Consider the following 54,771-nt stretch of genomic DNA (forward strand, 5'->3'; position numbering starts at 1 on the left):
TGCGCCAGCCCGCTGGAGCAGGCTCCGCATGATGTACTGGGCACGCTCGGTGCCCTGTTCCTGAATCAGTGTGTCCAGGGACTCCAGCCATTCGGCGGTCTCTTCCGGATCACGATCAGGCAGCTGGTTAGTCAACCCGCTGAGGATATGGGAGGTATCTTCTCCTGCAGCCACGTCCAACCTCTCTTTGAGCGCATTCACCGGCACCCTCAGCTCCGGCAGGGTAACTGCCTGGCGTGAACGCGACGTGTGCGACATATCGGTAACAACAGCCCGGTCCTGTACGCCGGGCTAGGTCCAATCACAACCATGCCTGCTGGTAAAAGCGGGCAGTCACCCGCGCAGGCATGGTCGTCATCAGCCACTCTAGCCGTGTGCGTCCGCCGATGCGTAGCTGTCCCATGGGGCCGCCGTCGTATTTCACGGGCATACTGGTTCTGTGACGTGGAGCCTCCCCAAGGCCCCCGGAACGGCCGGTGTGACGCAGAATATGGCGGATCGCGGCCCCCGCAGCTTGAAGCAAAGGCCCAAAGGGTGTTGGCTTGTAGTAATGGAAATCACTAGCACCACTGGACTCACCAGGCAGTATCCGTGTACTTATAACCAGCAAACGAACAAACAGCATAGGAGCAACACGTGAGCGAGGCCGACGCCGCCACTTCGGTGAATGTGGCGGAAAAATTGGGTTTCAAAAACGGAGACCTGATTCAGGAATTCGGTTATGACGACGACGTCGACTTCGACTTGCGTGACGACATCGAGGACCTCACCGGTTCGGAACTCGTCGACGAGGACGACCACGAAGTCGTGGACGCCGTGATCCTCTGGTGGCGGTCCGACGACGGCGATCTCGTTGACACGCTGGTTGGCTCGCGGACCACCCTCACCGAGGGTGGCGTGGTCTGGGTGCTGACGCCCAAGTCAGGCCGGGTGGGCTACGTCTCGCCGGCGGACATCCAGGACGCAGCCCCTACCGCAGGGCTGCACTACACCACCTCGGCCGGCGTCTCCAAGGACTGGAGCGCCACCCGCCTGGTCACGCGGAAGAACAAGTGACCCAACCCGCCCCCGTAACGTCGGCTCCAGCCACGGCCGTGACAGCCGTGCCGGCTGTGGGCGTGCCCGCCCCTGACTTTGAGCTGGTAAACCAGTTCGGCGAACCGGTTCGGCTTTCCGAACTGCGCGGACGCGCGGTGGTCCTGGTGTTCTTTCCCTTTGCCTTCTCCGGCATCTGCACGGGCGAACTCTGTGAAATCAGGGACAACCTTGCGCTCTTCGAAGACGCCGACGCCGTCGTGCTCGGCCTGTCGGTGGACAGCAAGTTTGCCCAGCGCGCCTACGCGGAGCGGGAAGGCTACACCTTCGACCTGCTCGCGGACTTCTGGCCGCACGGCGCCGTGGCGGAGCAGTACGGCGTCTTTGACCCGGAGAGCGGCATGGCCAAGCGCGGGACGTTCATCATCGACGCCGACGGCATTGTGCGCTACGTCGTGGTGAACCCGCGCGGTCAGGCCCGGGACTTCGCCGAGTACCGGAAGGCCCTGGCAGGACTGACCGGGAACTGACGGCGGGGACAGGCACGATGAGGCAGCGGCGGCCGGGGGTCGGCATGACTGGTTTCGCCAGCCTGCCGCCGGTTTCCGCCACCGAGCCCGCGCGCAGCGAACTGGAGGTCCTGAAGGAAATCCATGGCGTCCTCGCGGGACAGCGGTTCGCGCTGCTCACCGGCGCGGGCTTGAGCACGGACTCCGGCATCCCGGACTACCGGGGTCCCGGGGCGGCTCCCCGGGCGCCGATGACCTACCAGGAGTTCATTGGTGCCGCCGAGAACCGCCGCCGCTACTGGGCGCGGAACCACATTGGCTGGTCGCATCTGCGCCGGGCCGACCCCAACGCCGGCCACGCCGCGGCCGCCCGGCTGGAACACCGCGGGCTCCTCACCGGCCTGATCACGCAGAATGTGGACCGGCTGCATGAGGACGCCGGCAGTGTCAACGTGGTGGACCTGCACGGCCGCTTCGACCGGGTGGCCTGCCTGGGCTGCCAGCGACGCTATAGCCGTTCGTTGCTGGCCGGCGTGCTGGAGGAACTCAACCCCGGCTTCCTCGCCGAGGCCCTCGCCGCCGGGGTCGTGGAGATGGCGCCCGACGCCGACGCCACCGTGGAGGACGCGGAGCTGATCGCCGGGTTTGTGGTGGCCAACTGCCCGGCGTGCGGCGGGACGCTGAAACCGGACTTCGTCTACTTCGGCGAGAACGTCCCCAAGGACCGGGTGGAACGCTCGTACGCCATGGTGGACGGGGCCGGTGCGCTGCTGGTGGCTGGCTCGTCCCTGACCGTCATGAGCGGGCTGCGGTTCGTCCGGCACGCGGCCAAGCAGGGCAAGGCTGTGGTGATCGTCAACCGTGGCCAGACCCGCGGCGATGACCTGGCCACCATCAAGCTGGAAGCCGGCGTCAGCGAGGCCTTGACGTGGCTGGCGGAGGAACTTCCGGCCCTCTGATGCCGGCCGCCGCGGGCGCGCCGCCGATTGGCGTTTCCCGGGCCAGTTCCGGTAGAGTCATTGTTCGTTGGTTGACGCATAGAAGTGTGGAAACAGCGCCTTGGGTCTTTAGCTCAGCTGGTAGAGCGCCACGTTTACACCGTGGATGTCATCGGTTCGATCCCGGTAGGACCCACCAGGAAAACCCCGTCGCAGCAGGCCAGTAGGCCGGCCTCGGCGGGGTTTTCTGCGTCGCACTGGCCTCGGTCCCCGTCGCAGCCAAAATGTCGGTGCCCACCCGTACGGTCACTGGTATGGAACATGTGATTGTGAAATCCGGCCCCGACGGTCGCCCCCAGGCGGTGGTCCGCGGCGGCCGCGAATGGCTGGTGGGCGCCGAGCCGGTGCGCTGGTTCGAACGGGTGAGCTGGTGGGAGGCCGAGCGCCGGATGCCGAAAGGCCTGAGCCGGGTCGATGTCGAGGTGTGGCAGGTCCAGGCGAGGCTCGGCCGGAACGGCGGCTCGACGCTGACCACGATGGAAATCATCCGGGACGGCCTTGGCGGGGGCTGGAGGCTCCGGGAGGCAGTGGCGGACGCCGCCTGACCGGCGACGCCGGGCCCAAAAATGGAAGGGCCTGCAGGCAATGGGAAAGCCTTCTGGCAATGGAAAAGCCTTCCACCGCGACTATTGGGGGATGCCGCGGTGGAAGGCTTGTAAAAAATATACCGTGGATGCGGCCAAATGTGAAACGCGTAGCGGTTGAATTGCGCCACAGAACTGACTGATTCCGGCGACATCCTGCACTGCTCGTCCCGCTCTGCCGGTCCCGCTCTGACGGTCCGGGCCTAACGAGGCTGGACCGGGACGAACACGCGCGGTTGGTCCCGCCAGCTCGGCTCCATATCCGCGATAGTTTCGCGCATGATCTTGTCCGAGGCCTCGCGGGCGGCCGGCCCGTCGCCGGCCGCGATCGCCTCGGCCACGTCCACATGCCACTGCAGCGCGGAGGTCCGCGGGTGGTCCGGCATCAGGCCGTGTACGGTTCGGCCGGTCAAGGTCTCGGCCACCTGGCCCACCATGTTGGCGAACATCTCGTTGCCGGAGCCGGTCAACAGCAGGGAGTGGAAGCGGATGTCCAGATCCAGGAACCGGGGCACGTCGCCGGCCACGCCGGCCTCGCGCATCGCGTGCGAAATCTCTACCAGTTCGCTGCGCAACTCGTCCGGGGCGTTGATGGCAGCCAGTTCGGCGGCAACCGGTTCGACGGCGGTGCGCAGCTCCGCCAGTGAACGCAGTTGGGCGCCGCGTCCCTCGCCGGCCAGGCGCCAGCGGATCACGAGCGGATCGAACGGGTTCCAGCGGCTGGCCGGAAGCACCCGGATGCCGACGCGTTTGATGGTCTCGACCAGGCCCAGGGACTGAAGCACACGTACGGCCTCGCGGACCACCGAACGGGAGACCTTCAATTCGTCCTCGAGGTGCTCGGCCAACATGACGTGTCCGGCGGGAAGTTCGCCGGCGACAATCCGGGCCCCCAGATGCTCGATGGCGCGGTGATGGAGGCTGGTTGACATAAACGTAAGCATAGTGGCGCGGGCCTCATTGCCGGCGGCCGCAAGCACTGTGGCCGCGGAAAAACATAGACTATTTGTGACGCGCCGTATACCGCCCCGTGGGCACTGCTTTCATGCGGTCCGCGGAAATACATATGATTTATTGACAGCCACTGGTCCTAGGAAGCGTGTTCCGCAGCATGTGCGGGACGAACTGCACTCGATGCACAGAATGAATTGGAGTTTTGATGTCAGCACACATCGGTGTCACCGGCCTCGCGGTGATGGGGGCCAACCTGGCCCGGAACCTGGCCCGTAACGGCTTCACCGTTGCCCTGCACAACCGGTCCGTGGAGAAGACCGACGCGCTCCTGGAAAAGCACGGCCAGGACGGCGACTTCGTCCGCACCGAAACGCTGCAGGAACTCGTTGACTCGCTGGAAAAGCCGCGCCGCGTGCTGATCATGGTCAAGGCCGGCAAGCCGGTTGACTCCGTGATCGAGCAGCTCGAGCCGCTGCTGGAACCCGGCGACATCATCATTGACGCCGGCAACTCGCACTACGAGGACACCCGCCGCCGCGAAGCCGCCCTCGCGAAGAACGACCTCCACTTTGTCGGCATCGGCGTCTCCGGCGGCGAGGAAGGCGCGCTCAACGGGCCCTCGATCATGCCCGGCGGCTCCAAGGAGTCCTACGAGGCCCTCGGCCCGCTGCTGGAGAAGATCGCCGCCCACGTCGACGGCCGGCCCTGCTGCGCCTGGATCGGCACCGACGGCGCCGGCCACTTCGTCAAGATGGTGCACAACGGCATCGAATACGCCGACATGCAGGTCATCGGCGAGGCATTCGACTTGCTGCGTTCCGGCGCCGGCATCGAACCGGCAGAGCAGGCCAAAATCTTCGAAGAATGGAACAAGGGCGAACTTGCCTCCTTCCTGATCGAAATCTCCGCCGAGGTCCTCGGCCACGTCGACGCCAAGACCGGCAAGCCGTTCGTCGACGTCGTCGTCGACGCCGCCGGACAGAAGGGGACCGGCCGCTGGACGGTCATCTCCGCGCTCGAGCTGGGCTCCCCGGTCTCGGGCATCGCCGAATCGGTCTTCGCCCGCGCCTTGTCCTCGCAGGCGGAACAGCGCAAGCTGGCCCAGGAACTGCTCGCCGGCGGCGAGGCCGCCGTCGAGGTCCCCGGGACCTTTGTCGAGGACGTCCGGCAGGCGCTGTACGCCTCCAAGCTGGTCTCCTACGCCCAGGGGCTGGACATGCTCACCTCTGCCGCCAAGGAATACGGCTGGGACCTCAAGCTGGACGAGATCGCCTCGCTGTGGCGCGGCGGCTGCATCATCCGCGCCGAGCTGCTCAAGGAAATCACCAAGGCCTACGCCGCGGCGGAGAAGCCGGCCAACCTGCTGTTCGCGCCGGCATTCACAAAGGCGATCGCCGAGGTCCTCCCGGCCTGGCGCCGCGTGGTGGCCACCGCCGTGCAGCTAGGCATCCCGGTACCGGTGTTCTCCTCCTCGCTGGCCTACTACGACGGCCTGCGCCGTAAGCGCCTTCCGGCCGCCGTGATCCAGGGCCAGCGTGACCTCTTCGGTGCGCACACCTACGGCCGCGTCGACACCGACGGCACCTTCCACACCCTGTGGGGCGAGGACAAGTCCGAGATCGCGGCAGTGGACACGCACTAGTCCACACGGTTTCCGGCCCGGCGGCCGGCGCTCCCCGCTGCTGCGGGGGCGCCGGCCGCCGGCGTTTCCGGCCGCACCGCCCGGCTGTCACCCGAACTCCGTCCATCGTCCTTCGGAGACCACCTCGACGGAGCCGTCGACAACGCTGATGGCAGTCTGTTCGTCAATAGCGTAAGCCGGGGCGCCGATTTCGTCCGGCGCGGACGGCCATCCGACGAAGTACGCGCCGATCCGGGGCGTCATCACCATGCTGCCGGCGCTCACTCCCACCAACACCGTCTCGGGCAACGAAAATAGCAGCTCGGCCAGCCCTGACTCGCGCATTCAGTGGTTCAGGTAGCTCGCGTCGCCGCCGTCGACCAGAAGGACGTGGGCATCTCGGACCCACGGGACCCGTCGTTCTGCGCCGATGGACGGCCGCGCGGTTAGCTCGACGGTACGAGCGACGCGCAGCCGAGGCCCGAGAGGCGCGACGTGGACTCGGCGGATACGAGGCGGCGCACCGAGGCAGGTCCGCACATCGGGTGACCCCACTGGGCGGTGGATATGCTTGAAGAGCGGAGCCGGGGCGCCGCAGGTTCCTTAGATCCGGTATTCGATCAGGTACTCGGCCGGGTCGACGGCAGGTTTGGTCTCGCGCTGGGCGTCGCGGTGCCGCCAGGTGGCCGGCACGCCGGTCAGGATGGACTCGGCCGGTGCGTCTTTGACCACGACGGCGTTGGCGCCGATGGCGCTGTCCCGGCCGATCGTGATGGGGCCCAGGACCTTGGCGCCGGCGCCGATGACGACGCGGTCCTCGATGGTGGGGTGCCGCTTGATTTTGGCAAGCGAGCGGCCGCCGAGGGTGACGCCGTGGTAGATCATCACGTCCTCGCCGATCTCGGCGGTCTCGCCGATGACGACCCCCATGCCGTGGTCGATGAAGAAGCGGCGTCCGATGGTGGCGCCCGGGTGGATCTCAATGCCGGTCAGGAAGCGGGCCAGCTGGGAGATCAGCCGCGCCGGGAAGCGCAGCGAGGGGTTCTGCCACAGCCGGTGCGTCAGGCGGTGGGCCCAAATCGCATGCAGGCCGGAGTAGGCAAAGAAGTTTTCGAAAGAACCCCGCGCCGCCGGGTCGTGGGACCGGGCGGCGTCGAGGTCTTCCTTCAGTCTTGCGAAGAAGCTCACAAAGACCTTTCTACGAAATCTTGGTCAAGGCTGGAATCAGCCGCGAATGTCGTCGTACAGCACGGTGGAGATGTAGCGCTCCCCGAAGTCGCAGACAACGGCAACAATCAGCTTACCGGCGTTCTCCGGACGCTTGGCTAGCTCGAGGGCAGCCCAGACGATCGCGCCGGAGGAGATGCCGCCAAGGATGCCTTCCTTGACGCCGAGGTCCCGTGCCACGCGGACCGAGTCCTCCAAGGTGGCGTCGAGGACCTCGTCGTAAACGTTGGTGTCCAGGATTTCCGGGACGAAGTTGGCGCCCAGGCCCTGGATCTTGTGCGGACCGGCTGCGCCGCCGTTGAGGATGGCGGAGTCCTTGGGCTCGACGGCGACGATCTGCACGCCCGGCTTGCGCTCCTTGAGCACCTGTCCGACGCCGGTGACGGTTCCGCCGGTGCCGACGCCGGCGACGAAAATGTCCACCTTGCCGTCCGTGTCCGACCAGATTTCCTCGGCCGTGGTCCGGCGGTGGACCTCGGGGTTGGCCTCGTTGGCGAACTGCTGGGCCCAGATGGAGTTCTCCGTGTTGGCGACGATCTCCTGGGCCTTCTCCACGGCTCCGCGCATGCCCTCCGAACCGGGGGTCAGCACGATTTCGGCACCGTAGGCACGGAGCATGACGCGGCGTTCCGTGGACATGGTCTCCGGCATGGTGAGGATGACCTTGTAGCCGCGGGCGGCACCGACCATGGCCAGGGCGATGCCGGTGTTGCCCGAGGTGCCCTCGACGATGGTTCCGCCGGGCTTCAGCGCGCCGGACTTCTCCGCGGCGTCGATGATGGCGACACCGATCCGGTCCTTGACGCTGTTGGCCGGGTTGTAGAACTCCAGCTTGACTGCCACCGTGGCGTCAAGGCCTTCGCTCAGCCGGTTGAGGCGGACCAGCGGGGTGCCGCCGACCAGCTGGGTAACATCGTCATAGATCCGTGCCATGGGTATATGTGCCTATCTGTGAAGAGGGAATTCTAAGGTCAGCCTAACGATGGCGCTTTGGCCCTAGCTAAGCATTAAGCCATGCAGAGTAATATTTCCTGGCCTTCGCCAGCTTCGGGTTGATGATGACCTGGCAGTAGCCCTGCTCGGGATATTTCGCGTAATAGTCCTGGTGGAAATCCTCGGCCACGTGGAAGCGGGGCAGCCGGCTCACCTCGGTGACGATCGGGTCCGCCCACAGCTCCTGGTTCCGTTCAATCGCCTCCTCGAACAGGATCTTTTCCTCGGTGGTCTCGTAGAACATCGACGAACGGTACTGGGTGCCGACGTCGTAGCCCTGCCGGTTGAGCGTCGTGGGATCGTGCAGTGCGAAGAACATGTCGAGGATGACCTCGGCCGGGATCACGTCCTCGTCGAAAGTCACCGCCACCACCTCGGCGTGCCCGGTGGTTCCGGAGCAGACGGAGTAGTAATCGGGGTTGTGGTCATGGCCCCCGGTGTAGCCGGAAATGACCGAGCTGACACCCTTGGTCTTCTGGTAAACGGCGTCGAGGCACCAGAAGCAGCCCCCGCCGAGCACGAAAGTTCTCATGTCCTGTTCAATGGACGGGACGCCAGGATCATTCCCGAACGCGGCGCTTCGGGAGAATTCCACGAGCATTCTGCGGGCTTCGGGTCAGCACGCGGGACGTGTCCGGGGCTATCGGCAGGGCGGCCGGCCCGGTCGATAGGGTAAAAATGAGGGTATGGAACCTGAGAACACCGACGTTTCAGCGCAGCCCGCCGAAGCGCAGCCCGCCGAAGCGCAGCCCGCCGAAGCCGCAAGTACCGGCGAGGCCGCCACGCTGGGCATGATCCAGCTGGCCGTCGAGGAGCTCTGGCCCGAATCGCTGGCGGAGGACTGGGACGAGGTGGGTCTCGTGGCCGGACACCCCTCCGCAGAGGTGAGCCGGATTCTCTTCGCCGTGGACCCCACCCTCGAAGTCATTGAGGAAGCCGTCGCCTGGGGTGCCGAACTGCTCATCACTCACCACCCGCTGCTGCTGAAGGGCGTCACCTCGGTGGCGGCCAACACCCCCAAGGGCAAGGCCGTGCACCGGCTGATTGAGTCCGGGACCGCCCTGCTGACCGTCCACACCAACGGCGACTCCGCGGTCGGGGGCGTCTCCGATGTGCTGGCCGACGCGCTGGGGCTGCAGGACGTGGTGCCGCTGACTCCGGCCGCAAACGGCCTGCCCGAAGAGGGGATCGGCCGGGTCGGCGACCTTGCCGAGGTCCAGACGCTGGGGGACTTCGCCGCACGGGTCTTTGGCATCCTGCCCTCCGTCGCAGGCGGCGTCCGTGTCTCCGGCGACCGGGACGGACTTGTCCGCCGGGTGGCCTTGTGCGGCGGCGCCGGCGATTCGCTGCTCAATGAGGTCCGGGCGAGCAATGCCGACGTCTACCTGACTGCGGACCTGCGCCACCATCCGGCGTCGGAGGCCCGCGAGGCCGCCGTCAACGACAGGCCCTACCTGATCGACGTCTCGCACTTCGCCAGCGAGTGGCTTTGGCTGCCGGCGGCCGCCGACGCCCTAGGGAACGTGCTGACCGACCAGGGCCACGACATCGAGATCCGGGTCAGCACCACTAACAGCGACCCGTGGGACTTCATTCTGACTCCGGGCTAAGCCCTGGCGTGCGAGGGGCCCGGGGTGAGTGTAGCGAGGCCGGGGAGCACGCTGGGCGCTAGAGTCTAGGGAGCGCCGGTACGGTGCCCGGCTCCGGCCGGCAAGTGAACAAGCGGAGGAAATAGTGGCCAAGGCAGCACCGGCGGAACAGTTGAAGTTGCTCGAATTGCAGGGACTCGACGCCAGGATCAAGTCCCTGTCCAACCGCCGGCGCAGCCTCGAAAGCGACTCCAGGATCACCGACCTTGAGGCCGCCCTCAGCGTGGCTAACGGCGAGCTCGGGGCCGCGAAGGTGGCAGTGCACGACGCCGAACTCGAGCTCAAGCGCGCCGAGGCCGACGTCGAACAGGTCGCCTCCCGGATCGAGCGCGACGAGGCCAAACTCAACAGCGGCACCGGCCTGTCCAAGGACCTGGTGGCCCTCCAGCGTGACATCGCGTCCCTGAACAAGCGCCGTTCGGATCTGGAGGACGTCGAACTCGAGGTCCTGGAACGGCTGGACGCGCTGCGCCTGCGCCAGGCCACGCAGCAGCAGATCGTTGATGACATCCAGGGCTCCTTCGGCGCCATCCGCGCTGAACTGGACGAGCAGCTGGCCGAAGTGGGCGCCGAGCTGACCGTGGTGCGCGGCCAGCGCGCAGAATTCGCCGACGGACTGGATGCGGGAATGCTCGCCGTCTACGAGAAGACACTCGCCAAACGGGGCGTGGGCGCGGCCCGGCTCTTCCATGGCACGTCCGAAGGTTCCGGCATGCAACTGAGCCCCGGCGACCTCGCCGAGATCAAGGCCGCCGCCGAGGACGACATCGTGTTTTGCCCCGACTCCGGCTGCATCCTTGTCCGCTCCGCCGAGTGGGCCTAACCCCAACTGAGTCGCACTTGTTGTCGTTTGAACCCTCAATACGACAACTAATGCGAGCTAGTTGGGCAGGATGAGGTTGAGGGTGTGCGGCTTCCGGGCCGTGCCCTCGATGAGCTCCGCTGACCACTTCTCGGCAGCGGCCTGCTTCAGCTGCGCCGGCGTCTGCGGGGCTTTGCCGCGGCGGCTGAGTAGGTGCCGCGCCAGCTCCCCGCGGGTGTGTTTGGCGAAGTGGCTGACCACCTTGCGCACGCCGTTGACCTCGCTGAAGACGTTGACGGCCACAGTCTGTTCCGGCGGGGGAGCCCAGGCCGCGGCGTAGGTGCTGGAGCGGCAATCGACCAGCAATTCCCCAGCCGTCGTGGCGGCGAGGGCGTCCGTCAGCTGCGGCTTCCAGAAGGAGGCCAGCCGCCCGACGTCGGGCAGTGCCGTGCCCATCGAGAGCCGGTACGCGGGCACCCGGTCCGCGAAACGGATGGCGCCCCAGAGCGCGGAAATCACCAGCACGGACTCGTCCGCCTTCTTCCGCTGGACGGGCGTCAGCGATCGGTAGCCCAGGGCGTCGTACAGCACTCCGGAGTACACCCGGTGGGCGGGGGCGGCGGGCTCGGCATGCAGCCGCGTGTTGCGTTCGACGTCGGCGGTCAGCGAGGCGCCGACGCCCAGCAGGGTCAAAGCGTCCTCATGGGCGCTGACGGTGCCGAGTGCCTCGAGCACCTTCGCGCGGTAGCTGTTCAGCCCGGGAAAGCTGAGCGAGGCCGGGTCGACGGCGTCGCCGCGGGTTGCAGGGGTCTTGCCTTCGGAGGGCGGCAGCAGAATCAGCACCGTACGATCCTACCGGCGGCGGACTAGGCGAGTTGGCGGCCGAGGAAGGACAACAGGGTGGGCAGGATGAGCCGCCAGTAGGTCTCCTCGTGGCCGCCGGGCTGGTAGCCGCCCTCGACATGGCCGGGCAGGCCGGCGACGTAGTCCTTGACCGAGGGCAGGAGGGCATCGTCGGTGCCGCAGTCGATCCGTTTCGGCAGGTCTTTGAGCCGGGACCGCAACGCGAAGACGTCATTGGCCTCGAAGTCCTCGGGGCTGTCGAACGCCCCCTCCAGCCCGTCGTCGTAGTCGCTCCACACCGCCGGGCTCATGGCGGCCACGGCCCTCAACCCGGGGATTTTGCCCTGCGAAGCGAGCAGCAGGGCGCCGAAGCCGCCCATGGAGAGGCCGAAGAGCCCGAATCTGCCGAGGTCAAGGCCCTGCCCGGCGAGGAACGGAATGAACTCCTCCAGCAGCATGGACTGGGTATCCGTGCCGTCGGTGCGCGGATGCCACCAGGAGTCGCCGCCGTCCACGGACGCGATCGCGAAGGGCGTTCCGCCGTCCACAAGGTAGCGCTGCAGCACCGCCTGGATGCCGAGGTCGTCGAAGAGGAAACGGTTATCGCTCCCGGTGCCGTGCAGGAAGAGCGCGACGGGCATTTTGGCTTGGTCGTAGCCGGCGACGACGGGTGTGGCCAGTGACCACCCGGTAGGGGTGTCGGGGCGGAATTTCGTGGTGAAGCTGCCGGAGGTGACGTCAACCCGTGGGGAGGGGGTTCCCGGGACGGCCGCGGTGGACGACGTCGACGGTGCGGTGCCGCCCGGTTTGCCGGTTCCGGCGTCCGGTCCCGCAGCGCTACCCTCGGGGATTCGCGCCGCGGGGGCGCAGGCCGCCAGCGTGGCGGCGCCCACGAAGCCGGCTCCGAGTTCCAGCATCCGCCGGCGGCCAAGCAGCGGCTTATCCATCCCTTGATCTTAGGCGGGAAAGCCAAGCCGTGGCCACGCGATTCCTCGGCGCCCTGCGGGCCGCGGGTCAGCGCCGGTGGCCGGTGTTGTGCAGGCCCAGAAGCCCGACGGCAAGGAGCAGCAGTTCCCTGGGGTCAGGCTACCTTCGACGGCGCAGCCTGGATAGCGGGAGGTGCGGTGGCCGCCGCCACAGTGGCCGCCGCAGCAGCCGCCTGGGCCGCCTGGTTCTCGCGTGCCAGGAATGCCGACAGTTCGCCGATGGTGCTCATCAGCGGAGCCGGGAATACGACGGTGGAGTTCTTGTCAACGGCGATCTCCACGAGGGACTGCAGGTTCCGCAGCTGCAGGGCCAGCGGGTGCGCCATCATGGTGTCGGACGCCTCGCCCAGCGCGGTGGCCGCAATGGATTCGCCCTCGGCGGCGATGATCTTGGCCCGCTTCTCCCGCTCGGCCTCGGCCTGCCGGGCCATGGCGCGCTTCATGCTCTCGGGCAGCTGGATGTCCTTGAGCTCCACGAGGGTCACCTCGACGCCCCACTCCAGCGTGAGGGCGTCGAGGATTTCGCGGATGTCGCTGTTGATGTGTTCCGTCTCGGAGAGGGTCTGGTCCAGGCTGTGCCGCCCGACGACCTTCCGCAGCGTGGTCTGGGCGATCTGGTTGATCGCCGCGGCCACGTTCTCGATCGCCACGACCGACTTCACGGCGTCGATCACCCGGTAATACGCCACTGCGGAGATGTCCACGCTGACGTTGTCCTGGGTGATGATGCCCTGCGACTGGATCGGCATGGTCACGATCCGTAGGCTGACAAGCTGCAAACGGTCGATCACCGGGATGATGAAGCGCAGGCCCGGCATCCGGACCCCGATGACCCTACCCAGCCGGAACAGCACACCCTGTTCGTATTGGCGCACAATCCGGACCGACATCCGGGCCACGATGAGCAGCAGGGCAATGACGAGCAACCAAACGACGACGGCGGTGATGTCCATCCGAATCGCATCCTAGCGTGGGGGGTAGCTGTTTCCATTCTCCCACTGGCGGGGCCAAAAGGCGCCGGTGGGGCGGGGGCTGCCGGGGAGACCGTAGAATGAACAACGGATGGGTTGACTAGGCGGCCGCGCGTCACGCAAGTGGCTCGAGGAACGTCCGGGCTCCGCAGGGCAGGGTGGTGGGTAACGCCCACTCGGGGTAACCCGCAGGCCAGTGCCACAGAGAACAGACCGCCTGCCCAAGGGCCGTGTCCGCACGGTCCCGGGAGCAGGTAAGGGTGAAACGGTGGTGTAAGAGACCACCAGCTTCCCGGGCGACCGGGAAGGCTAGGTAAACCCCACCCGGAGCAAGGCCAGACAGGACACGTTTGAGGGCTGCCCGCCCGAGTGTCCGGGTAGGCTGCTGGAGGGCGTCGGCAACGGCGTCCGTAGATGGATGGCCGCTACTCCCGCGCCGGTAACAGCGCGGGAACACAGAACCCGGCGTATCGGTCAACCCATCCATTCACCGCGGCCGCGGCCGCCAGGAGGCGGCCCCAGGGCAAACGAAAGGGCCGCCACCTTTCCGGTGCCAGCCCCCGCGTTCCAGACGTAGATTTCGGATCAGGCCTTGGCCTTCCGCTTCACCCAGCCCCACGCCGCCGTGGCGACAAAGAGGACCAGGCCAATGATGGCCAGCCAAATCAGGCCCTTCACGACGAAGCCCAGGATCGAGAGGATGAGCCAGATGACAAGTAGTGCAACGATGAGTCCCATCCGGCCATCCTAGGGCAGGGGCGCTACGTTTCCGCGGACATCCGGTGTGAGTGATTTCACCCCCTACCGGCCGGTAGGGGAGCAGGGGCCGCCCTAGAATGGATAGCGAACGTAGAAGTTCTGCCGCCGGGTCTGCGTTCGCAGCCGGTGGCTTTTTCTTTGCGATGCATATAGGTACGCGGGCTGGACCGAATTCCCGCAACGCCAGGTTCCGGACATCCGCCGGTAGCCGACTTCCGCATACGAGGACGTATGCGGTGGATTCTAGGAAGGTAGTTCTGTGAGCCAGACGTCAGATTCTTGTCTTGATACGTGGATGGGCCGGGAGGCGCTCGCCGAGGCCATGATCCCGGTGATCGGCCGGCTGTACCGCGAGAACAACGTGGTGACCTCCATCCACGGCCGGAGCCTGATCAACAAGTCCACTATGAACATCCTCAAGGCGCACCGCTTCGCCCGGCGGATGAGCAAGGAAGAGCTGCGCCTCGAAGAGACGGCACCGCTGCTGGATGCCCTCACCAAGTTGGACCTGGGCGCGGCAGCGATCGACATCGCCCGCCTCACCGAAAAGTACCGCGCCGAAGGCGACGGCGTCAGCCTCGATGAGTTCCTGCGCGACGAGCTGGCCGAAATTGTCGGCAAGCGCGGCGGCGACGACCGCACCAGCACCGACGTCGTCCTCTACGGCTTTGGCCGGATCGGCCGGCTGCTGGCCCGCCTCCTGATCGAAAAGGCCGGCGGCGGCCACGGCCTGCGCCTGCGCGCCATCGTGGTGCGCCGCGGCTCGGATAACGACCTCACCAAGCGTGCCAGCCTGCTGCGCCGCGACTCGGTGCACGGCTCCTTCGAAGGCACCATCAAGGTGGACCTCGAGAACGACACCATCACCGCCAACGGCGTCCAGATCCAGGTCATCTACTCGGATAACCCCGCCACGGTGGACTACACCGCCTACGGCATCCAGGACGCGCTCGTCGTCGACAACACCGGCCGCTGGCGCGACGCCGAGGGCCTGTCCCAGCACCTCCAGAGCAAGGGTGTCTCCCGCGTCCTGCTCACGGCGCCGGGCAAGGGCGAGCTGAAGAACATCGTGCACGGCATCAACCACGGCTCGATCACCGATTCGGACACGATCGTCTCCGCGGCGTCCTGCACCACCAACGCCATCACCCCGGTGCTGAAGGCGATCAACGACCGCTACGGTGTGGTGCACGGCCACGTCGAGACGGTCCACTCCTTCACCAACGACCAGAACCTGATCGACAACTTCCACAAGGGCGACCGCCGCGGACGCTCCGCCGCGCTGAACATGGTCATCACCGAGACCGGCGCAGCCAAGGCTGTCGCGAAGGCCCTGCCGGAGCTCCTCGGCAAGCTCACCGGCAGCTCCATCCGCGTTCCCACCCCTGACGTGTCCCTGGCCATCCTCAACCTGAGCCTCGAAAACGGCACCACCAAGGACGAGGTCAACGACTACCTGCGGGAAATGTCGTTGCACTCGGACCTCCGCAAGCAGATCGACTACATCGATTCGCCCGAGGTGGTCTCCACGGACTTCGTCGGCTCGCGCCGCGCCGGCATCGTCGACGGCCTCGCCACCATCAGTAACGACAAGAACCTGGTGCTCTACGTCTGGTACGACAACGAGTTCGGCTACAGCTGCCAGGTGGTCCGCGTCATGGAGGAAATGGCCGGCGTGAACCCGCCGTCGTTCCCCGCCAAGGACGCAGCCGCAACGCTGGAAGCAGCCGGCCTGCCGGTCGAGGTCGGATAGCCTGTTTCCCTTTCCCGGCCGGGTCTCTGGAATCGGGCGGGAAAGGGAACCACAATGGAGCCATGGAACAGAACCCGGCTCTGGAACACGAAACCACCCTCGAACACGCCCTCGATGTGGCTCGGCGGAACGCCAAGGAGGCCAAGCGACTCCTCGACGACGCTCGGGCCAAGCGCGAGGCCGGCGAGATTGACGACGCCCGCGTCAGCCAGCTCGAAGCGCTGCTGACCCTCGCCGAGGAGGACCTCCGCCGGGTCACCAGGGAACAATGACCCCGGAGGACTGACCGGCCGGCACTCCGACGCTGGACAGGTCCTCCACACTGTGGATAAGCGGCCCGGCGTCGGTGGTCCGGCCTAGGCTGGGCTGGTGCAGCGCCCCCATCCCTCACGGGAACTTCCGTGACCGCCACGTGGAATGACTTCCGGCGTGCCCGGCACCGGGCCCGCCAGGCATGGGCCGTCCTGGCCGCCGGGCTGGTGGTGCTGCTCGCCGCCCTCGGCTGGTTCTTCACCGCAGGACAGTTTGCGCTGGAAGAGCCGCCGGCCGCCGGCCCCACCGAGGCTCCCGTCCTCGCGCCGGGTTGGATGAACGCTGTTGCCCCGGTGCGGCCCGTGCCGGACGGAAGCGCCGTCGAGCTGCTGGAGACGCTGCCGGTCAAGGGCCGGGCCTCTGGGACCAACTACGAGCGCAGCGCCTTCGGCCAGGCCTGGCTCGACGTCGACCGCAACGGCTGCGACACCCGCAACGACATCCTCCGCCGCGACCTGGCCGGTGCCAGTTTCACCGAGGGCTCCCGCTGCCGGATCGGGGCCGGGTCCTTTCAGGAGCCCTATACCGGCCGGGCCATCGAGTTCCGGCGGGGTGCGGAGTCCAGCAAGGCGGTGCAGATCGACCACGTCGTGGCGTTGGGGGACGCTTGGCAGAAGGGGGCCCAGCAGCTGACGGCCGAGCAGCGCCAGCACCTGGCGAATGATCCGCTGAACCTGGTCGCCGCGGACGGCCAAGCCAACCAGGACAAGGGCGCGTCCGACGCCGCCAGCTGGCTGCCGCCGAACAAGGCCTTCCGTTGCCACTATGTAGCTCGCCAGATCTCGGTCAAGGCGGCCTACGGGTTGTGGGTCACCCCGGCCGAAAAGGACGCTATGAAGCGGATCCTTGATGCCTGCCCGGGGCAGCCGACGGTGGTGCCGCGCTGAGTATTGCTGGTCCGAACCCCAGCTCATTGACAGGCGACGCCACCGGGTCTACCACTGGGATTATCAGCTAGGACCCACCACCAGGGCCCACCACTCGAGGAGCAGAAATGGCCTACGGAGTTGTGCACTTTTTCCCGGGGGGAACCAAGGAACAGTACGAGGCATCCATTGCCGCAGTTCATCCCGGCGAAGGCCGCCTGCCGGAGGGCCAAGTCTTCCATGCCGGCGGCGCTTCAGCCGGAGGCTGGACGATCATGGCGGTCCATGATTCGAAGGAGAGCTGGGAGAAATTCCGCGACGGCATTCTGATGCCCAGGATGCAGGCCGGGATCGAGGGCGGCTTTGCTTCGCCGCCGGAAGAGACCGTCATTGATCTCTACAAGGTGATGCCCTAGGAGCGGGTCTCCGGTCAGAGGAGCACTGCGACCAGGCACCGTCTTAACGGTTCCTTGAAGCTGCGCGTCGGCGCAGTTGAGTGTGGCGGCATCGTAGCTTTCCCCATGCGGGCCATCATGCCAGCGCGGCTCCCGCTTTCCCGCTTAGACGACGAATTCCTGCGCGGCGAGTTCAGCTTCCAGGCGTTCGACGTCGTCCCGGTGGCACAGCTCGGTGGCCTGTGTCGTGACGGTCGCGCTGCCGGCGGCGACGGCCGAGCGGAACGCCTCAGCCAGGCTGCGCCCCTGAGCCAGGCGGAGGACAAAGGCCGCCAGGAAGCTGTCGCCCGCCCCGACCGTGCTCCGCACCTGCACCTGCGGCACGGCCAGCCGGAGGGTGCCCTCCCTGGACGCGAGGACGGCGCCCCGCCCGCCAAGGGTCAGGGCGACATGCTCGGCGGAACCGTCGGCCACGAGCGCCATCGCGGCATCGAGTTCGCTTTGCTCGCTGTCCAGCGTGGTGCCGAAATGCAGTCCGAGTTCCCGGCGGCTGGGTTTGATCAGGAAGACACCTTCGGCCAGCGCCGCGGCCAACGCCGGCCCGGAGGCGTCCACGACGCACCGCGCATTTTGTTCCCGGGCCAGCCGGGCCACCTCGGCATAGAAGTCATCCGGTACCCCGGGCGGAAGGCTTCCGCTGGCCACCACGTAGCCGCCCGGCTGGATGGAGTCCGCCACGAGCGTCAGGCAGAGGCGCCATTCGGACTCACTCAACTCCGGCCCCTGGAGGACGAAGCGGAACTGCTTGCCGGTGGACGCCTCATCGACCGTAAAATCCTGGCGGGTGCTGCCCTGGATCGGCACCACGAGGGTGGGTAGGCGCTCGGCCTCGATCAGCCGTCGGTACGCCTCGCCTGTGGGCCCGCCGGCGGTGTAGACGGCCAGGGGGCGTCCGCCGAGCCGCTGCACGACGCGCGCCACGTTGATGCCACCGCCGCCCGGATCCAGCCGGCTGGGGCCGCAGCGGAGTTTATGGCCGCTCTTCACCTGCTCGGTGGTGGTACTGATATCCAGGGCAGGGTTCACGGTGACCGTGAGGATGGGCAACACCTGCGCCGATGGGGATGCATCCATGAGCCCAAGCATAGGAGACGCGGCCGGATCCCGGGCCGATGGCCCTAGCCGGAAGGGAAGGTGCTCCGGGAGAATGGGCGCGGCAGGACGCGCGGCCCGATGCCCGCGGCACGACTGGAGCGGGAACATGGCACATCGCAGGGGAAGCCCCGGCAAAGGCAGCGCAGGGAAGGCCCTGGCCCGCCGGTCCGGGGCCGCGGACTCTAAGGAGGCAACCAGACGACTGCCCCTCGGGGTCTATGAGGCCGAACTTGCCCGGCTCCAGGCAGAGCTGGTTGCGCTGCAGGAGTGGGTCCGCAGCACGGGGGCACGCGTGCTTGTTCTTTTCGAGGGCCGAGACGCCGCGGGCAAGGGAAGTGCCATCAAGCGGGTCACGGAATACCTGAATCCGCGCGTTGCCCGGATTGTGGCGCTGCCGGCCCCCACCGACCGGCAGCGCGGTGAATGGTACTTCCAGCGCTATGTGGAGCATCTGCCCGCAGCGGGGGAAATCGTGCTGATGGACCGCTCCTGGTACAACCGCGCCGGCGTCGAACGCGTGATGGGGTTCTGCACGCCCGCAGAACACAAGCGCTTTATGGCCCAGTGCCCCGTGTTCGAGCGCCTCCTGATCCAGGACGGCATCCTGATGTTCAAATACTGGTTCTCGATCAGCCACGCGGAGCAGGAACGGCGGTTCCGGTCCAGGCTCGAGGATCCGCTGCGGCAATGGAAGCTTTCGCTCATGGACCGGGAGGCGATCTTGCGGTGGGAGGACTACTCCCGGGCCAAGGACGACATGTTCGTGCAGACGGACACCGCGGAATCACCGTGGTTTGTGGTCGAGGCCGAGGATAAACGCCGGGCCAGGATCAATATGATCGCGCACCTGCTCTCCAGCATCGACTACACCGAAGTCCGGACCGAGCCGGTGACCCTGCCGGAACGGCCGCGCGCCGTGAACTACACCCGCCCGCCGCGGGAGCTGTACCGCTACGTGCCGGACCACGCCGCCCTGCTGCTGAAAACCGGCGAGGAATAGTCCGGAGGGGCGTCCCGCCGGCGGGCTTAGTGGCCGAACGGATCCGGGTCCACGCCCGGCATCCACGTCAGCCCGGGAACGCCCCAGCCGTTCTTCTTGGCCTGCTTCATCGCCTTGCGGGAGTACCGGTCGATCAACCGGTTGACGTACAGCTTGCCGTCGAGGTGGTCGTATTCGTGCTGGATCACCCGCGCGAACCACCCGGTCGCCTCAAACTCGACCGGGTTGCCGTCGCCGTCGAAGCCCTGCACCCGGGCCCATTCGGCCCGTTTGAGCGGGTACTGCCCGCCCGGGAAGGACAGGCAGCCTTCTTCCTCCTCGTCCGGGTCCGGCAGCGCGCCGGAGACCTTGGAAAGGGTCAGCACGGGGTTGACGACGACGCCGGACGGCGGGGCGCCGTCATCGTTCTCAAACTTGTACACAAACAGCCGTTTGCCCACGCCGACCTGGGGCGCGGCGAGGCCGACGCCGTTGGCGGCGTCGTTGGTCTCGAACATGTCCGCGATCAGCGTGCGGAGTTCGTCGTCGAAGACGTCAACCTCGGCGGCCCGGCGGTGCAGAACGGGTTCGCCCCAGATCGTGATGGGTAGGACAGTCATATCGAAAGAGTTCCTTTGGTGCTGGGCTGCTGCGGCGGGAAGTCAGCCGGCGATGGTGCGGCCGACGACGTCGCGCATGATTTCGTTGGTACCGCCGAAGATGGTCAGCAGCCGGGCCGCCAAGAAGGCCTGCGCCACCGGGTACTCCAGGATGTAGCCGTAGCCGCCGTGCAGCTGGAGGCACCGGTCGGTGACGGACTTGGCACGCTCGGAGGCCCACAGCTTTGCCCGGGCTGCGGAGGCGGCGTCGAGCTCGCCGGCGTTGAAGGCTTGAATGGCCCGGTCAACGTAGGACTCGGTGACCTCAACCTCGGTGAGGATGTCGGCCAGCTCAAAGCGGGTGTTCTGGAAGTCGATGATCCGCTCGCCGAACGCGTTGCGGTCCTTCGTATACTTGACTGTCGCCTCGTAGACGGCCCGGACGACGGCGGAGCTCGCCACGGCGATCGCGAGCCGGCCCTGGGGGAGCTGCTCGGCGGCGTACTGCAGGCCCTTGCCCTCCTCCCCGACGAGGTCCGCGTGCGGGACGCGGACGTTGTCAAAGAACAGTTCCGCGGTGTCCGACGCCTTGAGGCCCATCTTGTCCAGCTGGTTGCCGGTGTTGTAGCCCTCGCCCTTGCGCACCATAAACAGTGAGAAGGAGTCGCGGCCGCCGCGCCCGGTGCCGCCGTCGGTACGGGCAAGGACCAGGGACGCGTCGCCGGAAATGCCGTTGCCGATGAACGTCTTCTGGCCGGTGATCAGCCAGTCGTCGCCGTCGCGCACCGCCTTGGTGCGGATGCCGCGCAGGTCCGAGCCCGCGCCGGGCTCGGTCCAGGCCACCGAGGTGACCGTTTCACCGGAGACCATCCCGGGGAGCCAGCGGCTCTTGAGGTCTTCGGAGCCGTAGGCCAGCAGGTGGGGGAGGACCATGTCATCGTGCAGGTGGAAGGCGAGGCCGACGGCGAGGTGGTCGCTTTTGGCGAATTCCTCATCCAGCACGGCACGGAAGCGGTAGTCGGCCATGCCCAGGCCGCCGAACTCCTCGGGGACCGCGAGGCCCAGCAGACCCTGCTCGCCGGCCGCCGACCACAGCGTGCGAGGCATCATGTGGTCCTGGTCCCACTGGGCGTAGTGCGGGGCGACCGCCCGGGTGTTGAACTCCGCGGCCATCTCACGGAACATCTCGTGGTCTTCTTCAAAGAGCTGGCGCTTCATGAGGTTCCTTCCGTGGACGGACAACACTGGACCGAGAATATCTGGACAGACATGATCCAGACAGACAGTACCTAGACAGACAACAAAGGCCGCACCGGATAACCGGTGCGGCCTTTGGCAAGGTCGGACAATTCTGCCGTCCTTGGTGAGGGTGAGCGACGGGGGTTGAACCCGCGACCTCCTGGACCACAACCAGGCGCTCTGCCAACTGAGCTACGCCCACCATGTGCCCCGCCATGCCCTCCGGCGAACCGGCTGGCTGAAAAGGCAACGACAAATAGCTTACCTGCTCTTCGGGGGTGGTTTTGCCACTTTTCTCGAATTCGCCGAAATTTTCCCCAAACGTGGTGGAGATTACTCCGCGGGAGCTGCCGCCTGTGCTTCAGCGGGCGCGTCTGCCGGCGCCATGACGGATTTCGCGATCCGCTGCGCCGTGGCGCTGTCGGGACCCGGGGCGGGCACAAAGACGGCCTCCCGGTAGTAGCGCAGCTCGTCGATGGAATCCTTGATGTCGCCCAGGGCGCGGTGGCCGCCGAGTTTGGCGGGGGACTGGAAGTACGCCCTGGCATACCACCGCCGGGAGAGTTCCTTGATGGTGCTGACGTCGATCACGCGGTAGTGCAGGTGTTCCACGAGCTCCGGCATGTCGCGGACCAGGAACACACGGTCGGTGCCCACCGAGTTGCCGCCCAGCGGGGCCTTCTTCGGATCCGGCACCCACTTCTTGATGTACTCCAGGACAAGGGCCTGCGCTTCGGCCATGGTCTTGCCGTGGGGGAGTTCGGCCAGCAGCCCGGAACGGGTGTGCATGTCGCGCACGAAGTCGTTCATTTGGGCCAGTGCGGCGTCGTCGGGTTTGATCACGACGTCCACGCCGTCACCAAGGATGTTGAGCTCCGAGTCCGTCACCAGCGCAGCCACTTCGATGAGGGCGTCGTTCTTGGTGTCCAGGCCGGTCATTTCGCAGTCGATCCACACGATGCGTTCATTAGATATAGGCACTCGCCCAGCCTACCGTTCCGGCGCCCCTGAGCCTTCCGGTGCTAGGATTTTGGGAACCCGGCCTTCGAATCTTTTCATCATCGCGGCACGCCCCCTGACTGCCTTTCGGGCCGGACGCGGGCCAAACCAGCCCCACAACAGCCAGCCCCACAACAGATTGGACGATCCTGAGATGACGGCGCCTGTACCCGCGGCGGGGGAAACGGCTGCCGGTACGTCCCGCACCTCCCCGAAGGCAGAGGTTGCGGATGTGGACAACGCACGGTCGCCGATCCTCTCCGGATTCCTAGGCTCCGTGTTCATGGCCGTCGGTTCGCTCGGCGTCGGCTGGCTTGCCCCCGTCTCCGAACTGCGCCGGCTGCCCCTGTTCATCTGGATGCGGACCGAAGCCGTGGGCGTCGGATTGAGCATTGTGCTGCTGGCCGTCGGCGGAATGCTGCTGGTCCGTGCCTGGCTCCGGCTGGGCCAGCGCGTGCGGCACTGGGGCGCCGGTGCCCGCAAGGCGACGCTGCTGGCGGTGGCGGCCTGGGGGCTGCCGATGATGTTCTCCGTCCCGCTCTTCAGCCGCGATGTCTACGCCTACATCGGCCAGGGCCGCCTGATGGTGGAGGGCTTCAACCCCTACGAGAACGGCATCTCGGCGCTGTCCAACTATTTCCAGCTCGGCGCGGACAAGATGTGGACCGAGGCTCCGGTGCCCTACGGGCAGCTCTTCCTCTGGATCGAACAGTTTGTGGTCTGGTCCACAAACGTCCACCCCGAGGCCAGCATCATGCTGTTCAGGCTCGCGGCCCTCCTCGGCATTGTGCTCTGCGTGATCTACGTGCCGAAACTCGCCGAGCTCCACGGCGTCAACCCGCACCGCGCCCTCTGGCTCACCGCCGCGAACCCGCTGTTCCTGACCAACTTCATCGCCAGTGTGCACAACGATGCCCTGATGATCGGACTGGCCCTCGCCGGCCTGTACTACTGCGCCACCAAACGGGTGCCCCTTGGTCTGGTGCTGGTCACGCTGTCCATCTCGGTCAAGCCCATCACCATCGTGTTCCTGCCCTTCATCGGCCTCTTGTGGGCAGGCAAGAACGCCGGCTGGCCGCGTAAGTTCGTCTTCTGGGCGCTCACCGCCGGGATCAGCCTGGCCCTGCTGTACGGGATGAGCCTGGTCAACGGGTTCGGGTTCGGCTGGATCAACGGCCTGTCCGCCCCGGGCAGTATCTGGATCTGGTACGCGCCGGTCGGCCTGCTGGGCCTCATTGTCGCCTCGATCTTCAACGCCTTCAGCCTGGACGGCTGGGGGATGGCCAAGTGGGTGTACGACGCCGGCAAGCTGCTTGCGCTGGGCATCGTCGCGTGGCAGATCTTCCGCGGCGACTTCGACCGCCTGATGCGCCGCCTGACCCTGGCGTTCGCCGCCGTCGTCGTCCTGGCGCCGATGATCCAGTCCTGGTACGTCGTCTGGCTCATCCCGCTGTTTGCGGTCACGGGCATCCGGGATGACTGGCAGGTCAAGGCCGTGTACTTCATCGTGTCCTTCTTTATGGTTTACGCCATCTCGGACCAGCTCGAAGTCTTCCCCTACCTGCAGACCGAGGACCTGGGCCTGGCGCTCGCGCTGGCCCGCAACGCGGCCGCCATCATCGCCCTGCTCTTTGCGCTCTATCTGATCTTCCTCGACCCGAAGACCAAGCAGCTGTTCAGCAAACCGGCCGAGCCGGTTACCACCCGACCGGTTATCTAAGCGTCAGCAGGAAGCTTCCGCAGCGCTTCCCGGCGCGACAACGGGCTGAGTTGATCCCCGTACTGCCGGACAAACGCGCGCACCCACTCCGGATCGGTGGCGGAATAGTCGCGCAGCGCCCAGCCGATTGCCTTCCGGATAAAGAACTCGGAATCGGCCAGGTTGGCCTCGATGACACCGGCCAGCAGCGCCCGGTCCGTGGCGGACCGGGCCCCGAGCTGGGCGGTGATGGAGGCCCGCCGGATCCAGAAATCCGGATCCGTGCTCCAGCGCAGCAACACGGGGGACATGTCCTCCCGGTGGGTCTGGAGCAGCTCACACAGCCGGTGCGAGACCCCGTCCACCAGATCCCACCAGGCGCCGCCGCGGATGATTTCCTCGTACAGCGGCAGCATGCCCAGCTCGCCGGCCGCCAGCCGCAGCCCCGTCAAATCGATGGCTGCATAACGCTCCTCGCGCCAGTGCGCGCCCCGCCACAGCTCCAGAACCGCCGACTGCAACTCCGCGAGGGAACCGGGAGGCAGTTCCTTGGCGGCGGCCTTGACGATCCGCCGCACCTCCGGCACGCGGACCCCCAACGAGGGCATCTCGGATTTCATGTAGGCCTGGGCCCCCACTGCCCGGACAGGATCCGCCGCCGCCTGCAGCCTGGACCGGATGGCGGAGATCAGTTCAGCGTGGCCCATGAGGACACTTTAGCCATGCCCCCGCCGGCCCTAGAGTTAAGGGCATGTCGATGATCAAGAGCCCAGCCGAGATTGCCCTGATGCGCGAAGCAGGCCGGGTCGTGGCCACCACGCTGGAACGCGTCCGGGACGCGGCCGACGTCGGCGTGTCCCTCAAGGAGCTGGACGAACTGGCTGCGGCGACCATCGCCGGGGCCGGGGCCACCCCCGCGTTCCTGAACTACCGCCCCCGCTGGGCGGCTGTGCCCTTTCCCGGGGTGATCTGCACGTCCGTCAACGACGCCGTGGTGCACGGCATCCCCAACGACTACCGTCTGGCCGACGGGGACCTGCTCAGTGTCGACTGCGGCGCCTTCCTCGACGGCTGGTGCGGCGACGCGGCCATCAGCTTCATCGTGGGCACGCCGGACCCGGTTGACCAGGCGCTGATCGCGGCCACTGACGAGGCGCTGGCCCGCGGCATCGAGGCGGCGCGGATCGGGAACAAGATGGGCGATCTGGCATACGCGATCGGCGGGGCGGCGCGCCGGGCCGGTTACGGCTTGCTGGCCGACCACGGCGGCCACGGCATCGGCCGGACCATGCACGCGGAGCCGCCGGTTCCCAATGACGGCCGGCCCGGGCGGGGCATCAAACTGAGCGAAGGGCTCGTCATCGCGATCGAACCCATGCTGATCCTCGGCGGGAAGGACGACTATTACCACGACGAGGACGAGTGGACCCTGCGCTCGGCCAACGGACGCCGGGCAGCGCACAGTGAGCACACCGTCGCGATCACGGCAGACGGCCCGGTGATCCTGACGCTGCCCTAGGGCCGGTGAGCTGCGCCCGGCCGCGGGCTATCAGCGGGTCCGTGTGCCTTGGCCAGCCAGTCGGACGCGTTGACGATGCGTTGCGAGCCGCAGCTGAATGATGCGGGCCGCTCCGGCGATGGCGACCAGCACACCCCCGCCGACCGCGGCGATGAAGAGGGCAATTCCGAGCGGGACCGAGCCTTCGAGGCCAAAGAACTTCACCTGGACGTAGACCTGGTTCTGCAGAATGAAGACGATGAGCAGGACCAGCACCACGAGTGCGCTGGCGACGGCAGCCCAGACCATGCCCGCGCGGGTGACCTGACGGGGTTCAGGGGCGGACGACGGCGACTTTGGCGCTCCGGCGCGGAGTGCTTCCTCGCGGGAGCCGGCCGGGGCATCAGTCGTCCCGGGGTTCTGCGGGCTCGGGGCTTCGTTCGGATCCTGGGGATCGAATCCGCGGGGTATCTGGGTCATGGCGGCCGTACCTTTCGGTTGCGGGCGGGCTGTCAGGCATTCCCGATATCCCGCCGGTGAGTCCAATACTAAGGGTACTGAAGACCGGGTGGGCGCACGTGCTGTTGGCAGTCGGCGGGGGACGGTATAGCGTCACAGCCAAGGGGCCGCCCTGAGCAGGCGGTTCAGGCGAGGAGGCATGGCCGTGACGATCGTCGACAACGCCGTTTACGTGGACGGGTACCGGACCGCTGACCCGGAGGACCTGGACGAGACCTACTTCCTGTTGCGGCAACGCCAGGGGATGGCCTGGATCGGGCTCTACCGCCCGGATGCCCCGGAGCTTCGCTCGGTGGCCGAGGAATTCGACCTGAACCATTTGGCGGTGGAGGATGCGCTCGCCGGCCACCAGCGCGCCAAACTCGAGCACTACGGCGACACCCTGTTCCTGGTGCTGCGGCCGGCCCGCTACCTGGACGAGGTGGAGAAGGTCGAGTTCGGGGAGATCCACGTCTTTACCGGCCCCGACTTTGTGGTCACCGTCCGCCATGCCGAATCACCGGACCTGGCCCGGGTACGGCGCCGGATGGAAGCCGAGCCCGAGTTCCTGGCCCTCGGCCCGGACGCCGTCCTCTACGCCATCCTGGACCAGGTGGTCGATGAGTACGAGCCCGTGGCGGCCGGCCTGGAGAACGACGTCGACGAGATCGAGGATGAGCTCTTCGCCGCCGATCCCGGCGTCTCCCGCCGGATCTACGAACTTTCGCGGCAGGTAATCATGTTCCAGCGCGCCACGGCTCCGCTGACGGCCATACTGCAGGCGCTCAGGGCCGGCAGCGCCAGCAGGGTTCCCGGCCCCGAACTGCAGGACCACTTCCGGGACGTCCTGGACCATGTGCTGCGCCTGAGCGAACGGATCACGGCGTTCCGCGCCCTGCTGCAGAATGCGCTCGCGGTCAACGCCGCCCTGGTGGCGCAGCGGCAGAACGATGAAATGCGGCTGCTGACGGAATCGAGCATCGCCCAGAACGAACAGACCAAGCGGATCTCGTCCTGGGCCGCCATCCTCTTCGCGCCGACGCTCATCGCCTCGATCTACGGCATGAATTTCCGCCTGATACCCGAACTCGACTGGGTTTTCGGCTATCCCATGGCCCTGGGGCTGATGCTGGCGATGGGGCTGGCCCTCTATTTGACCTTCCGGCACAACAAATGGATCTGACCGGCTGATGTCCTGGGTTCGGGATTGAGGTCTTTCCGGGTTCGGGATTGAGGTGGAGCGGCTCTGGCCGGCGGATGATCCGCGGCCAGAGCCGCACGCTTGTGCCCCAGGAGGGAATCGAACCCCCGACCGGCGGATTAGAAGGCCGCTGCTCTATCCCCTGAGCTACTGGGGCGCGTGTGGCGTGCCGTCCGGCCGCTGCCGGGGGACGCCTCAAGAAGTTTACAGTGCCCGGTGGGCGCTGCCGTCAAGGGGTCCCCGGAAATTTTCGCTGTGCCTGCCGGCCGGCCGCTCGGTTGCCGGCCACCGCCAGGCGGACCCTTGGCCGGCGGACCCACCCGCTTGGCGGGCCGGGTTGTCCACATAGCGGAGTCCGGCACTGCCGCTGGCCTGGGCGGCGCGTAAAGCTGGGAGAGCCAGTAAGACTCATCGAGACAGGACAGCGCAATGAATGACAGCATCACGGTCCGCGGCTTCGTGGCCACGGAAATCAAGACGTCGACGACGCCGGGCGGCGTCGCCACGGCGAACTTCCGGCTCGGTTCGACCGGGCGGCGCTTCGACCGCGCAGCCAACGCGTGGGTGGACGGGAACACCAACTGGTTCACGGTACAGGGCTACCGCCAGTTGGCCGGAAACATGGGTTGCAGCATCAGGAAGGGCCAGCGGGTCATCGTCGTGGGCCGGCTCAAGATGCGCAGTTGGGAAAAGGACGGTCGCGTTTACCATGTGGCGGAAATCGACGCCGAGTCCGTCGGCCACGATCTGATGTGGGGATCCGCGCACTTCACCCGAAACGCCGGCAACGGCCCGGTACCGGGCCAGGACACGGCGGCCACCAACCGGCGGGAGGGCGTGACCGACGCGCCGGAGGACGTCGACCGCGAGCTGGATGCGGACCGGGACGACTCCGCGGACCACGCCCAGGGTGACGCCCGAGACGACGAGCAGGAGTTCGACCAGGAGACCGGTGAGCTGAAGGAGGCCGCCGCCTGAGCACGGGTCCTCCACGCGGGCCTGCGCGCGGGTCCGGCAACACCGGTCCGGCACGCGGCCCGCCGGGCTCCATCGTGGGGTCCGGAATGTGAGTTATCCCGGCCGAACCACTAGATTTGTAGGCATGGCGGAATTTATCTACACAATGACCAAGGCCCGTAAGGCCGTTGGCGAAAAACTTATCCTCGACGACGTGAGCATGTCCTTCTTCCCGGGGGCCAAGATTGGTGTTGTTGGCCCGAATGGTGCCGGTAAGTCCACCATTCTCAAGATTATGGCCGGCCTGGACACTCCCTCCAACGGCGAAGCCCGGCTCAGCCCCGGCTACACCGTCGGCATCCTGCTGCAGGAGCCGCCGCTGAACGAGGAGAAAACCGTTCTGGGCAACGTCCAGGAAGGCGTCGGCGAGATCTACGGCAAGATCCAGCGCTTCAACGAGATCTCCGAAGAAATGGCCAACCCCGACGCTGACTACGACGCCCTCCTTGAGGAGATGGGCCAGCTCCAGGAAGCCATTGACGCCGCCGACGCCTGGGACCTCGACTCCCAGCTCGAACAGGCCATGGATGCCCTCCGCTGCCCGCCGGCCGACGCCGACGTCACGCTGCTCTCCGGTGGTGAGCGCCGCCGCGTCGCCCTTTGCAAGCTCCTGCTGCAGAAGCCGGACCTGCTGCTCCTTGACGAGCCCACCAACCACCTCGACGCCGAGAGCGTGCTGTGGCTCGAGCAGCACCTCTCCAGCTACCCCGGCGCCGTGCTGGCCGTCACCCACGACCGGTACTTCCTCGACCACGTGGCGGAATGGATCGCCGAAGTGGACCGCGGCCACCTGTACCCGTACGAGGGCAACTACTCCACGTACCTCGAAAAGAAGCGCGCCCGCCTGGAAGTCCAGGGCAAGAAGGATGCCAAGCAGGCCAAGCGGCTCACCGAGGAACTCGAATGGGTCCGCTCCAACGCCAAGGGCCGCCAGACCAAGTCCAAGGCCCGCCTCGCCCGCTACGAGGAAATGGCTGCGGAGGCCGACCGCACCCGCAAACTGGACTTTGAAGAGATCCAGATCCCGCCGGGACCGCGCCTGGGCGGCGTCGTCCTGGAAGCCAAGAACCTGCAGAAGGGTTTTGAGGACCGCACCCTGATCGACGGACTGTCCTTCAGCCTGCCGCGCAACGGCATCGTCGGAGTTATCGGCCCCAACGGCGTCGGCAAGACCACCCTGTTCAAGACCATCGTCGGCCTGGAGCCCCTCGACGGGGGCGATCTGAAGATCGGCGACTCGGTTAAGATCTCCTACGCGGACCAGAGCCGTGGCGGCATCGACCCGAACAAGACCCTGTGGGAGGTCGTCTCCGACGGGCTCGACTACATCCAGGTCGGCCAGGTCGAGATGCCGTCCCGCGCCTACGTCGCCGCTTTCGGCTTCAAGGGCCCGGACCAGCAGAAGAAGGCCGGGGTGCTTTCCGGTGGTGAGCGCAACCGCCTGAACCTGGCGCTGACCCTCAAGCAGGGCGGAAACCTGCTGCTCCTCGACGAACCGACCAACGACCTCGACGTCGAAACCCTCAGCAGCCTCGAAAACGCGCTGCTCGAGTTCCCGGGCTGCGCCGTCGTCGTCTCGCACGACCGCTGGTTCCTGGACCGGGTCGCCACGCACATCCTCGCCTACGAAGGCGACGAGGAGAACCCCTCCAAGTGGTATTGGTTCGAGGGCAACTTCGAATCCTACGAGGAGAACAAGATCGAGCGCCTCGGCCCCGACGCGGCCAAGCCGCACCGCGTGACCCACCGCCGCCTCACCCGCGACTAGGTCAAGCCAGGCCCGCGACGGCCGCAGCAGAAAGGCCGGCTCCCCAGTTCACCCTGGGGAGCCGGCCTTTGTGGTGAGGAGCTTAGCCGCGGTCGGCCTTGCGCATCTGGTGCTGCAGCACCTTTGTCTGGACGGCGCCCTTGACCTTGTTCTTTAGGTCCGTCGGCACGCGGATCATGCCCTCCTGGGCCACCGTGGCCACGTGCCGGCCGTCGCGGCTGAAGATCTTGCCGGTGGCCAGGCCCCGGGCGCCCTGGGCGCTGGGGGACTCCTGGACGTAGAGCAGCCACTCGTCCACCCGGACGGGGCGGTGCCACCACATGGCGTGGTCCAGGCTCGCGACGGACATGCCCGGAGTAATCCAGCTCATCCCGTGACGGCGGAGGACGGACTCCAGCAGGGTGTAGTCGCTGGCGTAGGCCAGCGCCGCGCGGTGCATCTCCGGGTCATCGGGCATCGGCCCAAACGTGCGCATCCAGACGGCGTTCCGGGCCTCCTTGGGACCCTTTGCGGAGACATACAGGGCCGGATCAACGTGGCGGATGTCGAAGGGCCGCTCATAGGCCCAGTGCCGCGCCACCGGGTGGTCGTACTTGCCCAGCAGATCGGCCGTGCTCGGCAGCGATTCCGGGTCCGGGATTCCCGCCGGCATTTCGGTCTGGTGCTCGATTCCCTCATCCTCGTCCTGGAAGGAGGCGATCATCGACAGGATGGGCATGCCCTCCTGGTACGCGTGCACCCGCCGTGCGGAAAACGACCGGCCGTCGCGCAGCCGCTGGACTCCGAAGGTGATGGGCTTGTTGGCGTCGCCGGGCCGGAGGAAATAGCCGTGCATGGAGTGCACTCCGCGGCCGTCCGGGACGGTGCGGCTGCCGGCAACGAGGGACTGCGCCAGGACCTGGCCGCCGAACACACGCTGCCGCGGCTGCTTCTGCGACGGGCCCATAAAGATGTCCTCGTCCGTCCGGGCGCCCTCCAGCTCGCCGAGGTTCAGGAGTTGGATGAGTGAGGAGGTGGGGTCCTCGGTGGGCAGCGCCTGCAATCCGGCTTCGGCTTCAGTCATGGTTTGACTCTAGACGGCACCCCGGCACCGCTCAAAAGAGGCACAGCCGGTAGAGTCGAGATTGTGTCTGACGTCCTCACCCAGCCCCTGCAGTTCACCGATCCCCGCGACCTCGCCGACATGCGCACCTTTGCCACCCGGGCCCGGGCGATCGACGACGGCGCCATCCGGCTGACCGCGTCCGGGCCGGTCCTGGCCGCCTACGTCTGTGTGCTCCGGCCCCGCCTGCTGGGCGAGTCGACCCCCACCATCCTGGGGCTCCGGACCGTGGCCCTGGCCCAGCCGGCGGAGCTCGACGTGACGGTCCCGCTCGCGGCAGTGCTGGACCGCCTGGCGCGCGCAGGTGCCGACGACGTCGAACTGCCGGTACCGCCTATGACGGTCACCGAATCGTGGGCCGGCGTCGGCGCTCCCCGCACCGGGTGGGAGCCGCTGGGTGCGCTGCCGGACGCGGCCCTGCGGCAGGCGGCTGAAGCCGGGATCAGCGAGATCGCCGGCATCATCCCGGACAAGCCCGGCGCCCTGATCGTCAACAACGCCCGGGCCACCGTCTGGGGCCGGCCGCTGCCCGACGCCGGGGGACTGCCCGCCGGGGCCGCGTTCGCCGCGTTGACCCTTGGTTTCCTGGCCGACGGCGAGCAGAGCCTCTTCCGGGCGGGCCGGTGGTACCGACTCAGCAGCGCGCGCGGACACGTCCTGGTCCGCGCCGGCTCGGGACTCTAGTACCGCCCAGTCCTGAGGGCCCGACGGCTGGCGGGCAACCCGCTCAGCCCGCCGTGACGGCCGCGAGTTTGACGGGGGTGTGCTGCCCGGCCCACGTTCCGGTCAGGGCCTGGGGGCCAGCAGTCAGCGCCGCCAGGTCAAGCCGGCGGATGATCAGCAGCTCCAGCGCCCCGGTCAGGATCACCGTTTCCGCGTCCGTGCTGGAGGCCGTTCCGGGGCGGAGGGCCGGCGCTCCGGAACGTAGCGGCCCGGTGCTGCCAACCAGAACGGACTCCGGCATCGCCTCGAGCCTGCCGTCGACATCCAGCAAGTGCTGCGCCTGGGGCTGGCCCGTCAGGATGGCGGCAGTCACGGCATTCAGGTAACAGGGATCACCGACGGCGTCGTAAACCCACCGCTCGCCGAGAACCGAGTGTTGCATGGTGCCGATCAAGGACCCTTCGGCGCCGGGCAGGGGCGAGCCCCGGTAGCTGAGCGGCACCTGGAAGACGGTACCGTCAGCCTCAACGAGGATCGTCTCGAGGCCGACTTCGCCGTCCGGATCGTCGAACCGGAAGGCGCCCACCTTGCCCAGGGCCGAGACGTCTTCCGTGAACCAGGGCTGGCGCGGCAGCCAGCTTTGAAGGAGTTCCAGTTTCGTGGGCTGCAGCTCAGCCTGATGAATGATCGCCATGACGGTCAGCCTAGCCGGACCGGGCTGCCGGCCGTCTCAGAAACGGAGGATGTTCAGCTCCGCGGCGGGCTGGAATCCCAGCCGGGCGTAGAAATTGCGCGAAGGGGGCGACGGCGAGAGCACCATCCGTGCCGCTTTGATGCCCTGCGAGAACCCAACGGCCGCTTCGACCAGTTGCGCTCCGATGCCGGAATTCCGGAATGCCGGCAGCACGTAGACGTTGCCCAGGTAGGGGTGCCCACACGCGGCGAACGAAACACTTGCCTCCCGGATACCCGGCCGGCCGGGTATTATTGAGGCAGAAAGACCCCGGAGACATTCCCCCAAGTGCCTCCGGGGTCTTTCCATCTCCAAAACCAGGCCCGGGCGCCCCAGAGGACCGGCATTGACGCCTCTGCGATACTGGGCCCATGAGCAGCCTGTCGGTGCTGGATCCACCCGTCGAGCGGCACCCCCGTTTCAACCGGGCATTACATCCGGACCGCGGCTGGATCCGGGTGCTGCGCTTCGCGGTGGGTGTCCTGGTGATCGTCGCCTTGGTCCAGAAGACATTCGATGCGACGCGCCCTGGCAACGACGTGGATGTCGCGCAGCTCTACTCCGAATTCACGGTGCAATCGAACCTTGCCCTCGGGCTGGTGCTGGTGGTCGCGGCTGCCCGGCCGCTGGTCCGGCTGCCGCAGTGGTGGGACAGCCTGTCGGGTGCGCTGGCCTTGTACCTGGTGATGACCGGCATCATCTATGTGGTCCTTGTCGCTCCGCCGGACGAGCCGTGGTGGAGCCTGGATATGTACTGGCCCCAGCTCGTGCACCACCGCCTGGCTCCGCTGTTCGCCGCCATGGATTGGCTGTTGGTCACGAGGACCGTGCGCGGCAGCTGGTGGCGTCCGCTGGCGTGGCTCGGCTATCCGGCCGCCTTTCTCATCTTCTCGTGGGTGCGCGGAGGCATCGACGGCTGGTACGTCTACGACTTCCTCGATCCAACCCTCGACGGCGGGTGGGGCGCCGCCCTCACGACGACGGCCCAGGTGCTCGCCGCGTTCCTCGTCGTCGCCGTTCTCCTACATGTCGCCGGGAATATTCGCGCGTCGCTCGCGGCCCCGCGTGTGCAGCGCTAGGTAGCGCTTAGGCCCCGGAGGGGCTGTTGACCATCGAAAGCGCGGCACGTTCCATGTAGTCCCAGAGCGTGCCCTCATACAGCGGCGGCAGCTCCAGGGCGTCGACGGCGGCGCGCATGTGGTGCAGCCAGGCGTCCTTCGCTTCGGGCGTCACGCGGAAGGGCTGGTGCCGCATCCGGAGCCGCGGGTGCCCGCGCTCCTCGCCGTACGTGGTGGGGCCGCCCCAGTACTGCTCGAGAAACATCAGGAAGCGGCGCTTGGCCGGGCCGAGGTCTTCTTCCGGGTACATCGGACGCAACAGCGGATCCGTCGCGACGCCGTCGTAAAAGACATCGATGAGTTTCACGAAGGTCTCGTGGCCGCCGACGGCGTCATAGAAGTTGTCCGTATAGCCGGGCTGGCTGAACGGATCGTTCTGCATCAGCATCTTGGGATGGCGGGGTTCGCCGGCGGTGGGGATTGTCATTTTATTCTCCGGCCTGTTGCTGGGGTGCGGATCCGGCGTCGTCCGCCGTCGGGCTGTCGGGCGAAACATAGGTGCCCTGGGAGCGGTTGCCCACCCGCAGGATCTCGCCGTTGCGCAGGTACCAGACGGTGCCGTCCTCGGCCCTGACCCGGGTGATGCGCAGCCCCATGGACTCCACTGTGCCCACCACCTCGGAGGTTTCGATGACGTCGCCGATCCCGTACTGGTCCTCGATCGTGATGAAGATGCCAGCCAGGAAGTCACGGATCAGCTGCTGGGCGCCGAAGCCGATGGCCACACCCAGGATGCCGACGCTGGTCAGCAGCGGGGCGATGTTCACGTTGAGGTTCTGCAGGACGTACATCACCGTGATGACGACGACGAGCGCGCTCACCACGCTGTTGAGCAGCGATCCGATCGTGTTGGCGCGCTGCTCGCGCCGCTGGTGGTCCAGGGCACGCAGCGCCGGGGCGACCCAGCGGAAGTGGGGCTTTTTGAAGAACGTGGTGCCAGCGGCGACGCGTTTGGTGATCCCGGCGATCACGAAGGACGCCACCAGCCACGTGGCAACGCCGACTCCGATGCTGATCACGACGCCCGGCAGGTTGACGGCCGAAATGTCCGGCGGCGTGATGGACTCGGCGGTAGGCAGGCGGTACATCAGCGGGGTGTGCTCCTTCGGCTCGCCCGCGTTTGCCGGGCGCATAAGACTCTGTTCAGCTTCAACATTAGCGCCGTAGCGTGGCGGGATGCGCATCCTGGTCCTCGGCGGTACCGCCTTCCTGTCAGCAGAAATCGCCCGGCAGGCCGTCGCCGCCGGGCACGAGGTCATGAGCGTGGCCCGCGGGACACAGGCCGCGCCGCCGGAGGGGGCCACGTGGCTGCAAGCCGACCGCTCAAAGGGCCCGGCCGCCTACGCCGGCGCCGTCCACGCGGGCGAGTGGGACGCCGTCGTCGAGGTCGCCCGGGACCCGCGGTACGCGCTGGAGGCATTGGAGGCATTGGCGGGGAGCGCACGGCACTGGACGTTTGTCTCCAGTTGCTCGGTCTACGCTGACCATTCCGTCCCGGACGAGGCCGAGGACGCCGCGGTGCTGGCTCCGCTGCCACCCGGCACGGAGGCGACCCCGGAGACTTACGGCGAGGCCAAGTCGGCGATAGAACGCTCGACGGCGGAGCTCGCCGCAGGCAAGGCGCACCTGTGCCGCGCCGGGCTGATCGGCGGGCCCGGGGACGGGTCGGACCGCTACGGCTACTGGCCTGCCCGCTTTGCCCGGGACTCCGGTCCGGTGCTGGCTCCGGACATTCCCGCCGACTCCACGCAGGTCATCGATGTCCGGGACCTGGCTGCCTGGGTGCTCACCGCGGCCGCAACCGGCGTCACCGGGGCGCTGAACGCCGTCGGGGAGCCGGTGCCGTTTGCCGCTTACCTTGAAGAATCGAGGCGGCTCGCCGGGGGAGCCGCCCAGGTGGCGGCCGCCCCGGCCGACTGGCTGGCCTCGCGCGGGGCCAACTATTGGGCAGGACCGGACTCGCTGCCGCTCTGGCTCCCGCCTGGCCACGACGGCTTCGCCGCGCGCAGCAACGCTGCGGCGCGGGCCGCCGGGATGAGGGTCCGGCCGTGGACCGAGACGCTGCGCGACACCCTGGCCGATGAACGCCGCCGCGGACTGGACCGGGACCGCAGGGCCGGCCTAAGCCCGGCGGCCGAGCGCCGGCTGCTGCAGGAGTTCCAGGCGGAATTTCAGTCCGCCTGAGCAGCCACGCCCGGGTCCACCGCTGCCGAGGCCTCGTGCAGGACCGGGAAATTGACGCTCCGGGCGATGAAGCACACCGCGTTGGCACCGTGGTGCAGCTCCGCCATCAGCTCGTCGGTCACCGGAGCCGCCGTCGTGACATGGGGCTTCAGCGTGACCGATTCGAACTGGCCGCTGCCGTCCCGGTTGGTCCGCATCACGCCCTCGGCGCGGTCCTCGTAGCCGGTCACCACCACGCCATGCTTGACGGCGACGTGGAGGAACGACAGCATGTGGCACTGCGAGAGCGCGGCCAGCAGCAACTGCTCGGGGTTATACCGCTCCCGGTCGCCGTGGAAGGTCGGGTCCGCCGAGCCCTTCAGCACCGGCAGTCCGGGGATCTCGACGTCGTGGTCGCGGGAGTAGCCGCGGTAGGAGGAAGTCCCCTCGCCCAGGTTCCCGGTCCAGCGGACGGTCAGCGCATAGTGGTGCTCGTCGAGGCTCATGCCGCCAGTCTAGCGGCGCCAAAACGCCAGGACCCCGGCGCCGCGATGCGGTGCCGGGGTCCTGTGTCGAGGGGGCCTAGGACAACGAGGTTTGCCTAGACGTCCGCAGCGCGGGCGCGCAGGGCGCGGGCGACGCCGTCGCGGTTTTCCAGCATCATCCGGCGCAGCGCCGCGCTGTCCTCCGGCAGCGACGCGAGGAACTCGTCGGTGCGGTCCACGGTTTCCTGGGTGGTCAGCTGCGCTGGGTAGAGGCCTACGACGATCTGCTGGGCCAGCGCGTGCGTGCGGTCCTTGACGATGCCGGGGACCGCCGCGAAGTACTTTTCGGCGTACGGCTCCAGCAGGGAGGTGTCCAGCACCCGGGTGAACCCGGCCACCGCGGAACCCTGCAGCGCGTTTGACAGTTCGCCCTTGACCACGATCGACTCCCAGGCCGCGGCCTTGGCCTCCGCGGTGGGGATGGCTGCCTTGGCCAGCGTGGCCGCGTTCTGGCCGGTGGCGGTGTTGTCGTGCTCGAGCTCGGCGTCGATTGTTTCCTGTCCGGCCCGGCCGCCGACCACGAGGGACGCGATGAGCTCCCAGCGCAGGTCCTGGTCCACGGTGAGGCCGGCCAGCTCCTGGGAACCGTCGAGCAGCCCGGCGACGGTGTCCAGCTGGGATGCGCTGCGGGCCAGCAGGGCGTACGACTTCACGAACTGCAGCTGCGCGTCGGAACCGGCCGGGACGCGGGAGGCGAGCTCCCAGAGCCGGTCCGCGGCGGCGGCCGCGGTGGCTTCCTTGTGCTCCGCGGCGACGTAGAAGTTCAGCGTCGTGGCGAGCTGGCGGAGCTGGACCAGGATGACGGAGGAGTCGGATTCCTCGGCGATGTTGGCCAGGATCAGTTCCACGTAGCCGCGGGCCGGGGTTTCGCCGTCGCGGGCCGCGTCCCACGCCGAGCCCCAGACGAGGGTGCGGGGGAGGCTCTGGCCGAAGTCCTTCAAGTGCGCCGTGGCGGTGGCGAGGGACTTCGGGTCTAGCCGGACCTTGGCATAGGCGAGGTCGTCGTCGTTGAGCAGGATCAGGTCCGGCTGAGGCAGGCCGGCCAGAGCCGCAACCTCGGTGTGTTCGCCGTCGACGTCGAGCTCCTCGCGGTGCACCCGCTCGAGCTTCCCGGCGCCGTTCAGGTTGTAGAAACCGACGGCGAGCCGGTGCGGGCGGATGGTCGGCTGCGCCTCGGTGGCGGACTGCAGGATGGCGAAGGACGAAATCGTGCCGTCCTCGCCGACGGACAGTTCGGGCTTGAGCGTGTTGACCCCGGCGGTTTCCAGCCAGAGCTGGCCCCAGTGGTCCAGGTCGCGGCCGCTGGCCTTTTCCAGCTCGATCATCAGGTCGCTGAGCTCGGTGTTCTGCCAGGAGTGCTTGCGGAAGTATTCGCGGACCCCGGCCATGAACTCCTCCGGACCCACCCATGCCACCAGCTGCCGGAGCACCGAGGCACCCTTGGCGTAGGTGATGCCGTCAAAGTTCACTTCGACATCCTCCAGGTCGTTGATCTCGGCGAAGATCGGGTGCGTGGTGGGCAGCTGGTCCTGGCGGTAGGCCCAGGACTTCTCCACCGAGGCGAAGGTGGTCCAGGCGTGGTCGAACTTGGTGTTTTCGACGGCGGCGAGGTGCGACATGTATTCGGCGAAGGACTCGTTGAGCCAGAGGTCGTTCCACCAGCGCATGGTCACGAGGTCTCCGAACCACATGTGGGCCAGCTCGTGCAGCACAGTGATGGCGCGGCGCTCCACCTGGGCGTCCGTGACCTTGCTGCGGAAGACGTACCCTTCCAGGATGGTGACGGCGCCGGCGTTTTCCATGGCGCCGGCGTTGAACTCCGGCACGAAGAGCTGGTCGTACTTCTCGAACGGATACGGGCAGCCGAACTGCGCCTCAAAGAACTCGAAGCCCTGGCGGGTGAGGTCGAAGATGTTGTCCGCGTCGAGGTACTGCATGAGGGACTTACGGGCAAACACGCCCAGCGGCGTGACCTTCCCGTCCGCGGACTTCACTTCGCTGCGGACCGATTGGTAGGGGCCGGCGATCAGGGCCGTGACGTAGGAGGAGAGCCGCGGGGTGGGTGCGAATTCCCAGACCGAGCGGGCGCCGCCGTCCTCGCCGGGGATGGTTTCCACCGGTTCCGGAGTGGGGGAGTTGGAGACGACGTCCCAGTGAGAGGGCGCCGTGACGGTGAAGCTGAAGCTGGCCTTGAGGTCGGGCTGCTCGAAGACGGCGAACATCCGCCGGGAATCCGGAACCTCGAACTGCGTGTACAGGTAGACCTCGTTGTCCACCGGGTCCACGAAGCGGTGCAGGCCTTCGCCGGTGTTCATGTAGGGCGCGTCCGCGACCACCAGGAGCTCGTTCTCCGCTGCGAGGTCCGGGAGCTGGATCCGGATGCCGTCGGAGACCTCCGCGGGGTCCAGTTCGCGGCCGTTGAGCGTGACACTGTGCACCGTGTGCGTTACGGCGTCGATGAAAGTGGAAGACCCCGGCTTGGCCGTGAACTTTACGGCGGTGGTGGAGCCGAACACCTTCTCGCCCCGGGTCAGGTCGAGGCTGACCTCATAGGAGTCGAGAGCGATCAGTGCGGCGCGCTCGCGGGCTTCGGCGCGCGTGAGGTTCATACCGGGCAAGTGGTGCCTCCAAAAGGGGTGGGGAGCGGTGGAAACGATACTGTGAAATTATTCTTTCACAACGCGGTCGGTTGGCAAGTTGCGCCCGTCACAGCGAGTCTCTCCCGGCGGCCCCGGCAGGGGTAGCGTTGGAGCCATGGGAAAGATCCGGGATTCCGTGGATGTCAGGGCCCTGCGCTTCGCCGTGGGGTTCCCGCTCATGCTGGCTGCCGCCTTCGTCGTCTGCGCGCTGCTGATCCGCGCGGACCTGCCCGAACCGCTGGCCGTCCGCTGGACCGGTGACGGCGCCGCGGATTTCGCACCGTTCGGGGCCGTGGTGGGCGTCGGTGCGGGCCTGATCGTGCTGGTCGGCTGGGCCGTCCTGCTGCAGGCGGCGCCGTTGTCCCGCCCGGCGCTGATGCGCCGGTTCATGATGGGCACCGGGCTGGCGGTCAGCCTCTTCGTGACCACTGTCCTGGCCGCGGTGCTGGTGGGCCAGTTGGGCCTCGCCGACGCACGGGAATCCCGCGTGGACGTGGCGGTCCTGGCCATGGGCAGCGGGGCGGCCCTGGGTCTCGGGGTGGTCATGGGCTTCGTGTTCAAAGCGGACGAGCGGTGGTCCGCGGATGATGAACGGGCCGTGCGGGAGGCGCTGGAAAAGGAGCTGGACCCCGAGCTCGCCCGGGATACCGTCAGCCTCTGGGTCCACGCCCGCAGCTCGGTCTTCGTGATGCTCGGGATCGCCACCCTGTTTCCCGCGGCCCTGCTGACCGTCGCTGTCCCGTGGCTGGCCGCGTTGCTGGTGGCGGCCGCGCTGCTGGTGGCCGTGTTCCTCTTCGCCCGCATCCGCGTTGACCGGAACGGGCTCCGGGTGTTCGCCGCCGGGTTCTTGCGGGTGATGGATGTCCCCGCGGCCGCCATCGAGTCGGCGACTCCCAAAGAGGTCAAGGCCGCGGACTACGGCGGCTGGGGCTACCGGAGCCACGGTGCCACGACAGCGATGCTGGTCAGCAGCGGACCCGCCGTCGTCGTGGACCGGTCCGATGGCCGCCGGCTGACCGTAAGCGGCGGCAGCACGACGACGGCGGACAACGTGGCGCAGGTCCTCTCCCGCGTTGCGGACCGGGCCCGCCGCGACGGCGGGACGCCGGCGTCGTAGCCCTAGTAGGCTGGGAGGAGCCCTGACCAGCAGCGCCGGAAGTCCACCGGCGCCCCACAGAACGGATCCGCCCGTGACCACTGCCCCGGACTTCCCGCGCGTTCATATCGCCACCGACCACGCAGGCATGGAGCTCAGCGCCCACCTGGTGGGCTACCTCAGCGCCAAGGGTTACGACGTCGTGGATCACGGCCCGAAGGTCTATGACGCGCTGGATGACTACCCCTCCTTCTGCATCAATGCCGCCCGCGCCGTCGTGACCGACCAGGCGGCGGGCACCCGCGCGCTGGGCATTGTGCTGGGCGGCTCCGGCAACGGCGAGCAGATCGCGGCCAACAAGGTCAAGGGGGTCCGGGCCGCCCTGGCCTGGAACCTGTCCACCGCCAAGCTGGCCCGTGAACACAACGACGCCAATGTCGTCGCCGTCGGCGGGCGGCAGCACAGCGTCGACGAGGCCACGGCCATCATCGAGGCCTTCCTGACCGAGCCCTTCAGCAACGACGAGCGCCACATCCGCCGGATCGGCAAGATCGCCACCTACGAGGCCACCGGCGAGGTCGTCGAGTAGTGCCGGAGGGGCATTCTGTCCACCGGCTGGCCCGGCAGTTTGCGGACGTCTTCGCGGGGGAGCGGCTGGCAGTGACCAGCCCGCAGGGACGTTTCGTGCAGGGCGCGGCCCTGCTGGACGGCCACGTCCTCACCGAATCCGCGGCGCACGGTAAGCACCTGTTCCTCGGCTTCGAGCACGGACTGGTCCTGCACGTGCACCTGGGACTGTACGGCGCCTGGGACTTCGGCGGCGACGCCAGCTTCCGCGGGGCCTCCAGCATCGGCGCGCCCCGGAAAATAGGCGAGCGGGAGACTTACGCCGACGACGGCCCGGATCCCGTCTATGCGGGTCCGCCGGCGCCGGTCGGCGCGGTCCGGGTGCGGCTGGCGAGCGGGCACGGCTGGGCGGACCTGCGCGTGGCAACCACCTGCGAAACGCTGACCGAGGCCGACGTCGAGGCCGTCGCGGCCAGGCTTGGTCCGGACCCGCTGCGGAACCTGCCCGGTGACCGGGAGAGCTTCCTCGCCGGGCTGGCCAGGAAGCGCACCCCGCTGGCGACGCTGCTGATGGACCAGAAGGTGATTGCCGGCGTCGGGAACGTGTACCGCGCCGAGCTGCTGTTCCGGGGACGGCTGGACCCCTGGCTGCCCGGGAATGCCTTGCCCGCGGAGGCCGCCGGACTGCTTTGGGACGACACCGTCGGCATGATGTCCGACGGCGTGCGCGACGGCCGGATCGTCACCACCCCGCCGCGCTACTGGACGGGGACGGGGGGAACACGTGCAGAGGGAGCGGGGACGCCCAATGGGACGGGAACGCCCAAGGGGCTGCCCGCCCCGGAGGACGCGCACTTCGTCTATCGGCGCCAGGGCCTGGACTGCCGGGACTGCGGCACGGCCGTAGCCGTGGCGGATCATGCTGCCCGCAAGCTCTACTGGTGCCCGGGCTGCCAGCGTTCGTGAGCGCCGTGGAATCGCCGCGTGTGGCGGGCGGGCATGAAAAAAGCCCCTCCGGAGAGGGGCCGTTCTTCGTCATATTTCGGAGGGGACGACGGGAATCGAACCCGCGTAATCAGTTTGGAAGACTGAGGCTTTACCATTAAGCTACGTCCCCGGGAATTTACTGGAACTTCAGCAAAACTTCCGGGCGGCTGTTGAAGCCGGATACAACTAAACCCAATTCAGGCCCCCAGTGTCAAATGTGCAAAACGCCACAGGATGACCGTAGACTGTTCTGTGCACTTACGGGGTGTAGCTCAGCTTGGCTAGAGCGCCTGCTTTGGGAGCAGGAAGTCGCAGGTTCAAATCCTGTCACCCCGACTCTGCAGCAACTGCCTTTCGAAGTGGCGTTGCAGAGCCCCATCCCCCCAAACCAGGAGTACTTAGACTGTGAAGAGCGCTGTCGAGAACCTCACCCCCACGCGGGTCAAGCTCAATGTTGAGGTCCCCTTTGAGGAATTGAAGCCCAGCATCGCCGAGGCATACAAGACTGTTGCTTCCCAGATCCAGGTTCCCGGGTTCCGCAAGGGCAAAGTCCCCTCCAAGCTCATTGACCAGCGCGTTGGCCGCGGTTACGTCTTGGAGACGGCCATCAACGAAGGCCTCAACGGCTGGTACCAGGCTGCCGTGCAGGAAACCGGCATCCGTCCGCTGAGCCGTCCCGAGGTCGAAATCACCGAGGTGCCGGACCCGTCCGCCACCGACGGCGAACTGAAGTTCCACGCCGAGGTTGATGTCCGTCCCGAGATCGAACTCCCGGACTACGCCGGCATCAAGGTTGAGGTCGCCGCAGCGGAGTCGTCCGACGCCGACGTCGACAAGGCCCTCGACGAACTGCGCGGCCGCTTCGGCACGCTCAAGTCCGTGGACCGTCCCGCCGCCGACGGGGACTTCCTCACCATCGACATCACCGCCTCGATCGACGGCGCCGAGGTGGACTCCGCTTCCGGCCTGTCCTACCAGGTTGGCGCCGGCACCATGCTTGAAGGCCTCGACGAGGCCGTCACCGGCCTCAGCGCAGACGAGGACGCTATTTTCGACACCACCCTCGTGGGCGGTGACCACGCCGGCGAGTCCGCGCAGGTGAAGGTTGTCGTCAAGGCCGTCAAGGAGCGCGAGCTTCCCGAGGCCAACGACGACTTCGCCCAGCTGGCGTCCGAGTTCGACACCCTTGCCGAGCTCCGCGAGGACCTCGCCAAGCAGGCCGCCGACTCCAAGACCGTCGAGCAGGGCGTCGAGGCCCGCGACAAGGTCCTGGACAAGCTCGTTGAGCTCGTCGAGGTTCCGGTTCCGGCATCCGTCGTCGAAGAGCAGCTTGAGCAGCACTTCAGCGCCGAGAACTCCCACGGTGAAGGCGAGCACGACACCGAGGAACACCGCGCCGAGGTCAAGGCCAACACCGAGCGCGCCTTCCAGAACGAGATCATCCTTGACGCTATCGCCGAAAAAGAAGAAGTCAACGTCACTCAGAACGAGCTGATCGACTACATCGTCACCACGGCCAGCCAGTACGGCATGGACCCGAACCAGTTCGCCCAGATCATCGATCAGAGCGGCCAGGTTCCCATGATGGTGTCCGAGGTGCGCCGCCGCAAGGCACTCGCCGTCGTCCTGGGCCAGGCCGAGGTCACCGACTCCGAGGGCAACAAGATCGACCTGAGCGACTTCGTCCGCCCCGGCGGCGAAGAGGCTTCCTTCGAAGCCGACGCCGAGGACGCCGCTGCTGAGGAGACCGCTTCCGAGGAAGCAGCCACCGCCAAGAACGATGACCCGGCAGCAGTGAAGTTCTAATACTTCCTGTTCCCGCAGTCCCTGCCCGCACCCCCGGATCACGCATCCGGGGGTGCGGCTTTTTAAGCCTGCAATGAACCCTCCCGGCCAATCGTGCGCCGTCAGCGAACAGCCCTGCGCCTGCGCACAAAGCGGCCGCGAAAACCGTTAGTGTCCATGTAGGAAAGTTCAGTGATGCCGTCAAGTGGCGTCACCGTCGCCAGCGAGAGGTAAGTACACATGTCACAGCAAGCAGGGGCACCCCGGATGGCTACCGTCGATCCGGCGGCCCAGGATAACTACATTTACAACCGCCTGCTGAAAGAGCGCATCATCTGGCTCGGCTCCGAGGTCCGCGACGAGAACGCCAACGCGATCTGCTCGCAGCTGCTGCTGCTCTCGGCCGAGAACCCCGAGAAGGACATCTACCTGTACATCAACTCGCCCGGCGGTTCCGTCACCGCCGGCATGGCCATCTACGACACGATGCAGTTCATCCCGAACGACGTCGTCACCGTGGCCACCGGCCTGGCCGCCTCGATGGGCCAGTTCCTGCTCTCCTCCGGCACCAAGGGCAAGCGCTACGCCACCCCGAACGCCCGCATCCTGATGCACCAGCCCTCCGGCGGCATCGGCGGCACCGCCTCGGACATCAAGATCCAGGCCGAGCTGATCCTGCACATGAAGAAGGTCATGGCCGAACTGACGGCCGAGCAGACCGGGCAGACCGTGGAGACCATCCTCAAGGACAACGACCGCGACAAGTGGTTCACGGCGACCGAAGCCCTCGAATACGGCTTCTTCGACAAGATCGCGGCGCACGCCGGGTCCGTGGCAGGCGGCGGCGGAACCAACGCCGACGCCGGCAGCGAAAACTAACCGGCACGCAGACAGAACCGACTCCAGGAGCAATGAACATGAACTACAACTTCGGATCGACTGCCGGGAACCTGCCGAGCAGCCGCTACGTGCTGCCGCAGTTTGAAGAGCGCACCCCCTACGGCTTCAAGCGCCAGGACCCCTACACCAAGCTGTTCGAGGACCGCATCATCTTCCTGGGCGTCCAGGTCGACGACGCCTCCGCCGATGACGTGATGGCCCAGCTGCTGGTGCTCGAGTCCACCGACCCGGACCGCGACATCACGCTCTACATCAACTCGCCCGGCGGTTCGTTCACCGCCATGACGGCGATCTACGACACGATGCAGTACATCCGCCCGGAGATCCAGACGGTCTGCCTGGGCCAGGCCGCCAGCGCGGCGGCCGTGCTGCTCGCCGCCGGCACCCCGGGCAAGCGCCTGGCCCTGCCGAACGCCCGGGTGCTGATCCACCAGCCCGCCCTCTCCGGCGGCCAGGGCGGTCAGGCCTCCGACCTGGAGATCCAGGCCGCCGAAGTCATGCGGATGCGCTCCTGGCTCGAAGACACCCTGGCCAAGCACTCCGGCCGCACCTCCGAGCAGGTCAACAACGACATCGAACGCGACAAGATCCTCACGGCCGCCGAGGCCATGAGCTACGGGCTGATCGACCAGGTGCTCGATTCCCGCAAGATCAAGCCGCAGGCCATCACGAAGTAGTACATCGGCAGTCGCACCACGACTGCCACGCGACGCCGGTGCAGCTCAGGAGAAATGGGCCGCACCGGCGTCTTCTTTCCACCCATCAGGACCAAAGTGACCTAGAGTGGAAGATGTCACGGTCTTACGTCCCGCGAGGAACGTCCGTGATCCAGTAACGGATGCAGCGCTGCACAGGAGCACGACCCAGCCGGCAGCAAGATACTAAGGGGTTACCATATGGCTCGGATTGGCGAGAGCACCGATCTGCTGAAGTGTTCTTTCTGCGGAAAGAGCCAGAAGCAGGTCCGCAAGCTCATTGCCGGGCCCGGCGTCTACATCTGCGACGAGTGCATTGAACTCTGCAACGAGATCATTGAAGAAGAACTCGCCGAAGTAGCTGACCTGGGCAGCTTTGAGCTGCCCAAGCCCCGCGAAATTTTCGACTTCCTGCAGGAATACGTGATCGGCCAGGAGCCCGCGAAGCGCTCCCTCGCCGTCGCCGTCTACAACCACTACAAGCGGATCCAGGCCGGCCACGCTCCCAAGAGCGGCGCCCTGGCCGAGGGCGGCCACCACGACGACGTCGAGATCGCCAAGTCCAACATCCTGCTGATCGGACCCACGGGCTGCGGCAAGACCTATCTGGCCCAGACCCTCGCCCGGCGCCTGAACGTCCCGTTCGCCGTCGCCGACGCCACGGCCCTGACCGAAGCCGGTTACGTGGGCGAGGACGTCGAGAACATCCTGCTCAAGCTCATCCAGGCCGCGGACTACGACGTCAAGAAGGCCGAACAGGGCATCATCTACATCGACGAAATCGACAAGATTTCGCGCAAGAGCGAGAACCCCTCCATCACCCGGGACGTCTCCGGGGAGGGTGTGCAGCAGGCGCTGCTGAAGATCCTCGAAGGCACCGTGGCCTCGGTTCCGCCGCAGGGCGGACGCAAACACCCGCACCAGGAATTCATCCAGATCGACACCACGAACGTCCTCTTCATCGTGGCCGGCGCCTTCGCCGGTCTTGAGGAGATCATCGGTTCGCGTTCCGGCCGCAAGGGCATCGGCTTCGGCGCCCCGCTGAACGAGGTCAAGAACAACGCGGACTCCTACGGCGAGGTCATGCCCGAAGACCTGCTGAAGTTCGGCCTGATCCCCGAATTCATCGGCCGGCTGCCGGTCATCACCACGGTCTCGAACCTGGACCGGCCGGCGCTGATCCAGATCCTCTCCACGCCCAAGAACGCCCTCGTGAAGCAGTACCAGAAGATGTTCCAGCTCGACGGCGTCGAGCTGGTCTTCGAGGACGAGGCCCTGGACCTGATCGCCGACCAGGCACTGGAACGCGGGACCGGCGCCCGCGGCCTCCGCGCCATCATGGAGGAAGTCCTGCTGCCGGTGATGTTCGACCTGCCGAGCCGCGACGACGTCGCCAGCGTGGTCATCACCGAGGACGTGGTGGCCAAGAAGGCCGCGCCCACCATGATCGCCCACGACGTCAAGCGCCGTAAGTCCGCCTGACGGTAACGGGCGTCCGCACCGACGCCGGAATAAATCCGCCGACAGCGTCGCTATGCCTAACCGTTGCACCGTGCCGTCCGTGGCCACAGCCGCGGGCAGGACGCGGTGCGAGCTCGCCGTTTGACTTCCAAAGGAGAACCCTGTGCCCGAAACGTTGACGAACAAAGCAGACTTCTGGTTCGACCCGATGTGCCCCTTCGCCTGGGTGACCTCGCGCTGGATCTCCGAGGTGGAAGATGTCCGGGACATCAAGACCGAGTGGCACGTGATGAGCCTGGCGGTCCTGAACGAGGGCCGCGACGAGCTCCCCGCCGAGTATAGGGAGTTCCTCGTCAAGGCCTGGGCCCCGGTCCGGGTCATCATCGCCGCCGCGGAAAAGCACGGCGCGGAGTACATCAAGCCGCTCTACGACGCCATGGGCACCAAGATCCACAACGAAGGCAACAAGGACATCTCCGAGGTCATCGCCAAGTCGCTGGCCGAGGTGGGCCTTCCCGCCGGGCTTGCGGCCGCCGGGCAGTCCGAGGAGTTCGACGCCCAGCTGCGCTCCAGCCACGAGGCCGGCATCTCGCTGGTCGGCCAGGACGTCGGCACCCCGGTCGTCGCCTTCAACGGCACCGCCTTCTTCGGCCCCGTCCTGACCCGCATCCCGCGCGGCGAAGATGCCGGCAAGCTCTGGGACGCCACCGTGACGCTGGCCTCGTTCCCGTACTTCTTCGAGCTCAAGCGCAGCCGCACCGAGAGCCCTGTCTTCAGCTAGGCCGCGCCCACGGACGGTACGCCACGGGCCCCGGATGAACTACCCGGTTGTAGTTCATCCGGGGCCCTTGTGCATCCGGAAGAGCGGGAGAACAATAGAACTTACCCACTTCGAAAGAAGCGGGACGCAGGAACCAAAGATTCAGTGACACTCATCCGACGCAGCCTTCGGCAAAGTCAGATGATGGCTACCAGTGACGAGGTAGGAAGACCTGAAATTCCAAGGATCCCGCCAGATTACCTAAGACGTCACGTGGTAATCGAAAAGTCGAAGCCCCACCAACCGCAAAAAGCTGATGGGGCTTCCCCTTTGCCCAAAAATCGCCTCAGATTGGTGCCATGAGCACTGAGCCCATCGCGGATTACGCGCTGCTGTCCGACTGCTGGTCCGCCGCCCTGGTCAGCGCCGCGGGCTCCGTGGACTGGCTCTGTTTCCCGCGCTTCGACAGTCCCTCGGTCTTCGGCCGGCTGCTGGGCGAGGACGCCGGCCACTGGTCCATCCGGCCCGCCGGCGAGTACACGACCACCCGGCGGTACCTGGGCCCGTCCATGGTCCTGGAGTCGCTCCACACCACCGCCCACGGCCGGCTCGCCGTCAGCGACGCACTGGTCCTTGGCTCCGGACGGCGCGGGCACGACCTCGGCCAAGGGGCCCCGGGCACGCTGCTGCGCTGGCTGTCCTGCACCGAGGGGAGTGTTGACGTGGCGGTCAGCTTCGCGCCGCGGCCGGAGTACGGGCTGCTGCGCCCGGTGCTGCAGGCCGTGGACGGCGGCCTGCTGATCCAGGCCGGCGCCCACGAACTGGCGCTGTCCGCGCCGGTGCCGTTCACGCTCGACGGCGGCACCGCCCACGCCGTCCTGAGCCTCCGCGCCGGCGACAGCCTCGGCCTCGCCCTGCACCGCCAGCACGCGGCGGGGGAGGAGCCGGGGTTCTGGGACCAGCAGGAGATGGCGCACCGGCTCGGTGACACCCTCGAGGGCTGGAGCAGCTGGTCCGGGATCCACCAGGGCTACCGCGGCCCCTGGCAGGAGCTCGTGGCCGGCAGCGGCCGGGTCCTGCAGGCCCTCAGTTACTATCCGTCCGGCGCGATCGTGGCCGCCCCGACCACCTCCCTGCCCGAGGTGGCTGGCGGCACCCGCAACTGGGACTACCGCTACACCTGGGTCCGGGATGCCAGCATGACCCTGCAGGCGCTGTGGGTGGCGGCCTGCCCGGATGAGGCGGGAAAGTTCTTCCAGTTCCTCGCGACGGCCGCTGCCCGCCAGTTGGCCGGGGGCGAGGAACTGCAGATCATGTACGGTATCGGCGGCGAGCGGGACCTGCCCGAGCGGGTCCTGGACCACCTTCCCGGCTGGCGGGGGAGTTCGCCGGTGCGCGTAGGCAACGGAGCCTGGGACCAGCGGCAACTGGACGTCTACGGCGAGCTGCTGGATGCTGCCGCGACCATGCCGGAATTCCTCGACGGCCTGGCACCGGAAACCCTGCGCTTCCTGGCGGACGCGGCGGACGCCGCCGTCGCCCGCTGGCGGGAGCGAGACCAGGGGATCTGGGAGGTCCGCGGCGAACCGCGGCACTACCTGTATTCCAAGCTGATGTGCTGGGTCGCCGTGGACCGGGCCATCACCCTGGCCGGGATACTGCAGGCCACGGACCGGGTGCCGCGCTGGAGGGACGCCCGGGAGCTGATCGCCGAGTCCATCCGAGCGAACGGCTGGAGCGACGCCGCGGGAGCCTACACCCAGGCCTACGGCGCCGAGCAGCTCGACGCGTCGGCCCTGATGCTCGGGATCGTTGGCTTCCTGGCGCCAGACGACCCGCGGTTCCTCGCCACCATCGAAGCCGTGGAGAATCGGCTGACCGACGGCCGCGGCCTGGTGTACCGCTACCACGGCGACGACGGGCTGCCGGGCGAGGAAGGGGCTTTCCTGCTCTGCACCTTCTGGCTCGCCCACGCCCTGGCCCTCGCCGGGCTGACGGACCGGGCCATAGCGGTCTTCGAACGAGCGGCCGGATTTGCCACCAGCCTGGGACTGATGGCCGAGGAGGTGGCCCCGGACAGCCGGGAACTGCTGGGCAACTTCCCGCAGGCGTTCAGCCACATTGGACTGGTCAACGCGGCCTGGGCCATCAACGAAGCGGAACGGCGGAGCCGGGAGACAGGTACCTAGCGGCAGACGAAGGACGGCCGAGCGACGTCGAAGGAACAAGCCCGGAGTCGCCGAGGTTGCCTCCAATGACAGGGGCACCGTCCGGGTGCCCGCCCCGCCACGCGACCACTGGAGCGCCGTGCCCATCACAGCCCACCTTGACCTGACCCTCAAAACAGACTCCGTGCCCACGGCGCCGGCCGTGCTTCGCGACATTCTCGCCGACACGCGGGCGTTCGACGGGTGCCTCGGCGTCGATGTGCTGGTCGACAGCGCGGACCCGGCACACATCCTTGTCGTGGAAAAGTGGGCGTCCCTGGAGCATGACTCCGCCTACCGCGCCTGGCGGGCGGGCGACGGAGCAAGCGGGCTGGGAGACCTGCTGGCCGCTCCGCCGGTCCTGACGCACTTCGAGACTTCCTTCGGGATCTGAGCCCGGAAGACTCTAAGCCCGGAAGACACAGAACAGAAGACCAGGAATGGAAGAGGGCCCTCCGCCCGGCCTGAGCCGGCCGGAGGGCCCCTGTTCATGGTCTTTGCATTGCCGGGCGTTACGCCTGGCCAGGCTCCTCGGCGGGGGCCAGCACGACGTCGCTCACCGTCAGCTCACCTTCGCCGGCCACCAGGGCCAGTTCGCGGGCGTTGGCCGCGGCCTTGAGGTCGCCCAGACCGGCCTTCAGCTGGGTCGTCAGGGACTCGGACGCCGTAATGGTCGCGGACAGCACCTCGGTGCGCTGCTTGACCTTCGCCTCGGATTTGGCCTTGCGGATGCCGCCGAGCGCCGCGCCCACCGTGGCGAGCAGGGTGGTGTCGCCGTCGATCTCCACGGCGGCGGGCCACTGCGCCCGGTGCACCGAGCCGGTCCGCCACCAGCCCCAGACTTCCTCGGTGGCGAACGGCAGGAACGGCGCAAAGAGCCGCAGCAGGGTGTCCAGGCTCGTGGCCAGCGCGGCCAGCACGGACGCCTGCTCTGCCTCGCCCGCGGCACCGTAGGCGCGGTCCTTGATCAGCTCCACATAGTCGTCGGTGAAGTGCCAGAAGAAGCTCTCGGTGATCTGCAGGGCCCGGGCGTAGTCGTAGTTCTCGAACGCCTTGGTGGCCTGCCGGACCACCTCGGAGAGCTGCGCCAGCACGGCGCGGTCCAGGGGGTTGCTCAGCACCGAGACGTCGGAGGAGACCACGGAGTTCTCGGTGGCGCCCAGGTTCAGCACGAACTTGGAGGCGTTGAGCAGCTTGATGGCCAGGCGGCGGCCGATCTTCATCTGTGCGATCTCGTAGGCGGTGTCCGCGCCGAGCTTGGCCGAGGCCGCCCAGTAGCGGACGGCGTCCGAGCCGTACTCGTTGAGGACGTCGGTCGGGACGATCACGTTGCCCTTGGACTTGGACATCTTCTTCCGGTCCGGGTCGAGGATCCAGCCGGAGATCGCGGCGTGCTTCCACGGTGCGACGTCCTGGAGGGCATCGGCGCGGACGGCGGTGGAGAACAGCCACGTCCGGATGATGTCGTGGGCCTGCGGGCGCACGTCAAACGGGAAGACCTTGGCGAAGAGCGCCTCGTCCGTGCTCCAGCCGCCCACGATCTGTGGGGTCAGCGAGGAGGTGGCCCAGGTGTCCAGGACGTCCGCGTCGCCGGTGAAGCCGCCCGGCACATCGCGCTGGGCTTCCTCGTAGCCGGGGGCCGCGTCCGCGGCGGGATCCACCGGGAGCTGGGCGTCGGAGGGCAGGATCGGCGCGTCGTAGTCCGGGTTGCCGTCGGCGTCGAGCGGGTACCAGACCGGCACCGGCACGCCGAAGAAGCGCTGGCGCGAGACCAGCCAGTCGCCGTTCAGGCCGGTGATCCAGTTCTCGTAGCGCGAGCGCATAAAGGACGGGTGGAATTCGATCTCGTTGCCGCGGCCGATCAGGCGCTCACGGCGCTCCTCGTCGCGGCCGCCGTTGCGGATGTACCACTGGCGCGAGGTCACAACCTCGAGGGGCTTGTCGCCCTTTTCGAAGAAGTTCACCGGGTGCATGATCTTCTTGGGCTCGCCGTCGAGCAGGTCCGCGGCGGCGAGCAGCTCCACCACGCCTTCCTTGGCGCTGAAGACGGTCTTGCCCGCGATTGCCTGGAACGCGGCGCGGCCTTCCTCGGAGGTGATCCAGTCAGGCGTTTCGCCGATGATGCGGCCGTCGCGGCCCACGATCGCGCGGGTGGGCAGCTGCAGCTCACGCCACCAGGTCACGTCGGTCAGGTCGCCGAAGGTGCAGACCATGGCGATGCCGGAGCCCTTGTCCGCCTTGGCGAGCGGGTGGGCCCGGACCTCCACCTCGACGCCGAACAGGGGTGAGGTGACCTTCTTGCCGAACAGCGGCTGGTACCGCTCGTCGTCGGGGTTGGCCACGAGCGCGGCGCAGGCGGCCAGCAGTTCGGGGCGGGTGGTCTCGATGTAGATCTTGTCGCCGTCCTCGGTGAAGAACGGGTAGCGGTAGTAGGCGCCGGCGACCTCGCGGTCCTCCAGCTCGGCCTGGGCCACCGCGGTGCGGAACGTGACATCCCAGAGGGTGGGGGCCTCCGCCATGTAGGCGTCGCCGGCGTTCAGGTTGGCCAGGAACGCCCGCTGGGAGATGGCGCGCGACTTGTCGTCGATGGTCCGATAGGTCAGGTCCCAGTCAACGGACAGGCCGAGGGTCTGGAACAGGTTCTCGAAGACCTTTTCGTCCTCGACGGCAAGTTCCTCGCAGAGTTCGATGAAGTTCCGGCGCGAGACGACGTCGAAGTCGCGCTGGTTCTTGGCGGGCTCCGCCGGCGGCCGGTAGTCGGCGTCGTAGGGAATGGCCGGATCGCAGCGGACGCCGTAGTAGTTCTGCACGCGCCGCTCGGTGGGCAGGCCGTTGTCGTCCCAGCCCATCGGGTAGAAGACGTTCTTGCCGGTCATCCGCTGGTAGCGGGCCAGGACGTCGGTCTGGGTGTAGGAGAACATGTGTCCCACGTGCAGGGAGCCCGACGCGGTGGGCGGGGGAGTGTCGATCGAGAAGACCTGCTCCCGGGTGGTGTCCCGGTTGAACTTGTAGGTCCCTTCGTCAAGCCAGCGCCGGGTGAGGGCGCTTTCCAGCCCCTCCAGGGCGGGCTTGTCCGGAACGTTGATGGGGGCGGTGGTGGGCGTGTCTGTACCCTGCGTGTCTTCAGCCATGGGTCAATTCTTGCAGTTCTTTACACTTCGTTTCACCGCGCTGCGCTATTTTCGCGAATCTAACTGCAATAACGTGCACCACTATGAAGGAAAACACCGGACATTTTGCGATCAAGCGCATCTACGACGAACCCGCCGACGACGACGGCTGCCGGGTCCTCGTGGACCGGCTCTGGCCGCGCGGCGTCAGCAAGGAACGAGCTCAACTGGAGCTGTGGCTCAAGGAAGTAGCGCCCTCGCCGCCGCTGCGGACCGAATTCGCCCACATGCAGGAACGCTTCGCGGACTTCCGCGCCGCCTACGAGGCCGAGCTGGAAACGAACCCCGCCGTGGGCACCCTGCGGGAGCTGGCCGCCCAGCATGCGAAGGTGACCCTGCTTTTTGGTGCCAGGGATCCGGAGACCAACCACGCCCGCGTGCTGCTGGAATTCCTGGAGCGCTAAAACGCTAGGGTGGTGCCATGACTGAGGAAACCGACATCAAGACATCAGCAGCCAAATCAGCAGTGGTCACCGGGGCGAGCACCGGCATCGGTGAGGCCACGGTGCGCGCACTCCGGCAGGAAGGCTGGACCGTCTTCGCCGTCGCCCGCCGCGTCGACCGGCTGGAGGCACTCGCCGACGCGACCGGCGCCGTCGCCCTCCCCGCCGACGTGACCGACGACGCCGACGTAAGGCGGCTGGTGGACGAGGTGACCCGTGCCGGGGGAATCGACACCCTCATCAACGTCGCCGGCGGCGCCCGCGGCGCCGACAAGGTGGCCGACGCCAAGACCGAGGACTGGGCCTGGATGTACGAGGTCAACGTGCTCGGGACCATGAAGCTCACCCGCGCGTTCCTGCCGATGCTGCGGGCGTGCGGCGAGGGCACCGTACTGAACCTGACCTCGACGGCGGGCCTGTCCGCCTATGAGGGCGGCGGCGGTTACAACGCCGCGAAGTTCGCCCAGCACGCCCTCACCGGGGCGCTTCGGCTGGAAGAGGCCGAACACAACCTCCGGGTGATCGAGGTGGCCCCCGGCATGGTCCAGACCGAGGAGTTCTCCCTGAACCGGCTCGGCGACGCGGGCGCCGCGGAGAAGGTCTACGCCGGCGTGGAGAAGCCGCTCACGGCCGCTGACGTCGCCGACGTCGTCCGCTTCGCTGTCACCGCGCCGCACCACGTGAACCTGGACCAGATCGTGATCCGCCCGGTGGCGCAGGCGTCGAACTTCAAGGTGATCCGCAAGGGCTAGCCGGGACGGCCGCGCCGGGGCCGGGCAACCGCGCGGGGGCCGGGCCGGGCATTGTGCCACCGGCCCCCGGACGTTCACCACCGCGTCGCCCGGGGGCCGGGACGGGGTGGCCGGGAGTTCGCCGGGGGAAGGCACGGTGGCTGGTGCAACTGCACACCACCAGAGTGGAGATCCTTTTCCCATGCGAAACCCGACGAAGCCCGGTTCTTCGATTGTCAGTGCCGCCGTAGTCGGCGCAGCCCTGCTGCTCGCCTCCTCCGTCCCGGCCCAGGCGGCCGACACCAACGCCGGCGGCACCTCCGCAGCTGGGGGCGACAACCACTTCGACCTTCAGGCACACCGCGGCGGGATCGGCCTGACTGTCGAATCGACCCTGGCGTCCTTCGCCAAGGGGATCGAGACCGGCGTCACCACCCTCGAAATGGACCTCCAGATCACCAAGGACGGCCGCGAAGTCATCACCCATGACCGCAAGATCAGCGCCCAGAAATGCCTGGACACGGCACCGGTCACCCCGAATGACCCGCAGTTTCCGTACGTGGGCAAGTACATCAAGGACCTCACCTTCGACCAGGTCCGCAGCCTGGACTGCGGCTCGCTGACCCTGCCGCAGTTCCCCGGCCAGCAGGCCTCTCCGGGCGCCAAGATGCCCACCCTGGCCGAGGTGTTCGCCATGACGGACGCCCACCACGCCAGTCAGGTGAGGTTCAATATCGAGACCAAGGTCGAAGCCGGCGCCCCCGAGCAGACCGCACCCCGCGAACAGTTCGTCGAAGTCGCCCTGCGAGAAATCAACAAGGCGCACATGCAGCACCGCGTCTCCATCGAAAGCTTCGACTGGGGCTCCCTGCGCCTCGTCCAGCAGCAGGCGCCCAAGATCCCGACCGTCGCACTGACCAACAAGGACTTCCTGCAGGCCGGCCAGCCCGGGAAGTCCCCGTGGCTCGGCGGCATCGACGCCGACGACTTCGGCGGCGACCTGGTCGCTGCGGCCGCGTCCCTCCACTTCAACGCCATCTCCCCGGTCCACGGCTCGCCGCAGAACGGCAAGGTGACGGACCCGGACTACGTCCCCT

At 67.3% G+C, this 54,771-nt stretch carries 57 protein-coding genes, 5 tRNA genes and 1 other RNA gene (2 of these 63 only partly in view); 36 read left to right on the forward strand and 27 right to left on the reverse strand.

All coding sequences use genetic code 11. The annotated features are described in order from the left end of the window. Nucleotides 1-174: the start of a pyruvate dehydrogenase (acetyl-transferring), homodimeric type gene (aceE, locus tag ACZ5Z0_RS16020; RefSeq protein ID WP_464109266.1), read on the reverse strand. Its footprint begins 2,595 nt before the window's first position; the window shows 174 of its 2,769 coding nt (coding positions 1-174); it begins with the start codon at nt 172-174; the stop codon falls past the left edge of the window. Nucleotides 175-636: 462 nt separating this feature from the next. Between aceE and ACZ5Z0_RS16025 the strand changes: the two genes are divergently transcribed. The 5 genes from ACZ5Z0_RS16025 to ACZ5Z0_RS16045 all read left to right on the forward strand — a co-directional run bounded on the left by ACZ5Z0_RS16025 (nt 637) and on the right by ACZ5Z0_RS16045 (nt 3,087). Continuing rightward, nucleotides 637-1,056, forward strand: coding sequence for a DUF3052 domain-containing protein (locus ACZ5Z0_RS16025; RefSeq protein WP_138769038.1), 420 nt, complete (start codon nt 637-639; stop codon nt 1,054-1,056). Further along, nucleotides 1,053-1,565, forward strand: a complete 513-nt coding sequence (locus ACZ5Z0_RS16030; RefSeq protein ID WP_464109267.1) for a peroxiredoxin — start codon at nt 1,053-1,055, stop codon at nt 1,563-1,565. Before ACZ5Z0_RS16025 ends, ACZ5Z0_RS16030 begins: the two co-directional genes overlap by 4 nt. Nucleotides 1,566-1,582: 17 nt before the next feature. Further along, on the forward strand, nt 1,583-2,503 hold the full coding sequence (locus tag ACZ5Z0_RS16035) for an NAD-dependent protein deacetylase (RefSeq protein WP_464109268.1): 921 nt from the start codon (nt 1,583-1,585) through the stop codon (nt 2,501-2,503). 102 nt (nt 2,504-2,605) lie between these two features. Further along, nucleotides 2,606-2,681, forward strand: a tRNA-Val gene (locus ACZ5Z0_RS16040). Between the two features lie 115 nt (nt 2,682-2,796). Continuing rightward, entirely contained in the window at nt 2,797-3,087 is a 291-nt protein-coding gene (locus ACZ5Z0_RS16045; RefSeq protein WP_464109269.1) for a hypothetical protein, read from the forward strand. Nucleotides 3,088-3,329: 242 nt separating this feature from the next. Here the strand turns inward: ACZ5Z0_RS16045 and ACZ5Z0_RS16050 are convergent, their stop codons facing one another. After that, nucleotides 3,330-4,058, reverse strand: coding sequence for a FadR/GntR family transcriptional regulator (locus ACZ5Z0_RS16050; RefSeq protein ID WP_464109270.1), 729 nt, complete (start codon nt 4,056-4,058; stop codon nt 3,330-3,332). A gap of 227 nt (nt 4,059-4,285) precedes the next feature. On the opposite strand from ACZ5Z0_RS16050, the gene gndA reads away from it, so the two are divergent. Further along, nucleotides 4,286-5,722 carry an NADP-dependent phosphogluconate dehydrogenase gene (gene gndA, locus ACZ5Z0_RS16055; RefSeq protein WP_464109271.1) on the forward strand — a complete coding sequence of 479 codons (1,437 nt, stop codon included), beginning with the start codon at nt 4,286-4,288 and terminating at the stop codon, nt 5,720-5,722. A gap of 87 nt (nt 5,723-5,809) precedes the next feature. On the opposite strand, the gene ACZ5Z0_RS16060 is transcribed toward gndA, so the two are convergent. The 4 genes from ACZ5Z0_RS16060 to msrA form a co-directional block, all read right to left on the reverse strand. Then, nucleotides 5,810-6,046 (reverse strand): hypothetical protein, encoded by a 237-nt coding sequence (locus tag ACZ5Z0_RS16060; RefSeq protein ID WP_464109272.1) that lies wholly within the window; start codon nt 6,044-6,046, stop codon nt 5,810-5,812. Between the two features lie 258 nt (nt 6,047-6,304). Next, nucleotides 6,305-6,889, reverse strand: a complete 585-nt coding sequence (gene epsC / locus ACZ5Z0_RS16065) for a serine O-acetyltransferase EpsC (RefSeq protein ID WP_138769044.1) — start codon at nt 6,887-6,889, stop codon at nt 6,305-6,307. Nucleotides 6,890-6,925: 36 nt separating this feature from the next. Beyond that, entirely contained in the window at nt 6,926-7,861 is a 936-nt protein-coding gene (gene cysK, locus ACZ5Z0_RS16070) for a cysteine synthase A (RefSeq protein WP_464109273.1), read from the reverse strand. A 67-nt stretch (nt 7,862-7,928) separates the two neighbouring features. Further along, nucleotides 7,929-8,453 carry a peptide-methionine (S)-S-oxide reductase MsrA gene (gene msrA, locus ACZ5Z0_RS16075; RefSeq protein WP_138769046.1) on the reverse strand — a complete coding sequence of 175 codons (525 nt, stop codon included), beginning with the start codon at nt 8,451-8,453 and terminating at the stop codon, nt 7,929-7,931. 154 nt (nt 8,454-8,607) lie between these two features. Here msrA and ACZ5Z0_RS16080 point away from each other — a divergent pair, with 154 nt between their 5' ends. Beyond that, nucleotides 8,608-9,531 (forward strand): Nif3-like dinuclear metal center hexameric protein, encoded by a 924-nt coding sequence (locus tag ACZ5Z0_RS16080; protein ID WP_464109274.1) that lies wholly within the window; start codon nt 8,608-8,610, stop codon nt 9,529-9,531. A 124-nt stretch (nt 9,532-9,655) separates the two neighbouring features. Further along, on the forward strand, nt 9,656-10,393 hold the full coding sequence (locus tag ACZ5Z0_RS16085) for a zinc ribbon domain-containing protein (protein WP_138769048.1): 738 nt from the start codon (nt 9,656-9,658) through the stop codon (nt 10,391-10,393). 57 nt (nt 10,394-10,450) lie between these two features. Here the strand turns inward: ACZ5Z0_RS16085 and ACZ5Z0_RS16090 are convergent, their stop codons facing one another. From ACZ5Z0_RS16090 to ACZ5Z0_RS16100, 3 genes are all read right to left on the reverse strand, one after another. Then, nucleotides 10,451-11,215 (reverse strand): YaaA family protein, encoded by a 765-nt coding sequence (locus ACZ5Z0_RS16090; RefSeq protein WP_464109275.1) that lies wholly within the window; start codon nt 11,213-11,215, stop codon nt 10,451-10,453. A 23-nt stretch (nt 11,216-11,238) separates the two neighbouring features. After that, nucleotides 11,239-12,162: an alpha/beta hydrolase gene (locus tag ACZ5Z0_RS16095; protein WP_464109276.1), complete on the reverse strand. Its 924-nt coding sequence runs from the start codon at nt 12,160-12,162 to the stop codon at nt 11,239-11,241. A gap of 134 nt (nt 12,163-12,296) precedes the next feature. Beyond that, nucleotides 12,297-13,154, reverse strand: a complete 858-nt coding sequence (locus ACZ5Z0_RS16100; protein WP_464109277.1) for a slipin family protein — start codon at nt 13,152-13,154, stop codon at nt 12,297-12,299. A 110-nt stretch (nt 13,155-13,264) separates the two neighbouring features. On the opposite strand from ACZ5Z0_RS16100, the gene rnpB reads away from it, so the two are divergent. After that, nucleotides 13,265-13,658: RNase P RNA component class A (rnpB, locus tag ACZ5Z0_RS16105), an RNA gene on the forward strand. A gap of 99 nt (nt 13,659-13,757) precedes the next feature. Here the strand turns inward: rnpB and ACZ5Z0_RS16110 are convergent. After that, nucleotides 13,758-13,910 carry an LPXTG cell wall anchor domain-containing protein gene (locus tag ACZ5Z0_RS16110; protein ID WP_138769055.1) on the reverse strand — a complete coding sequence of 51 codons (153 nt, stop codon included), beginning with the start codon at nt 13,908-13,910 and terminating at the stop codon, nt 13,758-13,760. A 316-nt stretch (nt 13,911-14,226) separates the two neighbouring features. On the opposite strand from ACZ5Z0_RS16110, the gene ACZ5Z0_RS16115 reads away from it, so the two are divergent. The 4 genes from ACZ5Z0_RS16115 to ACZ5Z0_RS16130 all read left to right on the forward strand — a co-directional run bounded on the left by ACZ5Z0_RS16115 (nt 14,227) and on the right by ACZ5Z0_RS16130 (nt 17,278). Beyond that, on the forward strand, nt 14,227-15,684 hold the full coding sequence (locus ACZ5Z0_RS16115; protein ID WP_464109278.1) for a glyceraldehyde-3-phosphate dehydrogenase: 1,458 nt from the start codon (nt 14,227-14,229) through the stop codon (nt 15,682-15,684). 62 nt (nt 15,685-15,746) lie between these two features. After that, complete coding sequence (locus tag ACZ5Z0_RS16120; RefSeq protein WP_138769057.1) at nt 15,747-15,956, forward strand: hypothetical protein; 210 nt, start codon at nt 15,747-15,749, stop codon at nt 15,954-15,956. 129 nt (nt 15,957-16,085) lie between these two features. Beyond that, on the forward strand, nt 16,086-16,883 hold the full coding sequence (locus tag ACZ5Z0_RS16125; RefSeq protein WP_464109279.1) for an HNH endonuclease family protein: 798 nt from the start codon (nt 16,086-16,088) through the stop codon (nt 16,881-16,883). 122 nt (nt 16,884-17,005) lie between these two features. Continuing rightward, nucleotides 17,006-17,278, forward strand: coding sequence for a hypothetical protein (locus ACZ5Z0_RS16130; RefSeq protein ID WP_464109280.1), 273 nt, complete (start codon nt 17,006-17,008; stop codon nt 17,276-17,278). Nucleotides 17,279-17,422: 144 nt separating this feature from the next. Here the strand turns inward: ACZ5Z0_RS16130 and ACZ5Z0_RS16135 are convergent, their stop codons facing one another. After that, on the reverse strand, nt 17,423-18,391 hold the full coding sequence (locus tag ACZ5Z0_RS16135; protein WP_464109281.1) for a 1-phosphofructokinase family hexose kinase: 969 nt from the start codon (nt 18,389-18,391) through the stop codon (nt 17,423-17,425). A 127-nt stretch (nt 18,392-18,518) separates the two neighbouring features. Between ACZ5Z0_RS16135 and ppk2 the strand changes: the two genes are divergently transcribed. After that, the gene (gene ppk2, locus ACZ5Z0_RS16140; protein WP_464109282.1) at nt 18,519-19,412 is read left to right on the forward strand and encodes a polyphosphate kinase 2; all 894 of its coding nucleotides are present in this window, start codon (nt 18,519-18,521) and stop codon (nt 19,410-19,412) included. A 26-nt stretch (nt 19,413-19,438) separates the two neighbouring features. Here ppk2 and def read toward each other — a convergent pair whose 3' ends face one another. The 4 genes from def to orn all read right to left on the reverse strand — a co-directional run bounded on the left by def (nt 19,439) and on the right by orn (nt 22,168). Then, entirely contained in the window at nt 19,439-20,011 is a 573-nt protein-coding gene (gene def, locus ACZ5Z0_RS16145; protein WP_464109283.1) for a peptide deformylase, read from the reverse strand. Between the two features lie 42 nt (nt 20,012-20,053). Further along, a complete protein-coding gene (locus ACZ5Z0_RS16150) occupies nt 20,054-21,208 on the reverse strand; it encodes an acyl-CoA dehydrogenase family protein (protein ID WP_464109284.1) in 1,155 nt (384 codons plus the stop codon). A 150-nt stretch (nt 21,209-21,358) separates the two neighbouring features. Beyond that, nucleotides 21,359-21,431: transfer RNA gene (locus ACZ5Z0_RS16155), tRNA-His, on the reverse strand. A 131-nt stretch (nt 21,432-21,562) separates the two neighbouring features. Next, the gene (orn, locus tag ACZ5Z0_RS16160) at nt 21,563-22,168 is read right to left on the reverse strand and encodes an oligoribonuclease (RefSeq protein ID WP_464110807.1); all 606 of its coding nucleotides are present in this window, start codon (nt 22,166-22,168) and stop codon (nt 21,563-21,565) included. A 214-nt stretch (nt 22,169-22,382) separates the two neighbouring features. Between orn and mptB the strand changes: the two genes are divergently transcribed. Then, a complete protein-coding gene (gene mptB, locus ACZ5Z0_RS16165) occupies nt 22,383-23,948 on the forward strand; it encodes a polyprenol phosphomannose-dependent alpha 1,6 mannosyltransferase MptB (RefSeq protein ID WP_464109285.1) in 1,566 nt (521 codons plus the stop codon). Here mptB and ACZ5Z0_RS16170 read toward each other — a convergent pair. Continuing rightward, nucleotides 23,945-24,634 (reverse strand): DNA alkylation repair protein, encoded by a 690-nt coding sequence (locus ACZ5Z0_RS16170; protein WP_464109286.1) that lies wholly within the window; start codon nt 24,632-24,634, stop codon nt 23,945-23,947. The genes mptB and ACZ5Z0_RS16170 overlap by 4 nt on opposite strands. Before the next feature lie 44 nt (nt 24,635-24,678). On the opposite strand from ACZ5Z0_RS16170, the gene map reads away from it, so the two are divergent. Beyond that, on the forward strand, nt 24,679-25,446 hold the full coding sequence (gene map / locus ACZ5Z0_RS16175; protein WP_464109287.1) for a type I methionyl aminopeptidase: 768 nt from the start codon (nt 24,679-24,681) through the stop codon (nt 25,444-25,446). Between the two features lie 30 nt (nt 25,447-25,476). Here map and ACZ5Z0_RS16180 read toward each other — a convergent pair whose 3' ends face one another. After that, the gene (locus tag ACZ5Z0_RS16180) at nt 25,477-25,905 is read right to left on the reverse strand and encodes a LapA family protein (protein WP_464109288.1); all 429 of its coding nucleotides are present in this window, start codon (nt 25,903-25,905) and stop codon (nt 25,477-25,479) included. Nucleotides 25,906-26,089: 184 nt separating this feature from the next. On the opposite strand from ACZ5Z0_RS16180, the gene ACZ5Z0_RS16185 reads away from it, so the two are divergent. Further along, entirely contained in the window at nt 26,090-27,106 is a 1,017-nt protein-coding gene (locus ACZ5Z0_RS16185) for a magnesium and cobalt transport protein CorA (RefSeq protein ID WP_464109289.1), read from the forward strand. Between the two features lie 102 nt (nt 27,107-27,208). Here ACZ5Z0_RS16185 and ACZ5Z0_RS16190 read toward each other — a convergent pair. After that, nucleotides 27,209-27,281: transfer RNA gene (locus ACZ5Z0_RS16190), tRNA-Arg, on the reverse strand. 272 nt (nt 27,282-27,553) lie between these two features. On the opposite strand from ACZ5Z0_RS16190, the gene ACZ5Z0_RS16195 reads away from it, so the two are divergent. Further along, nucleotides 27,554-28,102 (forward strand): single-stranded DNA-binding protein, encoded by a 549-nt coding sequence (locus ACZ5Z0_RS16195; RefSeq protein WP_464109290.1) that lies wholly within the window; start codon nt 27,554-27,556, stop codon nt 28,100-28,102. A 124-nt stretch (nt 28,103-28,226) separates the two neighbouring features. After that, on the forward strand, nt 28,227-29,909 hold the full coding sequence (gene ettA, locus ACZ5Z0_RS16200; RefSeq protein WP_464109291.1) for an energy-dependent translational throttle protein EttA: 1,683 nt from the start codon (nt 28,227-28,229) through the stop codon (nt 29,907-29,909). Nucleotides 29,910-29,991: 82 nt separating this feature from the next. On the opposite strand, the gene tesB is transcribed toward ettA, so the two are convergent. Next, nucleotides 29,992-30,972, reverse strand: coding sequence for an acyl-CoA thioesterase II (tesB, locus tag ACZ5Z0_RS16205; RefSeq protein WP_138769069.1), 981 nt, complete (start codon nt 30,970-30,972; stop codon nt 29,992-29,994). A gap of 63 nt (nt 30,973-31,035) precedes the next feature. On the opposite strand from tesB, the gene ACZ5Z0_RS16210 reads away from it, so the two are divergent. Next, nucleotides 31,036-31,695 (forward strand): DUF8185 domain-containing protein, encoded by a 660-nt coding sequence (locus ACZ5Z0_RS16210; RefSeq protein WP_464109292.1) that lies wholly within the window; start codon nt 31,036-31,038, stop codon nt 31,693-31,695. A gap of 43 nt (nt 31,696-31,738) precedes the next feature. Here the strand turns inward: ACZ5Z0_RS16210 and ACZ5Z0_RS16215 are convergent, their stop codons facing one another. Both ACZ5Z0_RS16215 and ACZ5Z0_RS16220 read right to left on the reverse strand, forming a co-directional pair. Next, nucleotides 31,739-32,368, reverse strand: coding sequence for a CG0192-related protein (locus ACZ5Z0_RS16215; protein ID WP_464109293.1), 630 nt, complete (start codon nt 32,366-32,368; stop codon nt 31,739-31,741). A gap of 36 nt (nt 32,369-32,404) precedes the next feature. Next, entirely contained in the window at nt 32,405-32,581 is a 177-nt protein-coding gene (locus tag ACZ5Z0_RS16220) for a GNAT family N-acetyltransferase (RefSeq protein WP_464109294.1), read from the reverse strand. A gap of 212 nt (nt 32,582-32,793) precedes the next feature. Between ACZ5Z0_RS16220 and ACZ5Z0_RS16225 the strand changes: the two genes are divergently transcribed. After that, complete coding sequence (locus ACZ5Z0_RS16225) at nt 32,794-33,486, forward strand: Pr6Pr family membrane protein (protein WP_464109295.1); 693 nt, start codon at nt 32,794-32,796, stop codon at nt 33,484-33,486. Between the two features lie 7 nt (nt 33,487-33,493). Here ACZ5Z0_RS16225 and ACZ5Z0_RS16230 read toward each other — a convergent pair whose 3' ends face one another. Next, nucleotides 33,494-33,952: a globin gene (locus tag ACZ5Z0_RS16230; RefSeq protein WP_464109296.1), complete on the reverse strand. Its 459-nt coding sequence runs from the start codon at nt 33,950-33,952 to the stop codon at nt 33,494-33,496. Nucleotide 33,953: 1 nt separating this feature from the next. Beyond that, nucleotides 33,954-34,613, reverse strand: coding sequence for a mechanosensitive ion channel family protein (locus ACZ5Z0_RS16235; protein WP_464109297.1), 660 nt, complete (start codon nt 34,611-34,613; stop codon nt 33,954-33,956). Nucleotides 34,614-34,701: 88 nt separating this feature from the next. On the opposite strand from ACZ5Z0_RS16235, the gene ACZ5Z0_RS16240 reads away from it, so the two are divergent. After that, a complete protein-coding gene (locus ACZ5Z0_RS16240; RefSeq protein WP_464109298.1) occupies nt 34,702-35,709 on the forward strand; it encodes an NAD-dependent epimerase/dehydratase family protein in 1,008 nt (335 codons plus the stop codon). On the opposite strand, the gene ACZ5Z0_RS16245 is transcribed toward ACZ5Z0_RS16240, so the two are convergent. After that, complete coding sequence (locus ACZ5Z0_RS16245) at nt 35,697-36,194, reverse strand: OsmC family protein (protein ID WP_464109299.1); 498 nt, start codon at nt 36,192-36,194, stop codon at nt 35,697-35,699. The two genes, ACZ5Z0_RS16240 and ACZ5Z0_RS16245, sit on opposite strands and share 13 nt — an antisense overlap. A 95-nt stretch (nt 36,195-36,289) precedes the next feature. Then, the gene (gene pepN, locus ACZ5Z0_RS16250) at nt 36,290-38,842 is read right to left on the reverse strand and encodes an aminopeptidase N (RefSeq protein ID WP_464109300.1); all 2,553 of its coding nucleotides are present in this window, start codon (nt 38,840-38,842) and stop codon (nt 36,290-36,292) included. 145 nt (nt 38,843-38,987) lie between these two features. Here pepN and ACZ5Z0_RS16255 point away from each other — a divergent pair, with 145 nt between their 5' ends. The 3 genes from ACZ5Z0_RS16255 (at nt 38,988) to ACZ5Z0_RS16265 (ending at nt 41,501) form a co-directional block, all read left to right on the forward strand. Further along, on the forward strand, nt 38,988-39,989 hold the full coding sequence (locus tag ACZ5Z0_RS16255; RefSeq protein WP_464109301.1) for a hypothetical protein: 1,002 nt from the start codon (nt 38,988-38,990) through the stop codon (nt 39,987-39,989). Between the two features lie 73 nt (nt 39,990-40,062). Continuing rightward, the gene (locus tag ACZ5Z0_RS16260) at nt 40,063-40,557 is read left to right on the forward strand and encodes a ribose-5-phosphate isomerase (RefSeq protein WP_464109302.1); all 495 of its coding nucleotides are present in this window, start codon (nt 40,063-40,065) and stop codon (nt 40,555-40,557) included. Further along, nucleotides 40,557-41,501, forward strand: a complete 945-nt coding sequence (locus ACZ5Z0_RS16265) for an Fpg/Nei family DNA glycosylase (protein ID WP_464109303.1) — start codon at nt 40,557-40,559, stop codon at nt 41,499-41,501. The genes ACZ5Z0_RS16260 and ACZ5Z0_RS16265 overlap by 1 nt, the downstream gene beginning before the upstream one ends. Before the next feature lie 80 nt (nt 41,502-41,581). Here the strand turns inward: ACZ5Z0_RS16265 and ACZ5Z0_RS16270 are convergent. Continuing rightward, nucleotides 41,582-41,652 (reverse strand) — tRNA-Gly (locus ACZ5Z0_RS16270). Nucleotides 41,653-41,783: 131 nt separating this feature from the next. Between ACZ5Z0_RS16270 and ACZ5Z0_RS16275 the strand changes: the two genes are divergently transcribed. The 8 genes from ACZ5Z0_RS16275 (at nt 41,784) to ACZ5Z0_RS16310 (ending at nt 49,724) form a co-directional block, all read left to right on the forward strand. Beyond that, nucleotides 41,784-41,858, forward strand: a tRNA-Pro gene (locus ACZ5Z0_RS16275). Nucleotides 41,859-41,927: 69 nt separating this feature from the next. Further along, nucleotides 41,928-43,328, forward strand: coding sequence for a trigger factor (gene tig, locus ACZ5Z0_RS16280; protein ID WP_464109304.1), 1,401 nt, complete (start codon nt 41,928-41,930; stop codon nt 43,326-43,328). A 246-nt stretch (nt 43,329-43,574) separates the two neighbouring features. Next, complete coding sequence (locus ACZ5Z0_RS16285) at nt 43,575-44,186, forward strand: ATP-dependent Clp protease proteolytic subunit (protein WP_138770441.1); 612 nt, start codon at nt 43,575-43,577, stop codon at nt 44,184-44,186. Nucleotides 44,187-44,224: 38 nt separating this feature from the next. Next, nucleotides 44,225-44,884: an ATP-dependent Clp protease proteolytic subunit gene (locus tag ACZ5Z0_RS16290; RefSeq protein WP_146338590.1), complete on the forward strand. Its 660-nt coding sequence runs from the start codon at nt 44,225-44,227 to the stop codon at nt 44,882-44,884. Nucleotides 44,885-45,103: 219 nt separating this feature from the next. Then, on the forward strand, nt 45,104-46,384 hold the full coding sequence (clpX, locus tag ACZ5Z0_RS16295; RefSeq protein WP_138769083.1) for an ATP-dependent Clp protease ATP-binding subunit ClpX: 1,281 nt from the start codon (nt 45,104-45,106) through the stop codon (nt 46,382-46,384). 142 nt (nt 46,385-46,526) lie between these two features. After that, on the forward strand, nt 46,527-47,144 hold the full coding sequence (locus ACZ5Z0_RS16300; protein WP_464109305.1) for a mycothiol-dependent nitroreductase Rv2466c family protein: 618 nt from the start codon (nt 46,527-46,529) through the stop codon (nt 47,142-47,144). Nucleotides 47,145-47,482: 338 nt separating this feature from the next. Further along, on the forward strand, nt 47,483-49,312 hold the full coding sequence (locus ACZ5Z0_RS16305; protein WP_464109306.1) for a glycoside hydrolase family 15 protein: 1,830 nt from the start codon (nt 47,483-47,485) through the stop codon (nt 49,310-49,312). A gap of 118 nt (nt 49,313-49,430) precedes the next feature. After that, nucleotides 49,431-49,724: a putative quinol monooxygenase gene (locus ACZ5Z0_RS16310; protein WP_464109307.1), complete on the forward strand. Its 294-nt coding sequence runs from the start codon at nt 49,431-49,433 to the stop codon at nt 49,722-49,724. 118 nt (nt 49,725-49,842) lie between these two features. Here the strand turns inward: ACZ5Z0_RS16310 and valS are convergent, their stop codons facing one another. Next, nucleotides 49,843-52,461 (reverse strand): valine--tRNA ligase, encoded by a 2,619-nt coding sequence (valS, locus tag ACZ5Z0_RS16315; RefSeq protein ID WP_464109308.1) that lies wholly within the window; start codon nt 52,459-52,461, stop codon nt 49,843-49,845. 83 nt (nt 52,462-52,544) lie between these two features. On the opposite strand from valS, the gene ACZ5Z0_RS16320 reads away from it, so the two are divergent. The 3 genes from ACZ5Z0_RS16320 to ACZ5Z0_RS16330 all read left to right on the forward strand — a co-directional run. Beyond that, a complete protein-coding gene (locus ACZ5Z0_RS16320; RefSeq protein ID WP_464109309.1) occupies nt 52,545-52,904 on the forward strand; it encodes a DUF488 domain-containing protein in 360 nt (119 codons plus the stop codon). A gap of 17 nt (nt 52,905-52,921) precedes the next feature. Further along, entirely contained in the window at nt 52,922-53,695 is a 774-nt protein-coding gene (locus ACZ5Z0_RS16325; protein WP_464109310.1) for an SDR family oxidoreductase, read from the forward strand. 181 nt (nt 53,696-53,876) lie between these two features. After that, nucleotides 53,877-54,771 carry the 5' portion of a glycerophosphodiester phosphodiesterase gene (locus ACZ5Z0_RS16330; protein WP_464109311.1) on the forward strand. It continues 206 nt past the right edge of the window, so only the first 895 of its 1,101 coding nucleotides appear in the window; its start codon is at nt 53,877-53,879; its stop codon lies beyond the right edge, outside the window.

It is taken from the genome of Arthrobacter sp. T2-23, assembly GCF_055398325.1.

Coding starts and splice junctions, on each gene's coding strand:
- ACZ5Z0_RS16035 (WP_464109268.1), top strand. CDS start 1,583: ATGAGGCAGCGGCGGCCGGGGGTCGGCATGACTGGTTTCGCCAGCCTG.
- ACZ5Z0_RS16045 (WP_464109269.1), top strand. CDS start 2,797: ATGGAACATGTGATTGTGAAATCCGGCCCCGACGGTCGCCCCCAGGCG.
- ACZ5Z0_RS16050 (WP_464109270.1), bottom strand. CDS start 4,058: ATGTCAACCAGCCTCCATCACCGCGCCATCGAGCATCTGGGGGCCCGG.
- gndA (WP_464109271.1), top strand. CDS start 4,286: ATGTCAGCACACATCGGTGTCACCGGCCTCGCGGTGATGGGGGCCAAC.
- ACZ5Z0_RS16060 (WP_464109272.1), bottom strand. CDS start 6,046: ATGCGCGAGTCAGGGCTGGCCGAGCTGCTATTTTCGTTGCCCGAGACG.
- cysK (WP_464109273.1), bottom strand. CDS start 7,861: ATGGCACGGATCTATGACGATGTTACCCAGCTGGTCGGCGGCACCCCG.
- msrA (WP_138769046.1), bottom strand. CDS start 8,453: ATGAGAACTTTCGTGCTCGGCGGGGGCTGCTTCTGGTGCCTCGACGCC.
- ACZ5Z0_RS16080 (WP_464109274.1), top strand. CDS start 8,608: ATGGAACCTGAGAACACCGACGTTTCAGCGCAGCCCGCCGAAGCGCAG.
- ACZ5Z0_RS16095 (WP_464109276.1), bottom strand. CDS start 12,162: ATGGATAAGCCGCTGCTTGGCCGCCGGCGGATGCTGGAACTCGGAGCC.
- ACZ5Z0_RS16100 (WP_464109277.1), bottom strand. CDS start 13,154: ATGGACATCACCGCCGTCGTCGTTTGGTTGCTCGTCATTGCCCTGCTG.
- ACZ5Z0_RS16110 (WP_138769055.1), bottom strand. CDS start 13,910: ATGGGACTCATCGTTGCACTACTTGTCATCTGGCTCATCCTCTCGATC.
- ACZ5Z0_RS16115 (WP_464109278.1), top strand. CDS start 14,227: ATGGGCCGGGAGGCGCTCGCCGAGGCCATGATCCCGGTGATCGGCCGG.
- ACZ5Z0_RS16120 (WP_138769057.1), top strand. CDS start 15,747: ATGGAACAGAACCCGGCTCTGGAACACGAAACCACCCTCGAACACGCC.
- ACZ5Z0_RS16135 (WP_464109281.1), bottom strand. CDS start 18,391: ATGGATGCATCCCCATCGGCGCAGGTGTTGCCCATCCTCACGGTCACC.
- ppk2 (WP_464109282.1), top strand. CDS start 18,519: ATGGCACATCGCAGGGGAAGCCCCGGCAAAGGCAGCGCAGGGAAGGCC.
- def (WP_464109283.1), bottom strand. CDS start 20,011: ATGACTGTCCTACCCATCACGATCTGGGGCGAACCCGTTCTGCACCGC.
- ACZ5Z0_RS16150 (WP_464109284.1), bottom strand. CDS start 21,208: ATGAAGCGCCAGCTCTTTGAAGAAGACCACGAGATGTTCCGTGAGATG.
- orn (WP_464110807.1), bottom strand. CDS start 22,168: ATGACCGGCCTGGACACCAAGAACGACGCCCTCATCGAAGTGGCTGCG.
- mptB (WP_464109285.1), top strand. CDS start 22,383: ATGACGGCGCCTGTACCCGCGGCGGGGGAAACGGCTGCCGGTACGTCC.
- ACZ5Z0_RS16170 (WP_464109286.1), bottom strand. CDS start 24,634: ATGGGCCACGCTGAACTGATCTCCGCCATCCGGTCCAGGCTGCAGGCG.
- map (WP_464109287.1), top strand. CDS start 24,679: ATGTCGATGATCAAGAGCCCAGCCGAGATTGCCCTGATGCGCGAAGCA.
- ACZ5Z0_RS16180 (WP_464109288.1), bottom strand. CDS start 25,905: ATGACCCAGATACCCCGCGGATTCGATCCCCAGGATCCGAACGAAGCC.
- ACZ5Z0_RS16195 (WP_464109290.1), top strand. CDS start 27,554: ATGAATGACAGCATCACGGTCCGCGGCTTCGTGGCCACGGAAATCAAG.
- ettA (WP_464109291.1), top strand. CDS start 28,227: ATGGCGGAATTTATCTACACAATGACCAAGGCCCGTAAGGCCGTTGGC.
- tesB (WP_138769069.1), bottom strand. CDS start 30,972: ATGACTGAAGCCGAAGCCGGATTGCAGGCGCTGCCCACCGAGGACCCC.
- ACZ5Z0_RS16215 (WP_464109293.1), bottom strand. CDS start 32,368: ATGGCGATCATTCATCAGGCTGAGCTGCAGCCCACGAAACTGGAACTC.
- ACZ5Z0_RS16230 (WP_464109296.1), bottom strand. CDS start 33,952: ATGACAATCCCCACCGCCGGCGAACCCCGCCATCCCAAGATGCTGATG.
- ACZ5Z0_RS16235 (WP_464109297.1), bottom strand. CDS start 34,613: ATGTACCGCCTGCCTACCGCCGAGTCCATCACGCCGCCGGACATTTCG.
- ACZ5Z0_RS16240 (WP_464109298.1), top strand. CDS start 34,702: ATGCGCATCCTGGTCCTCGGCGGTACCGCCTTCCTGTCAGCAGAAATC.
- ACZ5Z0_RS16245 (WP_464109299.1), bottom strand. CDS start 36,194: ATGAGCCTCGACGAGCACCACTATGCGCTGACCGTCCGCTGGACCGGG.
- pepN (WP_464109300.1), bottom strand. CDS start 38,842: ATGAACCTCACGCGCGCCGAAGCCCGCGAGCGCGCCGCACTGATCGCT.
- ACZ5Z0_RS16255 (WP_464109301.1), top strand. CDS start 38,988: ATGGGAAAGATCCGGGATTCCGTGGATGTCAGGGCCCTGCGCTTCGCC.
- ACZ5Z0_RS16285 (WP_138770441.1), top strand. CDS start 43,575: ATGGCTACCGTCGATCCGGCGGCCCAGGATAACTACATTTACAACCGC.
- ACZ5Z0_RS16290 (WP_146338590.1), top strand. CDS start 44,225: ATGAACTACAACTTCGGATCGACTGCCGGGAACCTGCCGAGCAGCCGC.
- clpX (WP_138769083.1), top strand. CDS start 45,104: ATGGCTCGGATTGGCGAGAGCACCGATCTGCTGAAGTGTTCTTTCTGC.
- ACZ5Z0_RS16305 (WP_464109306.1), top strand. CDS start 47,483: ATGAGCACTGAGCCCATCGCGGATTACGCGCTGCTGTCCGACTGCTGG.
- valS (WP_464109308.1), bottom strand. CDS start 52,461: ATGGCTGAAGACACGCAGGGTACAGACACGCCCACCACCGCCCCCATC.
- ACZ5Z0_RS16320 (WP_464109309.1), top strand. CDS start 52,545: ATGAAGGAAAACACCGGACATTTTGCGATCAAGCGCATCTACGACGAA.
- ACZ5Z0_RS16325 (WP_464109310.1), top strand. CDS start 52,922: ATGACTGAGGAAACCGACATCAAGACATCAGCAGCCAAATCAGCAGTG.